The sequence below is a fragment of the Aestuariirhabdus haliotis genome (assembly GCF_023509475.1).
Classification (GTDB): domain Bacteria; phylum Pseudomonadota; class Gammaproteobacteria; order Pseudomonadales; family Aestuariirhabdaceae; genus Aestuariirhabdus; species Aestuariirhabdus haliotis.
Genome location: NZ_JAKSDZ010000023.1, coordinates 1 through 50,713, shown reverse-complemented (window position 1 = coordinate 50,713; position 50,713 = coordinate 1). Strand labels below are relative to the sequence as shown.

General features: G+C 50.6%; 51 protein-coding genes and 4 tRNA genes. 16 read left to right on the top strand and 39 right to left on the bottom strand.

Features of this window, described 5'->3' with window-relative positions:
- Positions 1-118: 118 nt before the first annotated feature.
- From MIB40_RS13180 to MIB40_RS13160, 5 genes are all read right to left on the bottom strand, one after another.
- Positions 119-1,168 carry an MBL fold metallo-hydrolase gene (locus tag MIB40_RS13180; protein ID WP_249695009.1) on the bottom strand — a complete coding sequence of 350 codons (1,050 nt, stop codon included), beginning with the start codon at positions 1,166-1,168 and terminating at the stop codon, positions 119-121.
- Between the two features lie 119 nt (positions 1,169-1,287).
- Positions 1,288-1,473, bottom strand: a complete 186-nt coding sequence (locus MIB40_RS13175) for a hypothetical protein (RefSeq protein ID WP_249695007.1) — start codon at positions 1,471-1,473, stop codon at positions 1,288-1,290.
- 203 nt (positions 1,474-1,676) lie between these two features.
- Positions 1,677-2,717 (bottom strand): NAD(P)H-dependent flavin oxidoreductase, encoded by a 1,041-nt coding sequence (locus MIB40_RS13170; RefSeq protein ID WP_249695005.1) that lies wholly within the window; start codon positions 2,715-2,717, stop codon positions 1,677-1,679.
- Between the two features lie 40 nt (positions 2,718-2,757).
- On the bottom strand, positions 2,758-3,207 hold the full coding sequence (locus MIB40_RS13165) for a GNAT family N-acetyltransferase (protein ID WP_249695003.1): 450 nt from the start codon (positions 3,205-3,207) through the stop codon (positions 2,758-2,760).
- Positions 3,208-3,231: 24 nt separating this feature from the next.
- Complete coding sequence (locus tag MIB40_RS13160; RefSeq protein WP_249695001.1) at positions 3,232-4,968, bottom strand: diguanylate cyclase; 1,737 nt, start codon at positions 4,966-4,968, stop codon at positions 3,232-3,234.
- A gap of 368 nt (positions 4,969-5,336) precedes the next feature.
- On the opposite strand from MIB40_RS13160, the gene MIB40_RS13155 reads away from it, so the two are divergent.
- Positions 5,337-5,684: a hypothetical protein gene (locus MIB40_RS13155; RefSeq protein WP_249694999.1), complete on the top strand. Its 348-nt coding sequence runs from the start codon at positions 5,337-5,339 to the stop codon at positions 5,682-5,684.
- Between the two features lie 74 nt (positions 5,685-5,758).
- Here MIB40_RS13155 and MIB40_RS13150 read toward each other — a convergent pair whose 3' ends face one another.
- The 6 genes from MIB40_RS13150 to MIB40_RS13125 all read right to left on the bottom strand — a co-directional run bounded on the left by MIB40_RS13150 (position 5,759) and on the right by MIB40_RS13125 (position 11,964).
- The gene (locus MIB40_RS13150) at positions 5,759-6,460 is read right to left on the bottom strand and encodes a hypothetical protein (RefSeq protein WP_249694997.1); all 702 of its coding nucleotides are present in this window, start codon (positions 6,458-6,460) and stop codon (positions 5,759-5,761) included.
- A complete protein-coding gene (locus MIB40_RS13145) occupies positions 6,457-7,194 on the bottom strand; it encodes an OmpA/MotB family protein (RefSeq protein ID WP_249694995.1) in 738 nt (245 codons plus the stop codon). The genes MIB40_RS13150 and MIB40_RS13145 overlap by 4 nt, the downstream gene beginning before the upstream one ends.
- A complete protein-coding gene (locus MIB40_RS13140) occupies positions 7,191-8,408 on the bottom strand; it encodes a hypothetical protein (protein WP_249694993.1) in 1,218 nt (405 codons plus the stop codon). Before MIB40_RS13140 ends, MIB40_RS13145 begins: the two co-directional genes overlap by 4 nt.
- A gap of 140 nt (positions 8,409-8,548) precedes the next feature.
- Positions 8,549-9,853 carry a sodium ion-translocating decarboxylase subunit beta gene (locus MIB40_RS13135; protein ID WP_249694991.1) on the bottom strand — a complete coding sequence of 435 codons (1,305 nt, stop codon included), beginning with the start codon at positions 9,851-9,853 and terminating at the stop codon, positions 8,549-8,551.
- Between the two features lie 12 nt (positions 9,854-9,865).
- Positions 9,866-11,650 (bottom strand): sodium-extruding oxaloacetate decarboxylase subunit alpha, encoded by a 1,785-nt coding sequence (gene oadA / locus MIB40_RS13130; RefSeq protein ID WP_249694989.1) that lies wholly within the window; start codon positions 11,648-11,650, stop codon positions 9,866-9,868.
- A 65-nt stretch (positions 11,651-11,715) separates the two neighbouring features.
- Positions 11,716-11,964, bottom strand: coding sequence for an OadG family protein (locus MIB40_RS13125; RefSeq protein WP_249694986.1), 249 nt, complete (start codon positions 11,962-11,964; stop codon positions 11,716-11,718).
- 344 nt (positions 11,965-12,308) lie between these two features.
- Here MIB40_RS13125 and MIB40_RS13120 point away from each other — a divergent pair, with 344 nt between their 5' ends.
- Complete coding sequence (locus MIB40_RS13120; protein WP_249694983.1) at positions 12,309-13,250, top strand: tRNA dihydrouridine synthase; 942 nt, start codon at positions 12,309-12,311, stop codon at positions 13,248-13,250.
- Positions 13,251-13,578: 328 nt separating this feature from the next.
- On the opposite strand, the gene MIB40_RS13115 is transcribed toward MIB40_RS13120, so the two are convergent.
- The 3 genes from MIB40_RS13115 to MIB40_RS13105 all read right to left on the bottom strand — a co-directional run bounded on the left by MIB40_RS13115 (position 13,579) and on the right by MIB40_RS13105 (position 15,750).
- Positions 13,579-14,328 (bottom strand): substrate-binding periplasmic protein, encoded by a 750-nt coding sequence (locus MIB40_RS13115; protein WP_249694982.1) that lies wholly within the window; start codon positions 14,326-14,328, stop codon positions 13,579-13,581.
- A gap of 106 nt (positions 14,329-14,434) precedes the next feature.
- Positions 14,435-15,052, bottom strand: a complete 618-nt coding sequence (locus MIB40_RS13110) for a riboflavin synthase subunit alpha (protein ID WP_249694979.1) — start codon at positions 15,050-15,052, stop codon at positions 14,435-14,437.
- 245 nt (positions 15,053-15,297) lie between these two features.
- On the bottom strand, positions 15,298-15,750 hold the full coding sequence (locus MIB40_RS13105; protein WP_249694977.1) for a cyclic nucleotide-binding domain-containing protein: 453 nt from the start codon (positions 15,748-15,750) through the stop codon (positions 15,298-15,300).
- Between the two features lie 161 nt (positions 15,751-15,911).
- On the opposite strand from MIB40_RS13105, the gene nhaC reads away from it, so the two are divergent.
- Together nhaC and MIB40_RS13095 are read left to right on the top strand one after the other, a co-directional pair.
- Positions 15,912-17,396, top strand: a complete 1,485-nt coding sequence (gene nhaC / locus MIB40_RS13100; RefSeq protein ID WP_249694975.1) for a Na+/H+ antiporter NhaC — start codon at positions 15,912-15,914, stop codon at positions 17,394-17,396.
- 146 nt (positions 17,397-17,542) lie between these two features.
- Positions 17,543-17,833 (top strand): hypothetical protein, encoded by a 291-nt coding sequence (locus MIB40_RS13095; protein WP_249694973.1) that lies wholly within the window; start codon positions 17,543-17,545, stop codon positions 17,831-17,833.
- 149 nt (positions 17,834-17,982) lie between these two features.
- Here the strand turns inward: MIB40_RS13095 and MIB40_RS13090 are convergent, their stop codons facing one another.
- From MIB40_RS13090 to MIB40_RS13080, 3 genes are read right to left on the bottom strand one after another with little or no spacing between them, the layout of a single operon-like run.
- A complete protein-coding gene (locus MIB40_RS13090; protein WP_249694971.1) occupies positions 17,983-18,507 on the bottom strand; it encodes a hypothetical protein in 525 nt (174 codons plus the stop codon).
- On the bottom strand, positions 18,497-18,952 hold the full coding sequence (locus tag MIB40_RS13085) for a DUF4124 domain-containing protein (protein WP_249694970.1): 456 nt from the start codon (positions 18,950-18,952) through the stop codon (positions 18,497-18,499). Before MIB40_RS13085 ends, MIB40_RS13090 begins: the two co-directional genes overlap by 11 nt.
- A gap of 9 nt (positions 18,953-18,961) precedes the next feature.
- Entirely contained in the window at positions 18,962-19,765 is an 804-nt protein-coding gene (locus MIB40_RS13080; RefSeq protein WP_249695012.1) for a mechanosensitive ion channel family protein, read from the bottom strand.
- 374 nt (positions 19,766-20,139) lie between these two features.
- On the opposite strand from MIB40_RS13080, the gene MIB40_RS13075 reads away from it, so the two are divergent.
- Entirely contained in the window at positions 20,140-20,592 is a 453-nt protein-coding gene (locus MIB40_RS13075) for a DUF4399 domain-containing protein (protein ID WP_249694968.1), read from the top strand.
- A 49-nt stretch (positions 20,593-20,641) separates the two neighbouring features.
- On the opposite strand, the gene corA is transcribed toward MIB40_RS13075, so the two are convergent.
- The gene (corA, locus tag MIB40_RS13070; RefSeq protein WP_249694966.1) at positions 20,642-21,595 is read right to left on the bottom strand and encodes a magnesium/cobalt transporter CorA; all 954 of its coding nucleotides are present in this window, start codon (positions 21,593-21,595) and stop codon (positions 20,642-20,644) included.
- Positions 21,596-21,828: 233 nt separating this feature from the next.
- Between corA and MIB40_RS13065 the strand changes: the two genes are divergently transcribed.
- A complete protein-coding gene (locus MIB40_RS13065; RefSeq protein WP_249694964.1) occupies positions 21,829-22,545 on the top strand; it encodes a substrate-binding periplasmic protein in 717 nt (238 codons plus the stop codon).
- A 46-nt stretch (positions 22,546-22,591) separates the two neighbouring features.
- On the opposite strand, the gene smrA is transcribed toward MIB40_RS13065, so the two are convergent.
- The 8 genes from smrA to MIB40_RS13025 form a co-directional block, all read right to left on the bottom strand.
- Complete coding sequence (gene smrA, locus MIB40_RS13060; RefSeq protein WP_249694962.1) at positions 22,592-23,170, bottom strand: DNA endonuclease SmrA; 579 nt, start codon at positions 23,168-23,170, stop codon at positions 22,592-22,594.
- Between the two features lie 250 nt (positions 23,171-23,420).
- Positions 23,421-24,488 (bottom strand): M48 family metallopeptidase, encoded by a 1,068-nt coding sequence (locus MIB40_RS13055; protein WP_249694960.1) that lies wholly within the window; start codon positions 24,486-24,488, stop codon positions 23,421-23,423.
- Positions 24,485-26,011: a YjgN family protein gene (locus MIB40_RS13050; RefSeq protein ID WP_249694958.1), complete on the bottom strand. Its 1,527-nt coding sequence runs from the start codon at positions 26,009-26,011 to the stop codon at positions 24,485-24,487. The genes MIB40_RS13055 and MIB40_RS13050 overlap by 4 nt, the downstream gene beginning before the upstream one ends.
- A 123-nt stretch (positions 26,012-26,134) precedes the next feature.
- The gene (locus MIB40_RS13045) at positions 26,135-27,037 is read right to left on the bottom strand and encodes a hypothetical protein (RefSeq protein ID WP_249694956.1); all 903 of its coding nucleotides are present in this window, start codon (positions 27,035-27,037) and stop codon (positions 26,135-26,137) included.
- Between the two features lie 75 nt (positions 27,038-27,112).
- Positions 27,113-27,931, bottom strand: coding sequence for an SDR family NAD(P)-dependent oxidoreductase (locus tag MIB40_RS13040; RefSeq protein ID WP_249694954.1), 819 nt, complete (start codon positions 27,929-27,931; stop codon positions 27,113-27,115).
- A 57-nt stretch (positions 27,932-27,988) separates the two neighbouring features.
- Positions 27,989-28,417 (bottom strand): PaaI family thioesterase, encoded by a 429-nt coding sequence (locus tag MIB40_RS13035; protein WP_249694953.1) that lies wholly within the window; start codon positions 28,415-28,417, stop codon positions 27,989-27,991.
- A gap of 124 nt (positions 28,418-28,541) precedes the next feature.
- Complete coding sequence (locus tag MIB40_RS13030; protein ID WP_249694951.1) at positions 28,542-29,192, bottom strand: VOC family protein; 651 nt, start codon at positions 29,190-29,192, stop codon at positions 28,542-28,544.
- 11 nt (positions 29,193-29,203) lie between these two features.
- Positions 29,204-29,812 (bottom strand): acyltransferase, encoded by a 609-nt coding sequence (locus MIB40_RS13025; RefSeq protein ID WP_249694949.1) that lies wholly within the window; start codon positions 29,810-29,812, stop codon positions 29,204-29,206.
- Positions 29,813-30,009: 197 nt separating this feature from the next.
- Here MIB40_RS13025 and MIB40_RS13020 point away from each other — a divergent pair, with 197 nt between their 5' ends.
- Positions 30,010-30,627 carry a class I SAM-dependent methyltransferase gene (locus tag MIB40_RS13020; protein WP_249694947.1) on the top strand — a complete coding sequence of 206 codons (618 nt, stop codon included), beginning with the start codon at positions 30,010-30,012 and terminating at the stop codon, positions 30,625-30,627.
- On the opposite strand, the gene MIB40_RS13015 is transcribed toward MIB40_RS13020, so the two are convergent.
- From MIB40_RS13015 to MIB40_RS12995, 5 genes are all read right to left on the bottom strand, one after another.
- The gene (locus tag MIB40_RS13015; RefSeq protein WP_249694945.1) at positions 30,574-31,659 is read right to left on the bottom strand and encodes a prenyltransferase/squalene oxidase repeat-containing protein; all 1,086 of its coding nucleotides are present in this window, start codon (positions 31,657-31,659) and stop codon (positions 30,574-30,576) included. The two genes, MIB40_RS13020 and MIB40_RS13015, sit on opposite strands and share 54 nt — an antisense overlap.
- Complete coding sequence (locus tag MIB40_RS13010) at positions 31,656-32,366, bottom strand: class I SAM-dependent methyltransferase (RefSeq protein WP_249694942.1); 711 nt, start codon at positions 32,364-32,366, stop codon at positions 31,656-31,658. The genes MIB40_RS13015 and MIB40_RS13010 overlap by 4 nt, the downstream gene beginning before the upstream one ends.
- Positions 32,353-33,639 (bottom strand): glycosyltransferase family 4 protein, encoded by a 1,287-nt coding sequence (locus MIB40_RS13005; protein WP_249694940.1) that lies wholly within the window; start codon positions 33,637-33,639, stop codon positions 32,353-32,355. The genes MIB40_RS13010 and MIB40_RS13005 overlap by 14 nt, the downstream gene beginning before the upstream one ends.
- 373 nt (positions 33,640-34,012) lie before the next feature.
- Positions 34,013-34,089, bottom strand: a tRNA-Arg gene (locus MIB40_RS13000).
- A 38-nt stretch (positions 34,090-34,127) separates the two neighbouring features.
- Positions 34,128-34,204: transfer RNA gene (locus MIB40_RS12995), tRNA-Arg, on the bottom strand.
- A 238-nt stretch (positions 34,205-34,442) separates the two neighbouring features.
- On the opposite strand from MIB40_RS12995, the gene MIB40_RS12990 reads away from it, so the two are divergent.
- Positions 34,443-35,438 (top strand): hypothetical protein, encoded by a 996-nt coding sequence (locus tag MIB40_RS12990; RefSeq protein ID WP_249694938.1) that lies wholly within the window; start codon positions 34,443-34,445, stop codon positions 35,436-35,438.
- 109 nt (positions 35,439-35,547) lie between these two features.
- Here the strand turns inward: MIB40_RS12990 and MIB40_RS12985 are convergent.
- The 8 genes from MIB40_RS12985 to MIB40_RS12950 form a co-directional block, all read right to left on the bottom strand.
- Positions 35,548-35,624 (bottom strand) — tRNA-Arg (locus MIB40_RS12985).
- A 176-nt stretch (positions 35,625-35,800) separates the two neighbouring features.
- Positions 35,801-35,890 (bottom strand) — tRNA-Ser (locus tag MIB40_RS12980).
- A 70-nt stretch (positions 35,891-35,960) separates the two neighbouring features.
- Complete coding sequence (gene csrA / locus MIB40_RS12975) at positions 35,961-36,137, bottom strand: carbon storage regulator CsrA (protein ID WP_249694935.1); 177 nt, start codon at positions 36,135-36,137, stop codon at positions 35,961-35,963.
- Between the two features lie 211 nt (positions 36,138-36,348).
- The gene (locus MIB40_RS12970) at positions 36,349-37,584 is read right to left on the bottom strand and encodes an aspartate kinase (RefSeq protein WP_249694933.1); all 1,236 of its coding nucleotides are present in this window, start codon (positions 37,582-37,584) and stop codon (positions 36,349-36,351) included.
- Positions 37,585-37,704: 120 nt separating this feature from the next.
- Positions 37,705-40,332 carry an alanine--tRNA ligase gene (gene alaS / locus MIB40_RS12965; RefSeq protein ID WP_249694931.1) on the bottom strand — a complete coding sequence of 876 codons (2,628 nt, stop codon included), beginning with the start codon at positions 40,330-40,332 and terminating at the stop codon, positions 37,705-37,707.
- 152 nt (positions 40,333-40,484) lie between these two features.
- The gene (locus MIB40_RS12960) at positions 40,485-41,369 is read right to left on the bottom strand and encodes an NAD(P)-dependent oxidoreductase (protein ID WP_249694929.1); all 885 of its coding nucleotides are present in this window, start codon (positions 41,367-41,369) and stop codon (positions 40,485-40,487) included.
- A gap of 119 nt (positions 41,370-41,488) precedes the next feature.
- Entirely contained in the window at positions 41,489-41,863 is a 375-nt protein-coding gene (locus MIB40_RS12955; protein ID WP_249694927.1) for a PilZ domain-containing protein, read from the bottom strand.
- A gap of 65 nt (positions 41,864-41,928) precedes the next feature.
- The gene (locus MIB40_RS12950; protein ID WP_249695010.1) at positions 41,929-42,591 is read right to left on the bottom strand and encodes a tRNA-uridine aminocarboxypropyltransferase; all 663 of its coding nucleotides are present in this window, start codon (positions 42,589-42,591) and stop codon (positions 41,929-41,931) included.
- 247 nt (positions 42,592-42,838) lie between these two features.
- On the opposite strand from MIB40_RS12950, the gene MIB40_RS12945 reads away from it, so the two are divergent.
- The 8 genes from MIB40_RS12945 (at position 42,839) to MIB40_RS12910 (ending at position 50,378) form a co-directional block, all read left to right on the top strand.
- Complete coding sequence (locus MIB40_RS12945) at positions 42,839-43,504, top strand: GntR family transcriptional regulator (RefSeq protein WP_249694925.1); 666 nt, start codon at positions 42,839-42,841, stop codon at positions 43,502-43,504.
- Between the two features lie 192 nt (positions 43,505-43,696).
- Positions 43,697-44,779: an isocitrate/isopropylmalate dehydrogenase family protein gene (locus tag MIB40_RS12940; RefSeq protein WP_249694923.1), complete on the top strand. Its 1,083-nt coding sequence runs from the start codon at positions 43,697-43,699 to the stop codon at positions 44,777-44,779.
- 267 nt (positions 44,780-45,046) lie between these two features.
- The gene (locus tag MIB40_RS12935) at positions 45,047-46,048 is read left to right on the top strand and encodes a TRAP transporter substrate-binding protein (protein ID WP_249694921.1); all 1,002 of its coding nucleotides are present in this window, start codon (positions 45,047-45,049) and stop codon (positions 46,046-46,048) included.
- A gap of 56 nt (positions 46,049-46,104) precedes the next feature.
- Complete coding sequence (locus MIB40_RS12930; RefSeq protein WP_249694919.1) at positions 46,105-46,635, top strand: TRAP transporter small permease; 531 nt, start codon at positions 46,105-46,107, stop codon at positions 46,633-46,635.
- Positions 46,632-47,915: a TRAP transporter large permease gene (locus MIB40_RS12925; protein WP_249694917.1), complete on the top strand. Its 1,284-nt coding sequence runs from the start codon at positions 46,632-46,634 to the stop codon at positions 47,913-47,915. The genes MIB40_RS12930 and MIB40_RS12925 overlap by 4 nt, the downstream gene beginning before the upstream one ends.
- Before the next feature lie 30 nt (positions 47,916-47,945).
- On the top strand, positions 47,946-48,251 hold the full coding sequence (locus MIB40_RS12920) for a putative quinol monooxygenase (protein WP_249694915.1): 306 nt from the start codon (positions 47,946-47,948) through the stop codon (positions 48,249-48,251).
- A 66-nt stretch (positions 48,252-48,317) separates the two neighbouring features.
- The gene (locus MIB40_RS12915; protein WP_249694913.1) at positions 48,318-49,352 is read left to right on the top strand and encodes a Gfo/Idh/MocA family protein; all 1,035 of its coding nucleotides are present in this window, start codon (positions 48,318-48,320) and stop codon (positions 49,350-49,352) included.
- Positions 49,353-49,397: 45 nt separating this feature from the next.
- Entirely contained in the window at positions 49,398-50,378 is a 981-nt protein-coding gene (locus MIB40_RS12910) for an SMP-30/gluconolactonase/LRE family protein (protein ID WP_249694912.1), read from the top strand.
- The last annotated feature ends 335 nt before the right edge of the window (positions 50,379-50,713 follow it).

The following is a 50,713-nucleotide window of genomic DNA, read 5'->3' as shown; positions in this document are numbered from 1 at the left end:
GGGCGAATCCAGCCTCTTTGTTACGCCTTTTTGAAAGGTCTCGACCTTACTGCAAAGGCGTGTCGCGATTCTGAATTCGCCTGAAAGCCAGAGTTAATCAGAATTAATCAGAGGTGCCTTAAGCAAGAGTTTGGTACCAATCAACGCCCGACGCATCCCGTTGGCGCTTGATCAGGTTGCGCTTTTCAAGGCACTTGAGGTGTGCCAGGCTTTCTCCCGTCGCCATAATCAGGTTATGACGATTTATCGGTGCACGAAACAGAACCTCAAAGCAATCCACTGCCCGCTTTGGCTGATCACAAAAGGCCTGCAAAGCGGTGAGGTCCGCTTCATGCTCATCAATCAACTGATGCAAGCGCGTCGGGGCCCCGGTAAAAGGCTTTCCGTGCGAAGGCAAAACCAGCGTCTCCTCATCCAGCAAATTCGCCAAACGATGGCAGCTCTGCAACCACAAATCCAGAGGGTCTCCGTTCGGCTCCGATGGCCAAACGCTGACGTTGGAAGAGATCGTAGGCAACAGTTGGTCCCCTGAAATAAAAATATTTTCAGTTTCACAGAACAAGCAAGCGTGTTCGGGAGAATGTCCCTGACCAATAATGACCCGCCAGTCACGCGAGCCGATGCTTATCAAATCCCCATCTTGCAATCGCTCAAAACTGTGAGGAACTCCACGCATCATGCGGCCAAAACCTCCGAACTGGGAGCGATAGTAGCTTAGCTGTTGCTCATCAAAACCTGCCGCCCGATAAAATCCGATGGCATCCTCAGGGGCCTGCTCATGGGAATACTGCAATAAGCTACGACAAGACAGATATTCTGTACGGGTGATATACAGTGGCGCCCCACTGCGTTCATGGAGCCATCCAGCCAACCCCAGATGATCCGGGTGCATGTGAGTGACCAGCATACGGTTCAAAGCCTTACCAGCCAAGGCGCTCTCGAACAGTTCTTGCCAGATATCAATGGACCGATCATCCGCCAGCCCGGTATCAACCAGCGTGAAACCCTCCTCCTCATCCAGTAACCAAAGGTTAATGTGATTCAGGGAAAAAGGCAGCGGCATGCGCAACCAATGCAGTCCCTGAGCCACTTCAAGGAGCTGGCCAGATTCTGGTTTGGAAGCAAAAGGATAGTGCAACGCGGCTCGCGCAACAGGAGATGAAGGCATGGCAGTAGCTCTGGTCAGGTCTAACTGTCCATACTAACAGATGTTGTACTACATAATTTCTGGAATATCCCAGAAACATTGCGGCCGTACGTTTCATGTTCGGCCCTGTTGGTCGGAATTTACTCTACCCGCCAGCTATTCCAGAGTCCTGGCTGCTGATAACCAGAACGCTCTTTCTCAACATTTTTCAGATCGTGTTTTCCTTGATGAATGGAGTGCTTCACATCTTCTGCACGCTCCTTCACATCTTTGGGTGCTTCATGCAATTTATTGCAGATCTCACGAGTTAAATTCACGTCTGGCATGACCATCTCTCTTTCTAAATCTATTCTGAAACTGTAGTCAGACTACCCTTCAACAGGCAATCTGACCATGCGTACAAGCCACTATATTTGAGTATAAATTCTGGAACAGTTTTTGATATATCATTTTCAAATGAACAGTCTTTTATACATTCTCATTCGCAAATCGAAAGGAAAATGATGAACTAATAAGACTGTCCATTTGATCAAGCAACGCCTGCCAGCCGACGTGTTAACTCACTCGCTGGCAGGGTTTTGCACCCCGACCGATTCTGGCCACACCACAAGGGAGAGAAATCATCTTTCCCTGCAGCCTCTGCCGCACTTCTTAGCGGTGCAATGGCTGAAGAAGCATAGGGGAAGTCAGGAGCCGCCTCACTGATTGGCCCCAGTTCGCGTATTGCACGATTCTCTAGCCCCCTTGCTACTCCCCCGGAAAACACATTGGTTAGTACGGTTGGACGGCTCCTGGAATCTTGTAACGCCAGACGATGCACCTCAGAGGTTGTCGCCTCGGGGCAGAGCAAAAAGGCAGTGCCAACCTGAGCCGCAACTGCGCCTAATCCCATCACTGCTTGCACGCCTTTGGCATCAGCAATACCTCCGGCTGCAATCACTGGAAGATCAACGGCATCGATAATTTGCGGCAATAATGCAAAGGTTCCCAGTTGTGTATTCAAGTCTGAATTGAGGAAGCTGCCACGATGACCGCCCGCCTCCAGACCCTGAGCGATTATGGCATCGGCGCCTTGTTTTTCTAACCACAACGCTTCGTCTACCGTGGTCGCAGTACTGATGATCAGGCTTCCCCAACTTTTTATTCGCTGCAATAACCTCGGCTCAGGCAGTCCAAAATGAAAACTGATAACGGGCGGCCTGAAGGGTTCAATAAGATCGGCGATCGCCTTACTGAAAGGGGCTCGGCTGGGACCACCTGCAATATCGTTCGAATGGATAGACCATTCCTGAAAATAGGGAGATAGTACTTCTAGCCAGCGCGACTTGCTCGTTGCACTTTCGGGTTCAGGTCGATGGGCAAAAAAATTCAGGTTATAAGGCCGGTCCGTATGCGCTGCTATGGTGGTCAGTTCCTTTATCAGCGCATCCTGAGATAACATGGCACAGGGTAACGAACCTAAACCTCCCGCATTGCTTACCGCTATCGCCAGGGTACTTCCCTGAACGCCAGCCATTGGGGCTTGGATAATCGGCAATTCCGTTCCGGCAAAACATTCCATAGCTTGCATAAAAATCCCTCAATGATTCAACCGCTCTTCCGAAACCGAACTAGAGCTGGAGGCGTAATCTGAGCATATCTTTATGCTGTATACCATCTTCTATCAGTAATTGCGGATATTGATTCAGGAAATAGTCCCGGACTAACTCGACAGCTCGAAAGCCTTGTCGTTGATAAAAAGCCAGTTGATAACCAAAGGTTCCCGTCGTCAACTCAATAGCCTGATAGCCCTGCTCCCTGGCAAACCCAAGGGCGCGTTGCAACAACTGAACACCAATACCTTTTCCCTGTTGACCAGGATCCACGGCAATATTAATCAATTCAATATTACTGGCATCAAGCGGCAATAACAGGCAGGCGCCGACAATATCATCATCCTTCACAGCAACGACTGCCGAACTTTTGCTGCGGTATTTATTAATCTTTAATTCGCTAGGATCGGCTTCCAACAATAAGGCCAAAGGGATATCCGAGCCTTTTGCAACCTGAAATTCAATCATAAATCTAACATGTCATGTGAACGTTCAATCACTGCACTCTATACTGAGTTTATTGTTTGCATTGCATTCTTCAGCGCAATATTGCTGCACCCGATTTCTGCCGCTTTGTTTAGCCAAATACAGTGCCCTGTCAGCTTGATCCAGTGCTAAATTCAGATCATGACTGGAACGATCCACCTTGGCGATACCGACACTCAATGTATGTGTAATTGACATGGATCCTATGACTGTAGGTGTTTTTGCAAACTGATCACGAATCCGCTCAGCCACCTGTAACACTTCCGGTGTATCTTTCAGGGATAACAGCAAGACAAACTCTTCTCCACCGTATCTTACCTGGGCATCTTCCGGTCGGCTTTGCCATTTCATGATGGAGGCCAAACGTTCAAGAACTGCATCTCCGGCAAGATGGCCATAACGATCATTGATGTTTTTAAAATGGTCGATATCAAGCAACAATAAAAACAGCGGCCGCGATGGTTCACAATACTCCACCATTCGCTCAAAACGTTGTTCAAGAAGGCGCCGATTACCTAACCCGGTTAATGGATCCTCGACCGATTCTTTGGTTGCTCTTTCATAACCCGTTTTCAATTGCCGAACCTTATCCGACATAGCTACCGCTAAAACCAATATCTCTATCAAGCCAGCAATTTGGGTATACAAAATAGGGGCTTTCCCCCAACTGATGACACCGGATGCCGACAGCACACTGCCACTAATACCAATCAAATAGATCATCCAGGCAAAAATATACCAGCGAGCGTAAATAACGCCTTTTCGGTAACAGAGCCAACCAATCCAGGGCAGAACCAGCAAAGCGGCTAGAGCAATATAGGTAAGGTAGACAACCAGTTCGTACACCCCTAACAACCTTAATCCCACGATCACCATCATGGAGTAGGCAAGGTAGCGCAGCACCATATCTGCATTGGGTATATGGTCCGGAGTATTCAGAAACTGACGACTAAACTGAATGGCAAAAAGCGCCATCAGCAAAAAGGCCGGATTAAATATCTCATTATTGAGTATCGGGTAGTTTGGCAACAGGTACTGGTAGGTAAAACCCATGAGACAGCCCCACATCAACACATTGGAGAGGATGTAACACAGGTAAGTCCCGTAAATACTTTCTTTCAGCGATAACCAAAGGAACAGGCATACTAATGCAAGCAGCAATAGTGCGGAGAAGTAACCGCCATAAAAAAAATAGTCATTAATCAGAGTGTGATAGAACTGTTCCTTTTCCCACAGATGAAACGTCAGAGTCATCGTATCAGGCAATACCATCTGCGCTCGAAGGTAGAGCGTCGTGAGCCCACCACTGTCGGTTCGGTGCTGAAAATTCAACTTCCGATAAGGGATTGGACGCTCTGAAAAGGGTTTAAAATCAGACAACAGAAACACTTTTGGTAACGCCTTATCTTCAAACAGGTAAGCATCGAAGCGATCCATGTAAGAGGTTTCAGGCGTTACTATCCATGCTACTGCCTGCGGCGTAGGGTTTTTTATTTGCACTTTTATCCAATAGGCATGATCGGTAATCCCTTGATTCAGCATGCTCTTCGTTAACGGGAGAAATTCTTTATCTCGGGCAGGACTTCTAACCTGCTCAATCGTCAAAGCGCCTGATGGATCAAATAATACTTCTGCGTACTGCCACAATGGTGCCGCCCGAAGGTCACCCTCAAGAAGAAATGGTTGTGGCTGAGCCCAACAAAACGGACTGATCCAGATTAACAAACAGACAAGCTTACGCATCCCCTGCGAACACCCCTTTATCTATTATTCTCATAACGCTGCCACCATCCTGAAGCAGTGTTTGACGCTATCTTGCGTTCTGATAGGCACTATAGAACCACAATAATTGCTTTGCTGCTAACTGACATTACAAAGCGCCTTTCACTGGATCCTATGAACGGTACTTTGCATAACCTTTACAGAACACAAAGAAACTCTCCACCCGGTTTTATGGTCTCATTTCTGTGGCACTAAAAAGTGCGCTAAGAGCCCGATTTTCCACAGTTTTTTAGGTACAGATACCTATTTTTACCCATCCACTCAAGCCCTAAAATGTCACCATCAGATGGATAACATGACGGGAAGCATTCTTCCCTAAGGAACGGCAGATGAGCAAATATCTTTATACCACCGTATACGAGCAGTTCACTGGAGAAAAACCACCTCAGCCTAAGGCGGACAATGAACGCAAGGCTCGCCGTACTCATGGTCACCCATATCGTATGCGTCATAACATGCGTATGCAGGAGCAAGAACAAGCTCAGTCCGTAGAACATGCACAGGATTCCCGAAAGATCGAACGCCACCCAGGCAACCGTGAGGGCTTAAGCATGGCGGAAATGGCCGATCTTGAAGCCCGCCGCAAGCCGCGTGCCTTACCCAAGATCATTTACAAAAAGAGTCGCGCTTTAAGTCAACGTCGGGAGTATTCCGCCGAGGCAACCTTGCAGGCTTGAGCCATCCATTTTGCATTAACGAATGGGAAGCTATTCGACCTTGGCTGATGCCAGCCCAACAATAGCTTCCCGAATTACTCACTTAATGCCGATTTTCTCCGTATTTCCCACCAGTTAATATTTGTGTGTCTGTCAGAACTCGCCGATTCATGGCTTTGGCGTTCATTACCCAGTGCATCCCCTTCCCTATGACCGACAACAGCAGTTCGACCAGCAAACTCCTCAGGCTTGACTGGATATTGTCGGTAGCGGGCAAAAAAGCCTTCCGGACTAAAGGCCTCCAATAGTTGCAAACTCCATGCACGTCGGCGATTCCTTTGTACATCAAAACCTTCAAAGCCCAGCTTTTGCAAACAACCTTCACACACCCCAAGTTGGCGCAGCTCAATTTCATTCTCTATGCGAACAGGGAAAACGCCACTGCAGGCGGTGGTCACTCGCAATATCTTAGTATTCGATTCTAATGAATTGAGGTCAGCTAGAAGGTCATCGCAATCCGTCAGATGGTAACAGAGAGGTTTGGCTTGTAATTGCTGGCTGGAAGGCTGTGCCAGATAACAGATAACCCGGCTATTTTTATAAGCGAAAGTACCATCAACAAGGCGCTGAACCTGTGCCGGATTCACCAAAAAGCCTTCTTGCTCCAAGTGGATTCGTTCATCTCCGGTAAGATGAAAATGAGGGTCAAACAACTCAAAATACCCAAGCCGCCGAGTCCCAATCTGTTCGCGCAACTGGTTGAAAGCATCAAACTCGAGGAAATTGGTGAGTTTCAAGGCGCCATTTCCCCCTCTCGTAGAATCGCTTCTATTCGTGATTCTGCATCGGTCCGCAAACGGAATTCAACCCGGCGGGAACGGTCGCTGTCTTCGCTACCATCAGCCAATAACACCGGTTTGGAAGACGACAATCCATTGGCGGTCAGGTGTGACTTCAGCCAAGGCTTTCTATACGCCACCGTTTCCAGGCCTAGCAGGTAAGCCAAGGTAGTCCGGGTTCGTGTCTGTGACAGCTCCATATTGCGAATATAGGCATCGTCTGGCGTCTTTGCATCGGACCAACCACGATCCGTATGGCCTTCGATGCGCACCTCTTTTATATCCTGACGATAACGGTCAGAGGCAATAATACGCACGTAACGAGGAAAAAAATCAGCCAGTATGGCGGAAAAATCAGGTTTTAAATCCGCGACACCTCGATCGAACAACAGCTCCGTGCGCAGAAAGCGAATACTCAAATCCTTGTTAAGCTCGGCTCCCCAACGAGGAAGATCATCGGCAAACTCGCGACGCAGGTCCTCATAAAGCTGGGTTCTTAAACGCTCATAGACCACCGCAACATCATGAATCTTGCGCCTCTCCAGCTCAACGATCACCATAAACACTAAGGCAATTAGCAGGAACACCATCATTAAGCCGCCCATTAAGTCGCTGACCGCCACCCAATGCTCTTCGTGTTCGAGTTCTTCGACTCGTTGGTTATCGAGCCCACTGGGCTGTTCTTGCTTCACCGCACCTCCGAATCTTGTGCGATGGCCACGACTTCACGTAAACGCTCGGTCAGCGGGGCATAATCGCTGACAAACTTTTCCGATAACGCCGTCAACTGATAACCAAAACTCTGTAGTGCCTTGTTCAGCTCCTCTTCCATGGACCGGTCGAGCCGTTCAACCTGTTGTTCATTCTGCGCCAGCATCTGTGTAACTTGCTGGTTCAATGCCTCCTGGGCTTTGGCAAATTGCTCGCTGCTATTCTCGAGCAGGCGCTGAGTCTGCTCGCTATTGGTCGTAATTGCCTTATATAGCTGTCCGGTTAATACCTCGAAACGGTCTTCGAGCTGAGGTAAGCCTTCGCCGGCGTTACTGACCAGCGAGGACAAGGCAGACAGATAACCCTCTAAGCCTTTACTCTGTGTCTCCAAGCCCGCAAGCATCCCTTCGAGGGCCTCGGATACCGTACTGAACACCTTGGTTTGCTCCACGACCCGTTCATGGCTTCGAGTGGCTTCCTGCATGATATCGCCGGTCTTTTGCTGTTGCAGAATCAAGGTATCAAGCTGCTTCTGATACGCCTGCTGCCAACGCAGCATTTCTCCTACGGCTTCGTTCAAGTGGCGGAAATTCTCTCCGTATTGCTCATTAATACGGGTATTAAAATCATGCATAACGGTTTCCAGGGCACCGACCAAAGCCTGGGTGTTCGCATCAACCATCTGTTGCTGGTACTCACCCAACTGTTGATTCAATGTTGTGAGCTGCTTCTGGTTGTCCTGCTGCATTGTTTTCATCACCGCCAGCATCTCCCCTTCATGCCGCGCGTCGTTGGCGTCCTGCTGCTGATCACGAATCTGGGCCAACAGCTGAGCCAGATCATCGACTGTCGCCATGCGTATCTGTTCGCGGCTGGCACGATCACGGCGTAGCTCCAGCAAATAACGAAGCTTGATACTTAATGCTCCCGCCAGCCCCGCAATGGAAGACCAGAAAGCGGTTTTGAGGCCGTCGATCAAGTCAGGAACGCTGGCTTGAATATTTTCCGTATCAAAATCCAGAAGTCCGAGAGCCACCCCCAGAAAGGTGCCAAATATGCCTAGACTGGTCAGGATGGTAGGAGCATTACTGGCCGTCTGCGCATTAAAGCTCAGCACATGAAACAGCAGGGTCAGCAATGTCACCAAGCCTATCATGGCCAGGCTCAGGGTTGGAAAGGAGGCAGTTATCTCCATCGGCAGCGCACCTTCTGTGGGGTTTAGCGACTCAATCTGTTTAGCATCGATAGTAGAGCAATTACCTCGCCCCGTGAAGCGAGCCCCCAAACGCAAAACAGGCCCCGAAGGACCTGTTCAAGTACTTAGAGCAGAAGCGATCAGCCGCCAGAGACGTACTTGATCATCACACCCGCAGCTACCGCAGAACCAATGACACCAGCGACATTAGGTCCCATGGCGTGCATCAACAGGAAGTTTTGCGGATTGGCCTGCAAACCAATCTTGTTGGAGACTCGTGCAGCCATAGGTACTGCAGAGACACCGGCAGAGCCGATCAACGGGTTGATAGGCGTGCTGCTCATCTTGTTCATCACCTTGGCCATCAATACCCCAGAGGCGGTACCAATACCGAAAGCAACGATACCCAGCGCTAGAATACCCAGGGTTTCTGCTTGCAGGAACTTGTCGGCCACCAGCTTGGAGCCCACAGAGAGTCCCAGGAAGATGGTAACGATATTGATCAGGGCATTTTGTGCTGTATCGCTCAGGCGATCGACCACGCCACATTCCTTCATCAGGTTACCGAAGCAGAACATACCCAACAGTGGTGCCGCATCGGGTAGCAGTAAAGCTACCAGCACCAGCAAGACCAGCGGGAAAACGATCTTTTCGGTTTTACCGACATGGCGCAGCTGGCTCATTTGCAGCTTACGCTCTTCTTCAGTGGTCAGCGCCTTCATGATCGGTGGCTGAATCAGCGGCACCAGCGCCATGTAGGAGTAGGACGCAACCGCAATCGCACCCAGCAACTCAGGCGCTAGAACGCTCGCCACATAGATCGAGGTAGGGCCATCGGCACCACCGATGATACCGATCGCGGCAGACTGTGCCACAGAGAAATCCATGATTCCCATAGAGCTCATGGTCACTGCACCCAGCACCGTGGCAAAGATGCCAAACTGAGCAGCAGCACCGAGGAACAGCGTCTTGGGGTTTGCCAGCAATGGACCAAAATCGGTCATCGCGCCTACGCCCATAAATATAATCAATGGGCCAGCACCACTGGCAATTACCGCGGTATAAAAGCTGTACAGGACGCCATTGCTGTATCCCATGTCCTTGGCAATATTGATTGCGGCCTGGTGAGATACGGCGTCTGAACTCTCATAGGCGTGAGCCAGAGCTGAGGGATCCGTCGCAGCCACACCCAGAACCTGGGACAAGGCTTCCAGCACTTCCGGTTTGGCCATATGGATGGCCTGCTCAACCGCTGAGTAAGCGAGTCCAGCCTCTGGAATGTTGGCAAGGATGCCACCGAAGCCGATAGGAATCAGCAACAGGGGCTCGAAGTTTTTCTTGATAGCAAGGTACAGCAGGCCCAAACCAACGAGGATCATCACAAACTGTGGAAAATCCATGTTGTAGATGCCGGAGCCGTACCAAAGCGTTAGCAGTTTATCCATTGGTCAAACCCCTCAGGCAATGGTCAACAGGGTTGCACCGACAACAACGGCGTCCCCTTCCTTGACGTCAACAGAACCGACGGTGCCCGCCTTGGGTGCACGAATTTCGGTTTCCATCTTCATCGCCTCAAGGATGATCAACAGATCACCCTCCTGAACCTGCTGCCCTGGAGCAACATGGACCTTCCAGATATTACCTGCCAACGGAGATGGCATAGGCTCACCACCCGTTACCGGGGCTGCAGCTGATGCACTGGCAGCAGGAACTGCACTACCACCGACCTGAACAATACCGGTTACATCTCCGCCGTTGGCCACGGTTACCGTGTACTCGCCACCATCGACCTTAACGGTGTAAACCTCTTCGCCTTCAGCGGTTGTGACCGCAGCACCTTCATTGCCCGTCGGAGCAGGTTCGAAGGCATCGGGATTGCCTCGATTCTCGAGGAATTTCGGCGCGATCTGAGGGAACAGGGCAAAGGTTAATGCATCGTCAATGGAATTATCAGAAAGCTTGAACCCTTTATCTTTTGACAAGGCTTCTACATCGGCAACGATCTTGTCCAGTTCATTGTCAAGCAGGTCACCGGGACGGCAGGTGATTGCTTCGGCCCCATCGAGAACGCGGTCCTGCAGTTCCTTGTTATAAGGCGCGGGGGCCGCTCCGTATTCACCCTTGAGAATGCCCTGGGTTTCCTTGGAGATCGACTTGTAGCGCTCACCCGTCAGAATATTCAGAACCGCCTGGGTACCCACAATCTGGGACGTTGGTGTAACCAGAGGAATATAACCAAGATCTTCGCGAACCCGTGGAATCTCTTGCAATACTTCATCAAATTTATCGGAAGCACCCTGATCCTTCAGCTGGCTCTCCATATTGGTCAGCATGCCGCCAGGCACCTGGGCTACCAGAATACGGGAGTCAACGCCCTTCAGGGCCCCTTCAAACTTGGCGTATTTCTTACGTACTACGCGGAAGTAGGCCGCAATTTCTTCGATCTGCAGTACATCCAGACCGGTATCGCGATCAGTACCCTGCAACGCGGCAACAACGGCTTCGGTTGCGGAATGTCCGTAGGTTTCGCTCATGGAGGAGATAGCAGTATCGACGTTATCGATACCCGCCTCGACAGCCTTGAGGATGGTCATGGAGGAGAGGCCAGAGGTCGCATGAGAGTGCAAATGAATACGCACGTCGGTTTCGGCCTTAAGGCGACTCACCAGCTCGTAGGCATCGTAGGGTGTCAGGATGCCCGACATATCCTTGATCGCGATGGAATCAACGCCCATATCTTCGATGCGCTTGGCCAGATCGATCCAGGCATCAAGATTGTGTACGGGACTGGTTGTGTAGGAAATTGTACCCTGGGCGTGCTGCCCCTGTTTCTTGACCGCTTCCAATGCGCGTTTGAGGTTGCGCGGGTCGTTCATTGCATCAAATACACGGAATACCGAAACCCCGTTTTCGGCAGCGCGCTCAACAAACTTGTCCACCACGTCATCGGCGTAGTGACGATATCCCAGCAAATTCTGACCTCGCAACAACATCTGCTGAGGGGTTTTTGGCATCGCTTTTTTCAATTCGCGAATACGATCCCAGGGATCTTCGCCAAGATAACGGATGCAGGAGTCAAAGGTAGCGCCCCCCCAGGATTCCAGAGACCAATAGCCGATATTATCGAGCTTCTCGGCAATTGGGAGCATATCGTCAATACGCAGACGGGTTGCAAACAGGGACTGATGGGCGTCGCGAAGTACGACGTCGGTTATACCTAATGGCTTCTTGGTAGCGGTCATGGATTATGGCCTTTATTTACTGAATATTGCGTTGGGTTCACGTACCAGTCGGTCGACATCCGTCATTAACGCTCGCGATGCTGTTTGATCGCCTCATTAATGATGGAAAGCAGTTTCTGGTCCTGAGCCGGTCCCCCTTGTGGCGCGGCTACAGGTCGGCTGGCTGCTGGTTCGGGCTCTGCGGAGTCAAACCTGCCAGCAATTTTTGACATCGCGGTGGTCGAAAACACCAGCAGAGTCAAAAACACGAACACGAAACCCATTCCGAATAGCATAAGGTTAATACCTTCGCTCATAAGATCCGGTTGGGTCATGATATTCATCCTTCATTTATAGTGTTTGTAATAACTCGGCTACGCTGGCCGCTAGCTAAAGCGCCCTTCTCGATCAACGCCGAGATATTGGTAGCCAAAGTCGGCGCTAATTTACCCTGTATCCGGGTACCTGGCAAATTATACGCTTCTTATAGCGTGTTGAATTTTCTCCGTATCAGACACTTACAGCTATAGGCGAAAGGTCTTACGCAAAAAAATCAAACGCGCGTTTTATTCTACCAGCTCCTTTTCCAAACATCACGACAGGGCTGCCATAATTCCCTGAGTTGATTTGCTTACACGCTACCACTACAGTTACGCCCCCATTTATGGAGATCCACCCTATGTTACTGCTCGCCCCGATGGAGGGTATCGCCGACCACAGCATGCGCGCCCTGCTAACCGAGCATGGCGAGTTCGATCTCTGCATCAGCGAATTTGTACGGGTCAGTAACACCCTGTTGCCGCAACGGGTTTTCAAACGCTACTTGCCAGAACTTGAAAACGGCTGTCAGACAGCATCAGGTTGCCCTGTGCATGTGCAACTGCTGGGAAGCGATCCTCTGTTAATGGGGGAAAACGCTCATAAAGTAGTAGAAATGGGAGCTCCGGGGATCGATCTCAATTTCGGCTGTCCCGCCAAGATGGTTAACCGCCACGGTGGTGGCGCCCTGCTACTGAACGAACCCGAGCAGGTGGCCAGAATCGTCAGTGCTGTTCGCCGAGCAGTCCCCGATGCGATTCCCGTCAGCGCCAAGATGCGCCTCGGATACGCAGACACCAGTCTTACCCTTGAGAATGCCTGCGCCATAGAAAGCAGTGGCGCCAGCGCCCTGACGGTACATGCACGCACCAAAAGCCAGGGTTATCGACCACCTGCACATTGGGAGTGGATTGCGCGCATTGGCGAAGTGGTGAAACTTCCGCTTATCGCTAACGGGGAGATCTGGACCTACAGCGATTATTTGAAATGCGTTGAAGCCAGCGGGTGTGAACACGTCATGCTCGGGCGCGGAGCATTGCGCAACCCTTTGCTGTCCCGGCAGATAAAGGCGCAACAAGCGGACCCGAACCCTGAGCAAGCCTGGCAGCAGATCCACCCCTTATTGCTGGATTTTTATCGGGTAACAGAACCGCACTACCCGGAAAAGCACCTGTGCCAACGGGTCAAACAATGGCTCGGCTTTCTCGCCCCGGGTTACCAGCAGGCCCAGGATCTATTCGAGCGCATCAAGCCCTTAAAACAAGCCACGCAAATACAGCAACTGCTTCAATCCAATGCTTAAAGCACCTCTGATTAATTCAGATGAACTCTGGCTTTCAGGCGAATTCAGAATCACGACACGCCTTTGCAGTAAGGTCGAGACCTTTCTAAAAGGCGTAACAAAGAGGCTGGATTCGCCCGAAAGCCCCGTAGGGCGGTCCTAAAAATGGTTTTTCTCGGTGTTGAAGCCCTTGCTCAGGTCTCGACATGAACGGCGAACTTCACCTTGATAAAAACCATTTTCAGGATCCGCAGAGATCTATCTGAATTGATCAGAGGTGCCTTAAGGTAGCCGTATAGCCTGTCAGGCAGAGCCGAACTTTATCGTAAAAGAAGCCTGAAAGGCTCGTCTACATGCCATAATCCTGCAAGATCTTTTTCAGAGAACCATCCGCATTCATGGTTTCAATTTCCGCGTTAAAAGCCTTCAGGATTTCCTGGTGCTGAGGGTGCTCTCGGCTCACCGCGATATGCAAACCATTGGTTGAAATGGCGCGAGGTAAGATTTCGAGGTTATTTGCCTGATCCGGCAGCAAGGTTCTAATCAGGTAAAGGGCTTCTTGCTCATCAGCCAGAACCATATCAATTTGCCCTAACGTCAGCCGGCGCAGGTTCTGAATAGTATGATTTGCCGGCGCTCTTATAGCCAGGCTTGCGCTATCAAAGGGTTCACCGTAAGCGTAATCGATAATCGTACCGATCATTTTACCATTCAGATCTTCCAGTTGGTCGTATTTCAGACCACGATTCTTGACCACCACAAATTTAAGATTGTTTTTCAGGAAGGGTTTGCTGAACGCCAGTTCTTTATTGCGCTCGTCAGAGTACCAGGCCGCTGCAATGACGTCATAAACGCCAGAACGAGTCCCTTCGAGGGATCGTGGCCAGATGTCGACGACCATATTCAGATCGTAACCGGCACGCTTCAAGGCTTCCTCAACAATTACCGTCGCCGCGCCTCTGCGTTCGGCATTTTCATCGACATAAGGAGGCCAAGTGCTGGCGGCAACCTGTAGCTGGGCTAGCGTGGAAACCGAAAACGACAAACAACTCAACAATAAGGCACCAACAAGTGTGCGAAACAGGAATAGGCTGGGCATGAATCATCCTTATAACAAGCAACCTCGGATTGAGGCTTCAGTGACGGTTTCTATTTATATTTCGGCCAGTTTACCTCGGCACCGATTGGATAGGAACTGCCCTCCTCTACCGATGGATCTGGCCAGCCTCTGACATGCGCTTAACGGTATCCACGATCACCTGGGTCTGGCTATCGATTTCAAGATTCACCTTGTCCCCGACTTTTAAATTGTCGAACGTTGTGATTTTCAGGGTTTCCGGAATCAGGTATACATTAAACTGCCCCGGCTCAACTTCACCCACCGTTAAACTGGCTCCATTAAGAGCTACAAAACCTTTGGCAAATAGATAAGGTTGCCACTCAGGGGCTAATGAAAAAGTGATAATGCAGTTATTTTCAGGCCGTTCTACCGAAAGTACCTCTACTCGGTCATGAACATGACCAGACAACAGATGGCCCCCAATTTCATCATTAAAACGGGCGGCACGCTCAAGGTTCACATAAGATCCACTCTCAAGTTGCGCCAAATTGGTCACCCTCAGAGTTTCCTGCATCACATCAAACCCAATCCGGGAACCATCAATTGCAGCAACAGTTAAACAGGCTCCATTGACAGCTACGCTGGCACCCAACGACAAATCGGCCAACATCTCAGAGGGAAAATCGAACCAAAAGCGCTTCAAACCAGGTTTGGATTCGAGCCCTGACAGTGGCAAAGAACACTGCACAATTCCGGTAAACATGAACTCTCCAGAAACAAACAAGAAGGGGTAGATTGGACTAAGTAATACCTGCGAATAGCAACCGCAAACGATCGGTGTTGCTGCAACCTTGATTATAAATCAGATTCTCGGCTGACCACCCCTGACGGGGAACAGATGCCAAACCTGATACACAACAGAACGACATTAATGTATCAGGCATGCATGAACACAATTATAACTCAGGGTATGACCGCTTGAAGAAACAGGAAGCGGCCCTATTTCAATCAAGCAAACAGCAGGTTGGATAGCTCTCCTGAGGTTTTTCTCAGGTGGATACTCAACATTTTGGCGATCGCCTTAAGGATCTTGGCAGCCGTCTCAGGGTGCCTGGATAACAGGGTATTGAAATCCTCTCGCTTTAGTAGCAGTAGGGAAGAAGCGGTAGCAGAACGAACTGTGGCCGATCGAGGCAAACCATCAATGATGGCCATTTCTCCAACCGATTGACCTTCACCGAGCGTCGCAATAACGGATTCCTGGCCATTATCCTTAGACTTCAGAACCTGCAGACTGCCTTGCATCACAAAACATACATAATTGCCGTGCGCACCCTCCTTGAAAACGGTGGTATTGGCTGGCAACTCATGCGGCCGCATCAGGGCCACAACATAATCCAACTCATCCGCTGTCAGCTGCTCAAACAGCGAGTTGTTCATTAACAACTGCTTGATATTCATCCGTATTACTCCTGTAGCAACGGGCTACCTTTGCCCGATATGGCGGCGATTATAAAAGGATCTATTGATTGTGACGGGTGATCGGTCACAATTTTCCCTGAAGCGATGATATGCTGTCTACAATAATGCTGATATTAATAATAACTGGGGACATTCCTTAGATGGAAACTACCGAAAATACGCCTCGACCTAACCTTATTGTTTCCCTATTTCCGCTACTGTTCCTGATCGTAATGATGGTCATCAATGTTGTCATCTATAAAGATGATTCTACATTCGGCCCCAACCAGTACGCTTTGCTGCTTTCTTCCATATTCGCTGCCTGCATTGGTATTTTCGCGCTCAAGCTGCCTTATAAAACCCTCGAAGATGCCATGATCAACTCCATCAGTATGGCTCTGCAGGCCACGCTGATACTGCTGATCGTTGGCTCTTTGATTTCTATCTGGATGATGAGCGGAATCGTGCCCCTGATGATTTATTACGGGCTTCAACTGATCAATCCCAACGTGTTCCTGTTCGTCGCCTGCCTGATCAGCGCCATTGTAGCCCTCTGCACCGGAAGCAGCTGGTCCACCAGCGGCACCATTGGTATCGCGTTAATAGCCATAGGGCATACGTTAGGTGTTCCCGTCGGCATGGTCGCCGGGGCCGTAATTTCTGGCGCCTACTTTGGTGACAAGATGTCGCCATTGTCGGATACCACCAACCTGGCCCCAGCCATGGCGGGCACCGACATCTTCACCCATATTCGCCATATGGTATATACCTCAGGTCCGGCAATGGCTATGGCTCTCATCGGTTTCCTGATCCTGGGCTACTTTTATCAGGGCAACATGGCCAGCAACGAAGATATCCAGGCGGTATTAACCACTATCGAGAAGCATTTCAATATTTCACCCTGGTTGCTGTTGGTGCCCGCGCTGGTCATTGTGATGGTAGCCCGACGCATGCCCGCGCTACCGGCTTTGACAATCGGCCTTTTGCTGGGCATTGCCGCCATACCCCTGTTCCAGCAACCCCTGTTATCTACCATGACTGACACGGGCATTGCCGGTATTTACAAGGTAGTACTGACCACAGCAGCGGCAGGATTTACTATCGAAACCGGCAATACAACGATCGACGAGCTGTTCTCTCGAGGTGGCATGGCCAGCATGCTCAACACTATCTGGCTGATCATTTGCGCCATGATTTTTGGTGGCATGCTAGAAGCTTGTGGCATGCTACAGCGGCTCGCAGAAGCTATTTTAAAAGTGGTTCGGGGCACCGGCTCACTGATCGGCGCAACCATCGCCAGCTGTATTTTTACCAATATGACTGCTTCAGACCAGTACATTGCTATTGTGCTTCCGGCACGCATGTTCCGTGGGGCCTTTAAACGTTATGGATTAGCCCCAAAAAACTTGTCACGTGCCGTTGAAGATGCAGGAACGGTCACCTCGGTACTGGTGCCCTGGAACTCTGGAGGTGCTTTCCATGCCGGCGTTCTGGGAGTCTCTACTCTGGCTTACCTGCCATTCTGCTTCTTTAATATACTCAGCCCGCTCGTTTCCATCTTTCTAGGCGCCATGAACCTGACAATGGATCGAATCGAAGAGGAACACACCGCTGCTCTGGCAGCCAAACCCGAAACCGTGGGTTAAAATAATTCCAGTTAAGATAAACATTACTCGCAATGTGAACTAAGGTATGGCGAGAAATGACCAGAGCACGTATTATTATTGGTTACGATAAATAACAATCCCAAATATTCGACGCCTTTCCGGGCTGAGTCACCTAGGAGCTAACCATGACACGTATTTTTTTACTCTGCCTAACCACCTTGTTTATTACCGCTTGTAGCAGTCAGCAAACAGACACCAGCAGCACCATGGAAGAAAAGCCTGCTACCACAGCTCAGACCGAAGCTCCGGTAGAAATGGCTCCTAAGGAAGAAGCTGCGCCAATGAAAGAGATGAGCGACCTGGACAAGCTGTGGGAGCGCTACTGCAACCACGAGTCCCTGACCACTATGGAGCGTCAGGAAATTGCCGACTCTGAAATGCCTGCCCGCTTTAAAGGCAGCTGCACCCAGAAGTAATGGATTTATCCAGTCCACAAAAAAGCAGCCTTCTGGCTGCTTTTTTGATGGCGCCTTTCTAATCCATCAACATCAAAACCCTGACTTAATCACCTTCCAGCCACCTCTGTCGTAAAGATCCAGGCATGCGAGCATTCATCATAAGCCGGCTAACGATAATAATCGATCCAGTTAAACCTTACTTCCTGAGTACTGCGCAGGGAATCCAGTGGAAAACTGAGCATGATGCTCCCCTCACTTGCTTGTATCTCTGGCGCCCCCTGCTCGAGCCTCTGCCAAACAGACCAGCCCTGATTACTATCCTGCTTGCGACGGGTTTCCCAAGGTAGCTGAAGTCTCCCCGAATGGGCTAGCGAGAACCGCCACTGCTGCAGATCAGTTTTTATAACAAGCGACTCCAGCGCACTCAGGTTTACCCGCAGTTGCAACAGCCTAGCCTGAACCCGAGATACCCCTGACAACTGAAGGCCACCAATACCAGATTCCGAATGCACCCATAGCTCAACCCGATCATGTATCTGCTTCACCTCTAACCGATCATCAGCCTGCATCAGATGAGCTGAAAAGCGCGCTTGAGGATCAACCAGAGGTGCCCCCCCTGCACTCATACTATTTCGATTGGAACAAGCCGATATCGATAAGACAAACACAATCAGATAGAGACTAGTTCTCATTCAACAGTTCACGCTGCTGATCATAACGCTCGTTTACCTGTTGTTGCAGCGCTCGTGCTTTTTCAAGGCTTTCTTGCAATAACGAGGGGTACTCAGCAACTGTTCCCTGACCAGAATTATCAGAACGTCCCGCATCCTCATCAGACGCGGACTCGACTTCCGGCAAGCGCCCCAAATTATCCTTTAACTCAATGGTTTCCTGGCTTACGTCATTACTCTTTTGATCGCTGTAATGCACCACACCGTCTTCATCCACCCACCGATATACCGTGCGTGGCGGCGCTGGCTGATAGTTTGAATCGGAGTTTTGATCGGGTGCAGCAAACTGGCTGGTTAACTGATCACGCAGCCTATCCAACATGGAAGACTGCCCTGGTGGCACGAGAAACAGTGTCACTCCTCCCACCAGGAGCACCATAATAATCACACGGATCAGAAAACGCACAATGACCTCCTAGCCAGCTACCTGCCTGAGATGCACATCGGTTTGAGGATAGGGTATCGAGATACCTTCTCGGTCAAACTCCAACTTAACACGCTCAGTCAGATCGGCTTTAACCCCCCAATAATCTTCCGACTTAACCCAGGGTCGGACATTGAAATTAACGCTACTGTCTGCCAATTCGGCGACTGCAACCAGAGGAGAAGGATCCTTCAAAACTCGTGCTTCTTGTTCAAGCAGGCGAACCAGTATTTGTTTCGCCTTTAACAGATCATCGTCATAACCAATCCCAAACACCATATCGACACGCCTTGTCGGCTGGGCAGAGTAATTGGTTATAGTACCGGAGAAAATAGCACCATTCGGCACAATAACCTCACGATTATCAGGGGTTTTTAATAAAGTGGAAAAGATTGAGATGCGGTCCACTGTCCCGGATACCCCACCAGCATCGATAAAATCGCCGGCTGCAAACGGCCTAAAAATCACTAACATGACACCAGAGGCAAAGTTCTGCAGGGAATCCTTCAACGCCAGGCCAACAGCCAGACCGGCGGCACCCACCAGAGCAACCAACGAGGTGGTATCCACACCCAGTTGATCGAGAGCAGCGACAACAACCAATAACACCAGAAGCACGCGCAGGATGGACAGCACAAAGTGAACCAGAGTGTCATCCATTTTGGTCTTGGCCAAACCTTTTGCGATTAGGGAGACCACCATAGACACCAGCATGCGACCGACGATAAAGACCAAAATCGCCAGTCCTAAATTAATTCCCCAGGGAATGAGATAGGTATCCAAAAGCTGTTGCAGGTTGATGTTTTCCACTGTGCCGACCTCCAGTCTGTCGTCAAAAAGGCTATCGCCCAAAAATAGGTAGTCCAATGTCGCCTATGCGCCTTGGCACCGGCGAACTGATCATCTTACGCTCTAACCCACTCCGGTGTTGAGGTGGCCGTTAGGTTTTACGAAATGAGCTGCCAATACAGTAGCCGCTCTATTGCGCCCCAACGATACCTCCCTAGCCATATTAGCAACTGTATTCAAATTTAAAATACCGGGATCGCCCATAAGTTGCGGCTTTTCCTGCTTTTTAGTCCAATACGAGCCGAATTGCCTGAACAAGCATTACTGACTATTTTTAATCGGCACGCTGTAAATATCACCAAAACAACAGGGCAAACACAATGAAAAGCGGAAATAGAACAAGACTGTTCCTCTCATACCTTGTCAAAACGGTAGCTGGTACCCTCCTCACACTGTTTACCATTTCAGCCATCGCAGCCAGCGAGGCACCGGCAGACGCTTCGGTTTATATCGTCTCCCCTAAAAATGGTGACGTCGTCACAAGCCCGGTATTGGTGCAATTTGGTTTAACTGGAATGGGGGTTGCGCCAGCCGGAGTAGATAAAGCCAATACGGGTCATCATCACCTGCTTATTGATGTGGATACTCTGCCCGATATGAGTAAACCCGTGCCCTCAGATAAAAATCATCGACATTTCGGCGGAGGACAGACTGAAGTCAGTGTAGAGCTCGAACCCGGCACCCATACCCTCCAGCTTTTGTTAGGCGATTACTCCCACGTTCCCCATTCAAAACCCGTGGTCTCGGAAAAGATCACTATCACCGTCAAGTAATCAAACGACCTGGATGCTGGTTATAGGGCTTGCCAAACTTATTCCCGCTTTATAACCAGCCGCGGATTTTGAAAAAAAGATAGGTGCCAACCGCACTCATTACCATCATACCCAAGGCCATGGGGTAACCGAACGCCCACTGGAGTTCCGGCATAATCTCGAAGTTCATACCATAAGCACTGGCAATCACCGTTGGCGGCAAAAAGACGACCGCCGCGATGGAGAAGATCTTGATGATCCGACTTTGCTCAAGGTTACTGAATCCCATGGTGGCATCCATCAAGAAGTTTATCTTGTCGAACAAAAACGACGTATGGGGCATCAATGAATCGATATCTCGAAGCATCTCCTTGACCTCAACGAGCTGGGTATCATCCATTAAAGAACGGCTATTCCGAGCCAGGAAGCGCATCGAGCGCTGGCTATCCATAAGGTTCAGGCGAATCTGGCCGTTGAAATCTTCTTGTACGGTAATATTCTTGAGTACTTCATCACGCTCACCACTGTCGTCGCGGAGCGCCATCTGACTCGCTTCTTCCAGCGATTCGTAGACCTCTTCCAGCAAATCTGCCAGGTAATCCACTTTGGCCGTAAACAGGCGGATCATAATCTCCAATGGCGCTTGTACTTCAAGCTGTTGCCGCTTGAGATAATTACGCACCAGACGAAACAGGCCCACCTCGTCATCCCTAAGGGTAATGAGGATATTCCGGCGAAGGTTGAATGAGACGTTAATGTTCCGAATATCCTTCCCCGCTCTATGAGGAAAAAGCGAAAGAATATGCAACCCGTCCTTATCGGTAAAAAAACGAGACGTTGCCTCAATCTCATCCAGATCTTCGGTATCCGGCACCTCTTCCACAAAATACTGATCAAGCCATTCACGCTCAGCATCTTCCGGTTCAACGACATCGAGCCAGATACAACCCGCGGGAAGTGCATCGTCCAGGCTTAACGTGTCTATTTGAACGCCGGATTCATTCAAGCTGTAGGCTGTAATCATAGTACTACCCTTGACTATGGGTTGAGCTGAGGAAGGCTGGCGAGGCTAGAATATGCGCGCCAAATTCTTGGCTAAGTGTAAACCATTCGCTGCCTGCTGACAGCCCAATGGAGGGCCTGGTTCGCAAAGATAATAGCTCCATATTAACTGTATTCCCAAAGCGATTACCCCTTCACACCATTTAGCGCTATGTTTACCTTAGTAATAGGGCTTTCTAGCATACGTGAGTTGCCATGCCGTCGGTCGTTTTTGTCTACACACTTTTTCTTGCGGCAGTATTGTCGGTGTTATCCGCCCCACTGCTGGCCAACACTCCCCTGCCCAAGCGTATTAACCTGAGTACCGCGCTCATTCCTCCTTATCAATACCTGGATGCGCAACAGCAGCTGACCGGCATAGCCACCGAGCAAGTACGCTGCATCATGAACAAACTGAATATTGAAACCGAGCTTAGCGTTCTGCCCTGGAACAGGGCCCAGAAGCGAGTGAAAGACAACCGCAGTGATGGTTTCTTTATTGCTTCAGAGAACGACCAGCGCAACGCTTACGCCACGCTGTCCGCCCCCTTAGTGCAAGGAGACTGGCTGTGGTATCAACAACCCGATTCACAATGGGTTTCCGGGACAGAAAGCTTTCGAAAAAATGCTCGAGTAGGAACAACCGTTGGCACTAACATGCATTACTGGTTAAAAAACAGCCACGACAAGGTCACTACCCACGAAAATCTGTCTGTATTATTTAAAATGCTCAACCGTGGCCTCCTCGATGCTGTTTTGAGTCGTCAGGATATGCTCGATGCCAATCACCAAAAATTGCACTTACAGAGCATCATGGCAACAACAACGGCTCAATATCGCCCTTTAGGGGTTTACTTCAATAAGCATTTTCTAAAACGTTATCCGGCCCTGTTACCCCGTTTCAATGCAGCCATTCCAGACTGCAGGCCCTAGACAGTAGCACCATCGCCCCATTAGAACCCGAAGACAATCTACCGTTTTACCGCATACGGAAACGTTCACGGTTCTTCTGCTTTTGCGCTTCGGCCTTGCGTATCAATACATACAAGACCCCGCTACCACCATGGTGTTGCTGAGCACTGTGATAAGCAAGCACCTGATCCATCTGGTGCAACCAGTGAGCAACATGACTCTTCATTCGGGCTGGATTTTCCGGATCACGCTCTCCACGACCATGATTAATGGTAACCGTACGAAGTCCATACTGATAGCAGTCGTGAATAAAGCGCTCCAGCTCGCGCTGCCCCTGCGCCAGGGTGAGCCGATGGAGGTCGATAGTCGCCTCAATCGGGTATTTGCCCAAACGCAGCTTACGGTATACCCCGTCCTGCAAACCTGGCCGCTTGAATTCCAGCACATCTCTTGGATGAACCTGGGCTACTACCGAGGATGACAACCCCATGCGCTGTTCTGGGGTACTCTGCGCATTCAGTTTGCGCGCCTGCTGTGCAAGGCTGGGGGATTTGGTAGTCTTGGACAAATGTGCCCGCTTAGTCTCCAAAGGTGCAACATCAGACACCTCTTGGGAAAACAGCTCAGCATCATTACTATCTTGCATAACTACCTCCTCAATGCTTGCTTCCGCTTATGGAATAGGACACCAGAATGCAGAAATAATTAGCAACAAAGCCGAAATGGTACACCGCAGCGGCAATACCCGTCGAGACAGGTACTGCTATGAATTATAAATCGAGCAGGAAACAAATAACTCAACAGCTGACAGAATCATCGACGGTAGCTCAATCCTCGGCTGGATCCCCCCTGAAAAGGGCTGCACCTGGAGGTTGCATTCGGGCCCATCAAAACAACTACTCACGCAAGCCTTCGATGCGATCTTTCCCGACAGGGTGAGTGGAGAGATAGTCGCGCCAACCAGAAGTCTCTTCTTCACTTTCCTGCTTTGATATTTTTCCCTGCATATCGCCATGGGTATGGTTGCCTTCCAGTAGCACGATCATGTCGGCGAAATGACTGATTTCAATACCCTGGGCCTTCATCTCTGCCACGGCGAAACGGTCCGCTTCTCGCTCAAATTCACGGGAATAGGACAGCTCCAGCATCAGGGTCGGAGCCCCCACCAGTATCGAAGAAGCCGCATTCAGATCACCGGTAATGGCTACCAGCCCCAGAGCCAGGATGGAACTCTGCACCACCGAGCGCAGGGCATGCTGTCTGGCCAGGTGCCCAACCTCATGGGCCATAACCGCCCATAGCTGGTTATCATCCTCCGCCAATTCGACCAATTCATCGGTAAAAACAATCACTCCCGAGGGTAACGCAAGGGCGTTGGCACCCAAAGCGTTACCATGGCGAAACTCCAGCCGAATGGGCAATTCCGGATATCGTTCAATAATTGATGAAAAATGCTGCCTTAATGCTTCTTGTCGCTCGGGTGACAGCTGGCTCTCCGACAGAACCTGATCGTCCAGTAACTTTAACGTTCCCTTACCGATCATTTGTGACGCTTCTGGAGGAAGAGCCTGGGCCACCCAGCGAGCCGTCAGCGGAATACCATCACGAACCATCCAGAACGAAAACAGGGCAACAATGATGGTGCTAACAAACACGTACCGCCAGTGGCGTTCGAGACTGGAAACCCAACCAAGAGCGGGCTTCCGGCCATGTCGTTTGAGCATCTCATCTATGGTGTCATTGTCACTGGTTTCGAATTTGGCCCCGCTATCAAAATAAGCATAACGGGGTGTATCACCGAGCCGACTGCTGATTCGAACACAGCTGAGATCCATGGGTTCAATGAGCGCGCCCTGCCCTTGCAAAGGATGGCAAGCGAGTCGGCCTGTGCTGTCACAGACAACTCGGGCAGGGATCGCTCGGGAGCTGCGACCATCATAAAACAGCCCCTCTATGGAGATCATATAACGGAGAACTCCATATCGAACATTTCACCCATTTCTGCACCCAGCGCAGTAACACGTTCCTGCTCATCGGCAACAAACTCATCGAGGGAGCCGACCACTTCGAGCTGTAATGAATCCGCACGATACTGCGCCATTCGAACCTTGGCCCAGGGAATATAGATGCCGAAGGTCAAAAATATAGCCAGTGTATTTGTCGCAAAGATCCACGCATAGGGTTTTAACTCCAGTTCACTGTGAAACCGTAGTTGACCCAGATGGCTGAGGTTCATTACCAGATTACCTTCAAAGACTTTATAGGCGGCATAGATACCCAGATAAAGTAGCGCAAACGCGATTAGGCCCAACCCGGTAAGTAGTGAAGAAAGAATACCTGCGATCAAGCTAAACAAAATGATGGCGCCGACTAAACGAAGGAAAAAGCGATACCAGATGCTGGCGGCGCATTCGAATTCAAATTTGCTCGTACCGTAACTGCTGTGATTCACCAAAAAGTGCTTTTGCTTGTTCAAGGCATAAGGCATCAGCAATCCAAGGGTAAAGGAACCCGCCATCGGCCACAAAATAAAGGCTTTGAGCGCCTCAAACCAATGCGCCTGAAAATTAAAGCGCACATTTCGCCATGCACTATTTCGCGCATTAAAGGCGAGCGATCTCACGACTACCCAGGGAACGAGTGGTAACAACAGTAGAGGCAAAAAAACGCCAATTAGAGGAAAAAAGTGTTGTACAGCGGCAAAGACAATAAAGGCCGCAAAAGCGATCAAACGTCCCTTAAGAATGACAATCGGGTTCGCCAGATATTCGAAACTGCTGCCCTCTATCTGGGTGTGACCGTAAAAATACTGATTATTTCTCACCTTTGCCCAGGCAGAGTAAATACCCAGAGTCACGATACTGAGCAAAATATTTACGATCCAGATGCGAAAATATTCCGCGCCATTGCCAGTAAACTCGAAATCGACAAAGCGGGATTGGCCTTCAGATTTCGTTTTGGACCCTTCCTGGGCAGAGGCATCAATCGAACCAGAAGCGGATCTCTGCTTCGCTTCCGAACCGGATTGAGCCTTGACTCTGGGCTGAGCCTTCCCCCACACCTGTCCATCTTCAGGGGCAGACTGGGAACCACCCTGGCTTTCACGCCCATCTTCAGCAACAGATAAGGCGGCGCTATCACTAGTCGGTGTTACTGGCGTGCTTTCCTGCCCTGACTGAGCTGGGATTTTAGTCGCTTTCTGCTCCATCGGCTCTAATGACAGATTACCGAGCCCTGTCTGGGCTGCTGGCTGGATCTTGCGAAAGGAGAGATGAAATCCGGCCCGAGCGACCTTGATTTTCAATTGTTTCGCCTGATCCTTGCTCAGGCCCTTCTTGATGGCCATCGGAAGGCGGGAAAACAGCGCATCCCCAGCCGCCTTATCCAGCTTAAACAGTTTGGTGAAGTTTTCCCGGGCCTGCTTGGGATCTACCCCATCAAGCACCTTGCCATGAAATATCGCGTCGTACTGCTCAGCGTCCTGCATTCTGACAACTCCCGTCCATAGTCATTAAAAGACGAAGGCTATCAATATTGATCAAGGACCCGCAAGCGAAGAACGATAAGCAGTCGATGAAATACGATGATTTAACCTTTACAGACCAGCCAACTATTGCTGCAGCCGGTAAACCCAATTCGTCCGCAGATTATCGCAGACAATCAACTCAGCATCTAACGCCATACATTGCTTGAGTCCTTCAAACGCCGGATCTGCGCTTTTACCAACCATCAACTGACGCTTATCACGCTTGAGGTATTCAAACATGGTGGCGAAACGGCCACCAAAGTCATGACCTTTATCCTGCAGATCCACATAGGTGTAATAAAATCGTGAATAGCTCATGGTCGAGCCACCCAGGCCAATCTCCAGCATCTTTTCAATGTAATAGCGGTAGGATTTGCTCAAATAATGATCGCGGCCAGTACCCTCTTTAGACAATCGATTCTGATCCGGGAATTCGAAACCATTGTCATCTCCCAACACCCCCAGCGCCAGTTTACTGTTGGGCTGATCGCCCTGTAATTGATAGCGATTCACGCCGCAGTCAATCCTGCTCTTCTGGGGCTGATGACATCGGGTGGCTATCGATGCTGTCACATCAGGGGTCGGAAGCCCTGCCCTGCCATTATCGACAGGGTTCGTTTTGGCCATCGCCCTGGGCGAAGAGGCAGGGCGTTTAGTAACCTGATCGCCATTTTCTTGTGATGAACCTGGCGGCACCGATGACGTTGAGGATGGCTTCGACTCCCGGGCGCTTTTCGGCAATTCAATCCCCAATCGAGCCGCAGGGCGCTTCAACAGGAGCGCCTGGGTGGTTGCTGTGTTGCTTTGAAATTGGGCAAAGTCAGGAAGCCCCTTACCTTTCCCCTGATTTTTGATCTCACAATAGACCTTTTCATAGGGGGTCTTGGCCATTGGCATACAGTCTGCCCAAACCGGGGCGGCAAAACCAGCCAACAGCAGGTTCAGCAGTGGTAAAAACAGGTTCAATGATCGGCTAACGGATTTCATCCTCACAGCATACTCTACCAGCAACAGCACTCAACAGGGTTGCTGTCATCAGCCGATAGTTTTGTCGACTGGAGCTCACCTGCCGATCATCTTATTGAGACGTAGCAGCACTTCGTAACGAGAAGGAAACAAACGTGCGACGATATCCATAAAACGGGCATCTCCGCCAACCAGGATTCGAACCTTCTTCGCGAGAACCCCTTTAAGGATAATAGCGGCAGCATCCTCTGCACTGGTACGAGCAAGTTTCTCAAACTGCTGGTTAAAATTTTGCCTTGTTTGCTGCACATTCTCTTCGGCAATTTTGGCATTGGCTACGATCTGGGTACGAATTCCTCCAGGGTGCACACAGCTGACACCAACAGAGGTTCCTGCCAATTCAATGCGCATGGCTTCGGTATAACCACGCACCGCAAATTTTGAAGCATTATAGATACCCTGAGTGGGAAATCCGATGATGCCAAAAATACTGGAGATATTGATTAAATGGGCCTCTTCCGCCCGGCGCATTAACGGCAGGAAGGCCTTGGTGCCGTATACAACGCCCCAGAAGTTGATCCCCATCAACCACTCCATCTCCTCAATATCCATGGTTTCGATAGTATCCACCAAAGAGACACCCGCATTATTAAACAGCAGTTGGCAGCCCCCATGCTGCGCTTCCACCTCGGCCGCATAGGCTTCTACTTGTTCACGCCTGGACACATCCACCCGATGCACTGACACCCTGGCTCCCAACTCTTCGGCCCTGGCTCGAGTTTGCTCCAATCCCGGCTCATCAATATCAGCCAGCGCCAGTATTGCTCCATGCTCCGCCAACTGTAATGCCAACGCCCGCCCGATACCCGACCCGGCACCGGTAATTGCCGCTATTCGGTTATCAAAATGCTTCATCTTCATCTCCTTTTTATTATTCTTGTGAGGAATCCAGACACCAGTCAATGACTCGGATTAATCAGAGGTAGCCTTGGCCAGTTGAATCCTCTTGATCACACCACTGCTGGTAAGAATGATCCGTTGCTCCACCATCAACTGTACCCTGACAAAGGCCAAAGAACCTGTTCGGCGAATAAGCTCACAACGCCCCAGAATTCGCTCTCCTGCCACAGCTTTATCGACAAATTCATTATTACAGCTCAGCGTCAGGCAGCTTTCATTCGTTCCTGCGATGGCCGCAACGCAAAGGCTATAATCAGCAAACATCATTAAAACACCGCCATGAACCGTTTGCCCTGAATTACAATGATGAGGCTGGATGCGAAACGTGGTTTCGATGCCGTCATCGGTAAGGCGATAAAAAAAGGGGCCACTATGGTCTTCCGCCGCATCACCTTCCCAGTGCAAAAAGTCATGGGGTAAATCGTATTCCTTAGGATCCATTAAGGGTTCTCCTGCTTTTATTGCTGGCTATGCTCTGCCTTCTTTATTGGGCCGCGATGGTATGCCTCTTCGTGGTCAAATCGAATGCGATAAAAGTGCCTAGCACGACAAAAGCCTCCATCAATCAGGATTCCAACCAGACCGATCCAACCGGCGTATCCAGACAGGCCGATAGCGCCGGCGATTGAGCATCATGGATGGCTTCGATGGTCACCAGGTGATCGGCTTCGATGCGCCGCAATTCCTTGCGTAACCAGTCAGGTCGGTTGTGCCGTACTATTAACGAGGACAATGAGCAGCCAAGATCTTCCATCGCGTTGGCCGGATGGGGATCCGCGTGCCATTGCAACAAGGTTGGTAATAATCCAGCGGCGGGCAATTGGCCGTCTTGCGCAATGGTGATCTCCCAGGTGAGTGCATCTCGACTCATGGGCTCGATATTTCCATACAGATTTTCGACTATCGATTTTTGTACTGCCAGGTCGGGCACATTCAACGCCCAGGTATGCAATCGGGGGCCCTGCGCTAAGCGAGCCCGTACCAAAGCATCATCCAGGCCAAACCACCGGGGACGCTGGGGCGGTTGAGCATTTGGGTCTATGGCGATTACTTCTAGAAATAGTGCCTCGCCAATTCGCATCAGGTGATTGTGCGTGCCCATACGCGGATGCTTGCCACCGGCAGGAAGGCGTACCCCGAGCCGTTGCTGCAAATAATCGACGCCTTCCTCCAGGCTCTGTGCCGCCACGACAAGATGATCCAGCGCTGCTTTCATTGATCACACTCCTAATCGTTACGACTTGGAAAAAGCAAAGTCTTCAACCAGCCCAAGAAGCTGTTACCCTGCATCAGATAACGATCGAGCTGATCCATATTGTCATGATAATGTTCGGCATCGGTGAATAAACGCTCGCGCTTTAACATGCGACGTTCAGGGTCCAGTTTTTTTACCACAACGGCCGGATTTCCCGCCACAACCACATTAGCCGGAACATCCTTGACCACCACAGCTCCGGCGCCAACCACGGAATTATCGCCAATCGAAACGCCTTTACCTACCTGAGCTCGATGCCCTATCCAGACATTATTCCCAATGCTGATGGGTTTGGTGCAGCGAAACGGCCGCAATCGATTGTACAAACCGTGCCAGTCACTATCGGATATATAACAACCCGCTGCCAGCATGCAATTATCACCGACAGTAATCTGCTGGGCCGAAATCAACGTGGTTCCCGGTGAGATCAGACAATAATCACCAATTTCAATATGCCCATCCATCCCCTTGCCCCGCCAGGTCGTCAGCTGTATCGGCTGTTGTTGGCTGTTGATAAGGTGAGCGAAGTGTCCAATAGAGATATGCTGACCAAACACTCGCATACGATGGGGTTGAACCACAATAGGTGCCTGGCCCAGGGCATCAAATTGAGGCTGGAGAAAATGCCTCACATAACCGCGATTCAATTTGCCAAGCCAATATTTCAATCTATAAGGGCGATGTTCCCGTCTCACAGGATTCTCTCTTGCTATTCGTCGTCCGCGACAGGTAGTCTGCCCCAAACTCCAAGTGTTTATTGTTTATAAGGATGACCTCTATGCCCCTTACGTTGCCAGTCGATATCGATTCCATCAAGGGTTTCCTTGCACAGGATGAAGGAGAAACCCTTTACCAGCTTGCGGCAGAAGTTGCCAAACTAGGGCCTGTGCTTGAAGTCGGGAGCTACTGCGGCAAATCGACCCTGTATCTGGGCAGCGCCTGCAAGCTTCATAACAACACATTATTCGCCGTCGACCATCACCGGGGGTCGGAGGAGCACCAGCCCGGGGAACAGTATCATGACCCCGAACTGTTCGATGCCGGCGCGGGTTTGATGGACAGTTTCAGGTCACTTCGCCACACATTGCGTTCAGCCGATCTGGAACAAAATGTAGTGCCAGTAGTATCACCGTCAGAGATTGCCGCTCGTCACTGGCAAACCCCATTGGGGATGGTATTTATCGATGGAGGCCACAGCGAAGCCGCAGCTCAAACCGATTATCAAAGCTGGGCAAAACATGTAGTAAGTGGTGGAATTCTGGCGATCCACGATATATTTCCGAACCCTGCCGATGGTGGTCAGGCGCCTTACAACATCTGGAAGCGCGCCCTGAATTCAGGCCTATTTGAGGCGCTGCCGACCGTCAACACATTGGGTATCTTGCGGCGCCGGTAATAGATTCGCTGAGAGGAATAGGCGGGAGGCGGCAGTGTGTTCGGTTAGTGCATCAGCCGCTAGAAGAATCGCCCCCGCCGTCCAGGTCGTTTTCTCTTCGGGCCAAATGGCTTTGTCTACAAATTGGTAACCGGTCCAGTAACCACCGTCATTATCTCGCCATTGATGCAACCAGCTGTATAGCTTTACCGCCTGCGCATGATCACCGGCAGCCAACAGCGCCATCGTCAACTCACAGGACTCAGCCACAGTGACCCAGGGCTGATCACTCACGCAGCGGCAACCCAGATTAGATTCAACAAACTGATCCCAACGTGAAGTCAATCGCTTGCGCGCGTCCCTGGCAGAGTACAAACCAGCCAACACCGGATAAAACCAATCCATGGAAAAGCGAGACTTGCTCTCCCAGGTGCGATCAAAACGTTCAGGCTTATCCCGCAAGGCTTGCCCCAACATTTCGTAGGCGCGTCGCCAGCTTGCTGCGTCTTGTTCCAGAGTGGCCGCTATATTGATGGCGCATTCGATACTCTTGTAGATCGATGCGCAAGCGGTTACCAAGGCGTCAGGTTGACCTATGCCTTGCTCATCCACGGCCCAGTAAATGTCACCATATTCTGTTTGATAGGACAGGACAAAATCAATGGCACGTTGAACCATCGGATAGTACTGAACTAAAAAGGCCTTATCAGCAGATACCAGGTAATGGTGCCAGATACCGGTGGCAACATAAGCGACAAAGTTCGTTTCCCGTTGAGAACGATCATTCGGCATGGCGTCATAATAGGCTGCCCACCAGCTGCCATCGGCCAACTGCTGCTTGAATAGCCAGTGATAGGCGGCCTCCGCTGCCTGATATTCACCCGCTACGCTCAACCCCATCGCCGCTTCAACATGGTCCCAGGGATCGGTTTTGCCACCCTTAAACCAAGGAATACGACCATCACTCATTTGCACATCAAGGATGTAAGCCGCGCAATCACTCAAGTACTGCTGCGGATAGATACCTTTACTCAGGAATAAGCCATCCATCATGCAGACCTTTTAAAGTAAATGACAACGCTCTTTCCGAGCAGAGGATTAAGCAGGGTTTCCAGTGTACGCGTTAACCAGGGGCGTTGCATAAGATCCCAAACCAGCAAGCGGTGATATTGACGAATCAACCAGTTCGTCTCCTGCGCATCCCAAAACAGACATTTCAACCACCAAAAAGGGGCATGTAGCGCATGAGCCCAATGGCGTCGATAACAATGCAAACCCAGCAACTCGATATCCGCCTTCAGTTTTCCTGAGTCAAAGATACGAATATGACCTCCTTCAACCTGGTGATATTCGCGACTTAACCGCCAGCAAATACGTTCAGGCCAGGCGCGAGGAACACTCACAACCAACAGTCCATCAGGGCGCAACACTCGATTAATCTCCTGCAGCACGCCTTGATAATCGGGAATATGCTCGAGCACTTCAGAGCAGATAACATGATCAAAGCTGTTATCTGCAAAGGGCAAGTTCAGCGCATCACTGCAGACAAAATGGCAGTGACGCTGCTGAGAATTCTCTACCGGAAACGACTCATGTTTTTCCTGGGCCGCCCGCAAATCAGCCAGATTCAGATCCACCCCCACCACATCGACCAAGGCTTCATGGTAGGCACCAATGCTATGCCGACCTTCACCGCAACCCAGATCCAATACCCGGTCCCCCGGTCGCAGGTCAAGAGCGGAAAAATCAACCGTCAGCATTGGCAATAACCCGATAATAGTAATTACTGAACTGGATAGCCGCACGTTGCCAGCTGAAACGCTCGACAACTCGTGCACGGCCACGAAGCCCCAATTCTTTTCGCAACTCAGGGTCTCGTAGCAATGTCGCGATGCCATTTGCGAGTTGCCCGCTGTCGCCTGCTGGCACCAACATGCCAGCATCCCCTACCACCTCGGGTAATGCGCCACCATCACTGGAGATCACTGCGCAGCCACAAGCCATCGCCTCCCCTGCGGGCAAGCCAAACCCTTCGTAAAGCGATGGCGATATCGCTATGGCTGAGCGGTTATAGTGCTCCACCAATGCCTCAGTTGAAATGCCAGAGACAAAACGAACTGCAGAAGCCAGTTCAAGCTTGTCAATCAGACGAGCCGTGGTTCCCGAAGGCTGCAACTTACCAACCACCAACAGTTTCAGCTGCGGAAAATCCGGGCGCAGTTGTGCTAGCGCCTGCAGTAGAAAACGAAGGCCTTTTAACGGCTGGTCAGCGGATGCCGTGGTGATCAGTTGCCAGGGATCGACAGCAACCTCAGAGTTGGGGGTAAACGTTTGAGTATCGATGCCATTATGAATCAAATCGATGCGGCTCTGGCAGATGCCAAACGCTCCGGAAATATCCTGGCGAGATTGCTCAGATACCGTGACCACATTGGTTAATTGACTGACCACTTTCTCCTGCATACGCAAGAAGCTGTGCCAGCGTCGAACCAGTAACCGGAATTTCCAATTAGGGGCTGCATCCAATGCTAATTGACGATCTCGATGGATGGGGTGATGAATCGTTGTCACCACCGGGATTCCCCGGCGCTGCAAGGTCAACAACCCATAACCTAAGGATTGATTATCATGCACCAGATCATAAGGCTTGGCCGATGACCGAAGGTACTTGGCGACTCGCCGACTGAAAGTATAGGGTTCCGAGAATCCCCCGGTCAGCATCGAACACCACTCAAAAGTGTCGCTATAGGATCGCAGGTGTCTCCAGCGCAAGGCTTTCACATGGCTGTCACAGGCAAACAGATCCAGACTTGGTATACGAATCAGCCCAACCCGGGGATCCAGATCCGGATAGGGAGGCCCCGAAAGCACATCCACCTGATGACCAAGCTCCACCAGAGCCTTACTCAGAAACTTTAGATAGATCCCCTGCCCGCCGACAAAGGGATCACTACGATAGCCCAATAAGGCGATACGCAGGGGTCGAGAAATGGGCCGGGCTTCATGCTCGAAGGTGGCTTCAAATGCGGTCATAGAGGTCAATAATGGCCTGATATAAGAATCGCACTATTGAAACAGGGAGCTAGGACAGCATCAACCCGGATCAAGACAATTAGCTGCTTTTTCACGCCAAAAGAGCCCATACAACCATTATTCGAGCCAGGCTCTTATCGACCTGGCACGCCTATAAAAAAGCCAACCCCTTTCAAGTTGAGCTTTTGCTATGTGGCGCGCCCGGCACGATTGATTCTTAATGAACTCAAGACCATTAGGACACCCTTAGGGCTGCGTCGCTGCGCGACTGGGTCCAAATTCCCTTGAGGGAATTTGTCGAACCACGCTCTCATCGACCGGTCGCTTATAAAAAAACAGCCCAACCTTTTCGGGTTGAGCTGTTTTTACTAGGTGGCGCGCCCGGCACGATTCGAACGTGCGACCGCCTGGTTCGTAGCCAGGTACTCTATCCAGCTGAGCTACGGGCGCTAGGTATTGCTGCTGTATGCTATCCCATCTTATGAAAGTGGCGCGCCCGGCACGATTCGAACGTGCGACCGCCTGGTTCGTAGCCAGGTACTCTATCCAGCTGAGCTACGGGCGCTGCATACAGGCCGCGTACTATAGTGATTTCACCTACCAGAGTCAAATGCTCGATCGACGGTTTTTGGATACCTTGCTAGCCCCGTACTGGACCCAATCTGACTCCCTGATTCAAAAAGGAAACGGGGGCAGAAGCACCCTCCACCCAGCCAATACAACAAAGACTATAGACACCTGTATTTGGCCAGATCTGGTCTATAGTTGCTTAGAATAAATAATCCTCATTTTAGAGCAGTCCAATGCCCACACCGCAGGAACCCGGCAGTAAACCTCTGCTAACAAGCAATACTGGCTCGCACAACACTCGATACTATCTTCGCAAGGTTCGCCCCCTGGCCCGCCAACTGTTTATCAAGGGCTTACCGGGACCGTTAAACGCCCAGCAACAGCTGGTGGTCTCAGGAGTTCCCCGCAGCGGAACCTCCTGGCTGGCGAAAACCTTATCCCTTTGCAAGGGGGTCGATTATTACTTTGAACCGGACGAGGCCCTGGGGCCGGATTACTATGACAAATATCTGACAAGCGACACCGAAGATGAACGATTACTGCACCATATAAAGAAGTCGCTAAAAGGCCATGAAGTCAACGAATACGCCATCGCGGAAAAAGGTTTAAGGGAGATCATTACCCGCCCCTTTGCCCGAGCTGTATTGTTAAAGTGGGTTCGAATGACATTGGCACTGGACTATTTTGGTGCCCACTTTCCATCCATTCCAGTAATTCAGCTGGTAAGGCATCCAGCCCCCCAATTTTTGAGTTGGCAACAACGTGGCTGGGATCCGGCCCATGTGCTAGGCGGACTAATAAAGCAACCCAAACTAATGACAGGGCCTTTAAGCAAACACGCCAAGCGGATGACAGAGGCCAATGGATTCTGGGAAAGTGCCGCAACCCTGTGGGGGGCAATCACCACTATTCAGCTGGCCAGCCACCGAGAAAGCTGGATACTAAAAGAACACGAGTGGTACTGTGAAGATTCGACCTCACGCCTACGTTGGCTGGCTGAATCTATGGGGTTGGAGTGGACCCAGCAGGCCGAAGAATTTCTCTCTCCACATCGCAGCAAAACCTCTGGTCCCGGATATGGCCGGCGACGCGATCCGACCGAAGAAATCTCGAAATGGAAAGCCAATATCAGCCAAAAAGAGTTAACAATTCTGCAGCGGACCACAGACAAATTCCAGCTCCCCTTTTACCCGGATATGGACCCACATTCGCACTGGGATGGAAGTTAACCCATGAACAACGAACCTTTGACACCTGCCAACCAGGCCTAAGCGACTTATCACTCATAGCCCAAGCACAAAAAAAGCCCAACCCTTTCAGGTTGAGCTTCTTGCAATGTGGCGCGCCCGGCACGATTCGAACGTGCGACCGCCTGGTTCGTAGCCAGGTACTCTATCCAGCTGAGCTACGGGCGCTGAGATATGGCGCGTACTATAGAGATTTCGATCAGGAGAGTCAAACAAATCTGTGCGGTTTGAACCTAGCCCTCATGATCATATATGGCAGTGCTACCTGCCGTATTCAAGAACATTCTTAATCAACCCACAAACAAAAATGCCCGGCAAAAAGCCGGGCATTTTTGTTTCAATGATGGCGGAGAGGGAGGGATTCGAACCCTCGATACAGTTTCCCGTATATACCCTTAGCAGGGGCACGCCTTCAGCCACTCGGCCACCTCTCCAACGCGCGCTATAATACCAGATTCAGAATGAAAGCAAAGGGCATCAGAGAAAAAACTGGCAGGTAGCCGTTTAATCTTCTTCCTTCTCTTTTTGGATACGCTGGTAGATCTCTTCTCGGTGTACCGCAACCTCTTTTGGCGCGTTCACACCAATACGAACCTGATTACCTTTCACACCCAATACAGTGACGGTCACTTCGTCACCAACCATCAAAGTTTCTCCCACCCGGCGAGTCAAAATCAGCATAATTATCTCCTTGTTTCGATTAGCATCCACTCTCATTCATCAATGATTGGGATCTGGATGCAAAAACTGTTTCTGCCAGCTCACCCTTAGGCGGGGGTTGGCGTCACTGCCCACTGCCACAGCTTTGTGACAGCCCACTTTTTGAACACTTACAGTTTAGCCCTTCACCCGAAGGGCTAAATGCGTACTTCTACGGTTCTTTGGGTGAAATCTACTCAGACTCGGTAGTAATTTTATCCAGTTCAAAGGCCGAGTGTAGCGCACGAACGGCAAGTTCAAGGTATTTCTCCGCAATAACCACCGAGACTTTAATCTCGGAAGTAGAGATCACCTGAATATTGATGCCCTCTTGAGCCAATGCATCAAACATCTTGGATGCCACGCCCGCATGAGAACGCATACCAACACCAACGATCGACACCTTGGCAATTTTATTATCCCCTTCTACCTCTCGGGCACCCAGCTCTTCGGCCGTTTGCTGAAGAATGTCCATGGACTGGTCAAAGTCATTGCGGTGCACCGTGAAGGTGAAATCGGTGGTTTTATCCTCGGCTACGTTCTGGATAATCATATCCACTTCAATATTGGCGCGGCTTATAGGGCCCAGAATTTTAGACGCAACCCCCGGAATATCGGGTACACCCTTGACGGTCAACTTGGCCTCGTCGCGATTGAATGCGATACCTGAAATCAGTGGATCTTCCATCTCGTTATCTTCCTCAAAAGTAATCAGGGTACCGGGCCCTTCTTGAAAACTGTGCAGCACCCGCAGGGGTACGTTGTATTTACCCGCAAACTCAACCGAGCGAATCTGCAACACCTTGGAGCCCAGACTGGACATCTCCAGCATCTCTTCAAAAGTGATGCGGGGTAGCCGGCGCGCGTTGTCCACAACACGCGGATCGGTGGTATAGACCCCATCAACATCGGTGTAGATCTGGCACTCTTCCGCTTTCAGAGCAGCTGCCAATGCCACAGCCGTTGTATCGGAACCGCCTCGCCCCAGCGTGGTGATATTGCCGGCTTCGTCCATACCCTGGAATCCTGCCACCACAACCACACGACCCGCAGCAAGGTCAGCGCGAACATGTTCTTCGTCAATCTCCTTAATACGCGCCTTGGTGTGCGTATTGTCGGTACGAATTCGCACCTGGCCACCGGTATAGGAACGGGCAGGACAACCCCGCTCGTTCAGCGCCATGGATAGCAATGCGATAGTAACCTGCTCTCCGGTCGACACGAGCACATCCATCTCGCGTGGCGTAGGTTTGTCCTGCATTTGATCTGCAAGGCCGATCAAACGATTGGTTTCCCCACTCATCGCGGACACGACTACGACAATATCGTGGCCCCGCTCACGAAACCCCTTTACTTTATCCGCCACCGCCTGAATACGTTCAACCGTACCCACCGATGTTCCCCCGAACTTCTGAACGATCAATGCCATCGTGGAATCTGCGATCCTCTATGCTAGCGGGGCTTACGCCCCATTATTATCTTTACCTGATGGTCTGTTTCGCACCTGACTGGCAAGTGCTTCAACCATGGTTTATGGTCTTCCTGAGATTTATGCCAGCTGATCCTTCAGCCAACCTTCGACTGACGCCACCGCTGCTGGCAAGGCGCTGGCATCAGAGCCACCACCCTGGGCAAAATCGGGACGCCCCCCGCCTTTACCTCCTACTTGCGCAGCCACCATTTTGAGCAAATCGCCAGCCTTCACCCGAACGGTTAAATCCTTGGTGACACCAGCCGCTAGGCTCACCTTGTCACCCGATGCTGTCGCCAGTAGCACGACTCCTTGACCCAGCTTATTTTTAAGCTGGTCTACCATATCGCGCAGCGACTTGGGATCGACACCCTCAAGGTTAGCGGCTAACAGTTTAATACCGCCAACCTCGATCGCCTCTGACGCCAGATCGCTACCTTTGGCACTGGCCAACTTTTGCTTCAACTGGTCAAGCTCTCGCTCCAACTGACGATTTCTATCCTGCAGTTGCTGCACCTTTTCTGGCAATGCCTCACGACCTCCCTTGAGCTGCCCGCATAACTGAGCAATCACCTGTTCCGTACTTTCATTCCAGCGGCTGGCGGCTTGTGCCGTTACCGCTTCGATACGACGAACCCCGGCTGCAATACCGGCTTCCGCAGCTATCACCAGAGAACCAATATCGCCGGTACGCTCAACATGAGTGCCGCCACAGAGCTCAACCGAAAAGCGATCCTGGCCCATACTCAGAACGCGCACGGAATCGCCATACTTCTCACCAAAGAGCGCCATAGCACCCTTTTCGATGGCAGAATCCATGTCGGTTACCAGGGTTTCTACCGGAGTGTTGGCTCGAATCTGTGCATTAACAAGGCGCTCAATCTCTCGCAACTGTTCCGGCTTGATCGCTTCAAAATGAGAGAAGTCGAAGCGTAAACGCTCCTCATCCACCAATGAGCCTTTCTGCGTCACGTGATCGCCCAACACTTTGCGCAATGCAGCATGCAACAGGTGGGTGGCCGAGTGATTACAACGAGTTGCGGCGCGCTTATCGGCGGCCACCCGAGCGGTCAATTGGTCCCCCAGTTTTAATTCACCCTCGAGAATGTCCCCCAGGTGGACGTGGTTATCACCCTCTTTTTGGGTATCGCGGACTCGCATCCGCCCGCCATTCCATTCCAACTCACCTTGATCGCCCACCTGACCACCGGACTCGCCATAGAAGGGAGTCTGCTCCAGAACCACCGCAACCGCCTGACCGGCCGAGACCGATTTGCAAGGGTTATTGTCTACAAAAAGAGCCCGTACCGAAGCCTGGTCTGTCAGCAGGTCGTAACCGGTAAATTCGGTCACGCCTTCAATTTCGAGGCCGGCGTTATAGTCCATGCCAAACTTGCTGGAGGCTCGAGCACGCTCACGCTGTGCTTCCATGGCTTTCTCATAACCGTCCATATCCAGTGATAGTTCGCGCTCGCGGGCAATATCATTGGTCAGGTCTACCGGAAATCCGTAGGTGTCATAAAGGGTGAAAATCGTGGTACCGGGAATTTCTGTGCCCTGCATGCCCACGATGGACTCTTCCAGCACTTTCATGCCCTTATCCAGGGTTTTAGCGAACTGCTCCTCTTCTTGCAGCAATACGCGTTCAACCATCGCCTGTTGCTCGCTCAATTCTGGATAAGCATCCCCCATCTCCTGCACAAGGGCTGCGACCAGTTTGTGGAAGAAGGCCTGCTTCTGGCCCAACTGATTGCCATGGCGAATGGCTCGACGAATGATACGTCGTAACACATAACCACGCCCCTCATTTGATGGGATTACTCCATCAATAACCAGGAATGCACAGGAGCGGATATGGTCCGCGATCACCCGCAGGGATTTATTCTCCAGATCCTGCTCGCCAGTCTCGCGCGCAGCGGCTTTAAGCAGGTTCTGGAACAGATCAATCTCATAGTTGCTGTGTACATCTTGCATTACGGCTGCGATACGCTCCAGCCCCATGCCGGTATCTACCGAAGGTTTGGGCAGAGGCGCCATAGTGCCATCAGCACTGCGGTTATACTGCATAAAGACCACGTTCCAGATCTCAATATAACGATCACCATCCTCTTCCGGCGATCCTGGAGGGCCGCCCCAGATATCCGCACCGTGGTCATAGAAAATTTCGGTACAGGGACCACAAGGACCCGTATCCCCCATCGCCCAGAAGTTATCCGAATTGTAGCGGCCACCTTTGTCGCCAATGCGAATAATACGGTCCACAGGGACACCCATTTTCTGGCTCCATACTTCAAAGGCTTCGTCATCCTCCTGATACACCGTTACCCAGAGTTTATCCTTGGAGATATTGAGCCATTCACTGGAGGTCAGGAATTCCCAGGCAAACTGGATCGCATCATGTTTGAAATAATCGCCAAAGCTGAAGTTACCCAGCATCTCGAAAAAGGTGTGATGACGCGCGGTATAACCGACATTTTCCAGATCATTGTGCTTGCCACCGGCTCGAACACAACGCTGAGAAGTGGTGGCACGGCTGTATGAGCGTTTGTCGTCACCCAGGAAAACGTCTTTGAATTGCACCATGCCGGCATTGGTGAACAACAAGGTTGGATCATTGCCGGGAACCAGCGAACTACTGGCTACAATCTGGTGCTGTTTACTGGCAAAGTAATTCAGAAAAGCACTGCGAATCTCTGTTGTCTTCATAGACCTGACCTGGAATCCCTCTAGCGTTAAGCGGGGTAGCGCCAAAGCGCCTGCGCATAAAAAAGTAGCGCATTATATAACGAGCCCCGGCCATCGCAAAATGGCCGGGGCTCGTTATCAGCTTGAATTTCGGGGAAAAAACCGGAAAAAGGTTATTTTTTCGCTTTTCTCGACTCCAACAAGGCAAATAAGCTGGAGGTATCCCAGCGATTACCTCCCATGGCCTGCACTTCCGAATAAAACTGGTCAACCACCGCCGTTACCGGCAAATGGCTGCCGTTCTTACGCGCTTCGCTGAGGACGATATCAAGATCCTTTCGCATCCAGTCAACCGCGAAACCATGTTCAAACTGGTCATCGAGCATGGTCTGATAGCGATTTTCCATCTGCCATGATTGCGCAGCCCCCTTGGAGATCACCTCAACAACGGCGGCTGCATCCAAACCGGCCTGACGGGCAAAATGCAGCCCTTCTGATAATCCCTGAACAACGCCGGCAATACAGATCTGGTTGACCATTTTGGTGAGTTGTCCGGCACCGACAGGGCCCATCAACTTTACCGAACGGGCATAAGCATGAAAGAGCGGCTTCACTCGGTTAAAAACCGACTCGTCGCCCCCAACCATAATGGTCAGAGCACCATTTTCAGCGCCAGCCTGGCCACCAGATACCGGCGCATCAAGGAATCCAATCCCCTTTGCGGATGCTGTCTGCGCAAGCTCCCTGGCCACTTCGGCTGAGGCTGTGGTGTGATCAACAAACACCGCACCTTCTCGCATACCCGCAAAGGCACCATCAGGGCCGATAGTGACTGCCCGCAGATCATCGTCGTTGCCGACACAGGCAAAAACAAAGTCAGCACCCGCGGCCGCCGCGGCCGGTGTTGGTGCCGACTGGCCGCCATATTTTTCCACCCACTGACAGGCTTTGGTTGATGTGCGGTTATAGACTGATACTTCATGGCCCTGTTGCGCCAAGTACCCTGCCATCGGATATCCCATGACGCCCAAACCGATAAATGCCACTCTAGTTGCCATCCCTTGCTCCTTTTAATCATTGATCTCTATCACCAGAGCAATCTAGTGTACATCAACAGCCTCCGAATACAGCCCTCGGAATTCAGAAGCCATTTATAAAAGAAATCAAGAGGGGGTATTCAGGAGGACAGGCGTTGGCGCCGTCGGTCAATGCCATTAAAAGCACTGATCCAATCATCGTAGTCAGAGTCCTGGGATGGCAGAATTCTAAAGCCGGCACAGGTCGACCCGCCATCACCGGGAGAGCACCAGCGAACCTCGGCGCTAAGCACATAACGGCGTTGATGATCCGTCACCGAAATGCAAATCTGCAGTATTGAGCCCTGAGGGACATCCTGGTCGAGAATCGCACGGAACCCCTGGATTGAAATATCCCGAGTTCGCGCCGACACGGTCTCGCCGCTCAACAGGTGATCATAGGATGAGGAGGCCATCTGAATCAGCACCCGCTCAGCCCGGGACACCCTATTTCCCTGTCGTTGCTCTGCTAACACGCCCAACCCCTGAGATGATAATTAGGGAGTTCATTAAGCGTAGACCAGATTATGGTTTTTGCGCCCTACACCTGCCGCTCACGCTGGTGATTCAACAAGGCTTCCATCTCAGGCAATAGTTCTGGCTGGCGATGATTTCTGGCTTCGAGGTAGCTGTAACAAAAGACTCGGAAATAGTTTTGCAAATGCTGCGCCTGATCCCTTTCTCCTTCCAGACGAAGTAACTCAACAGCCACCTCGGCCGTGCAGAGCTGTCCTTCACCCTTGGCTCTTCGCAGACCGTACTTCGAAGGTGATTGAGGGCTCAGGGATACCAGCGGTAAACGATGCAAGTAAGGACTCTTGCGATAAATTTTTAAGGCTTGCTGCCAGGTTCCGTCAATCAATAGAAATGCGCGGGTTCCGGCTTTATCGCAGGCGGCTTCGGACTTATTGAGTGGCGCCATCTCTTTCGGAAACACCAAAGCAGGCCGATAAACAGAGTCGTTAATCAACGCCAGCAATTCAGGATCGGGCTCGGTCCGTTGCCACTTAAAAAAACGCACATTGGGCAGGCAAGCACTGATCAGTCGAGCACTGTTGGTCGGTTTAAAGAATTCCTTACGGTGAGTCAAAATCCAAAAATGCGTTTGCGAATGCAAACTTGGACGATAAGCGCAAATACAAGCGAGAAGTGGTATCTGGCATGACCCACAGCGTTCAACCCCCGATCCTCTCCCCTGGTACATTAACCCCATTACTACTCCTACCTGTTTCGCGCGTTTAAACCATTCCAGTGCATCTTAACAAAAGCTTGCTGGCGCACTCTACGATCAGGCACAAGCTCCGGGCGATCATTTATAGCTGGCCATTTGGAAGTATTTCTTCCTGGCAAACACATTGCGTCCACAGGCATAGAAGGTATTAAATTGGATATTTAATTTTATAACGCATACATTACTTTCAACCAGATATGGGAACCAGGCGGCGTCCTTTATGATCGATAAAAAACCCAAACTTTCGGAGCAGGTGTTTTTACGCCTAAGAGACAGGGTATTAAACAACCAATTACGAGTGGGTAACTATTACCTGGAACAAGAGCTGGCAGCCGAGCTGGGTATCTCTCGAACACCCTTACGCGAGGCTGCTATTCGGTTAGAACAGGAAGGTCTGGTGAAAATAGTACCGCGCCGGGGCATTTTTATACGCCCGGTTCTGGCCGATGAAATGCGAGAGATTTATGACATCCTCTCCTGTCTGGAAGTGGCTGCCTTGTCGGCAGCCTGCCGGTCTCCAATTCCCAAGGAACCTATGGAGGAGTTGGAACGTGTTAATCGTGATATGAAAGAAGCCCTGGCAACGGATGATCTGGCTCGTTGGGCGCTGAATGACAAACGCTTTCACCAGATTCTTATCGAGCTATCCCACAACCGGGAACTGATTCGACTGGTCAATGGTTACTGGGATAAAACTGACCGTGTGAGGAATATGACACTTCGACTGCGAAAGCCGCCTGCGCAATCAACCGAAGAACACCGACAGGTGATTGCCGCCCTAAAAGCAGGAGATGCTCAAAGAACCATTGATATACATAGCCGGCACCGGCGCCGCGCATCCGATGAACTCACTCAACTGCTCGATGTTTTAGATCACTCTTATTAATCTCCTGTTTGACACCTCAAGCCGCAGATTACTTCCCCCGCTCCACCTGACAGTATCGGCCGCTTTATCTTTTGCCAGGCCAACAGGATTCCCGAAGCTGAGTATAAAGATTAATTGACACAACTTTAACGTATACGTTATAAAACTCACATAGGTATACGGATTTAATAATCACCCATAGGAACCACTTATATGAAAGTGTTCAAGATCGCCGTTATGCCGGGCGATGGTATCGGTAATGAAGTCACCCCCCCAGCTCTTGAGCTGGTCAAGGAGAGCGCTCGACAACATGGAATTGAATTGAACTGCGTCGAAGTACCCGCAGGTGCCCAGCATTTTCTGGACACGGGTGATGGCTTTCCCGAGGATCACTTCGAGGAAGCAGCCAATGCTGATGCGATCTATCTTGGGGCTATGGGGTTGCCGGATATTCGACACCCGGATGGTACCGAAGTCGGCCCACAACACGACCTGCGCAAGCGACTTAACCTGTACGCTGGTATTCGACCCTGCCGTACCATGCCCAAACTGCCACTGCCCCTTGCTGACCCGCGCAGTAAAACACTCGACTTTGTTATTGTGCGCGAATCAACCGAAGGTATCTTTGCGGAGCCTCGAGGCCACGCACTGGATACACAAGATGCCGCCCACAACCTGATCCGCATTACTCGCAAGACCACCACCCGCATGCTCGATTTCAGCTTTCGTTTGGCTCAGCGCCGTCAAGCACGAGGACTTCCAGGCCATGTCACCTGTTCTGATAAAGCGAATGTTTTGTCATCCCAGGCTTTTATGCGCAATATTTTTTATGAGGTCGCCAAGCGATACCCGGGCATTCAAGCCGACCATCAATATGTCGATGCTACCGCTCTCGACCTGGTTCGCTGTCCCTGGCGCTTTGATGTGGTACCGACGGAAAATCAATATGGCGACATACTGTCCGACATCTCCGCGGCCTTGATGGGAGGAATGGGCATGACCTCCTCCGGTGAAATTGGCGACAACCATGGTGTATTCCAACCCTGTCACGGCTCCGCGCCAGACATTATGGGGGAAGGTAAGGCCAACCCAACCGGGATGATTCTATCCGGTGCCATCATGCTCGATTACCTGGGCGACAAGTTTCATTGCCCCGAAGCCATTCAGGCCGCTCAGGCTTTGGAAACCGCGGTGATCGCTGCCTACGACACAGGCACCCTTTTACCTTACGAACTGGGCGGAAACTCGGGCACTGCGCCGATTTCTGAATTGATCGGGAAAATGCTCAGCCAATAGCTCGACTGAATCACTTAGTCTCGACACTAAACAGCCTATGAAACGGTTAACCGCCCTATTACCTGTACCGCATAAGAACCTTCAAACATTACACAAACAGAGTATTGACAACGGAATAATATTAATACAGTCTTCAATTTACTAACGTATACATAATAATATCCGTTAGATGGAAGTCACTGAATACTACAGCGTACGTTTGACACAAGGCCTTAGACTCAGCCGAGTCATGGCCGATTGCATAATAAAAACACTAAGGAGAGTCAGATGAATAAGATAGTTAGCAGCATCCTTGCTGCCGCCAGTTTTTCAATTGTGGCGAGTGCCGCCAGTGCCGCCGAAGTACTTCGCTTTAGCCATACCGACAACCCTGGCGGATCGCGACAGGCTGCGGCCGAACAGTTTGCCGAAAAGGTCGCAAAATATACCGAGGGGCGTTACGAAATCCGCATCTACCCTTCCGGCCAACTAGCTAACGATCCCAAAGCGATTGAACAACTTCAGCTAGGCGGCATAGATTTCACCGTTTCGGCCACCGGTAGTTACGCGACTCACCTACCGTCCCTGAACCTGACAGCGATGCCATTTCTGGTTGACAGCTATGAGCAGGGTTGGGAGCTGTACGATAATTCTGACTGGTTAAAAAACGAGTTTAACAAGTTGCCCGGCAAAGGGTTTCGCGTGCTCTCGACCTGGGAAGCCGGCTTCCGCAGCTTCACCACAAAAGAACCTTTAACTTCACCCAAAGATGCCGAGGGTGAAAAAATGCGAGTCTATCCGAATGACATGATTCGCTGGACCATGGAAGCGATTGGCTTCCAGACCGTCGTGATGCCAATCACCGATGTCTATCTGGCGATTCAACAAGGCACAGTGTCCGGACAGGAGAATCCGGTTGATACCATCAAATCACTGCGCTTTTATGAGGTTGCTCCTAACATCACCCTGACCCGACACGTCTACAGTCCACTCCCTTTAACCGTATCGGAAGCAACCTGGCAAAAGTTTTCGGATAAAGACAAGCAAGCCTTTATGAAAGCCGCTCAGGAGTCAGCCACTTTCAGCCGAGATCTGGTTAAAAACTCGGTCGATAGTCAACTCAAGGATATGACCAGCGCAGGCGCCAAAGTGGCGGTTCCGGAGATCGCCCCATTCCGAGAGTCTGTCGCCTCCGTCTACGACAAGGCACGAGGTGTATACGGTAAGGGCGAGGTCGACAAGATTCTGGCCGACGCCGCCGCCATTCGCAAAGCATTGCCATCACAATAACAATTGCATGATTGCCGAGGCCACTGCGCCTCGGCCGCTTTTCATTGGGGAATGAAATGGATTATCGGTCGTACTACCCCGCCCCACTGCGTTGGTTGAGCAATATCGTAGACCTGATTCTGGTGCTCGCCGGAATCTCGATCATCCTGTTGGTGTTCGTAAATGCCCTACTACGTGGTGCAGCAGGATTCGATTTGGCCTGGTCGCTTGAGGTGACAGCGTTCTTACTATTGTGGAGCACTTTTATTGGCTGTTCGGCCGCCATCGCTCGAGGGGCTCATATGCGAGTCACTGAAATCGTTGAGCACCTTTTTCCAGTCAAGAGTCAGCGCTATTTAGCCATCCTGATCGACCTGATCACTCTGGTCATAATGCTCAGTCTGATCAAGGTCGGTTATAGCATTTCATCACATACCTGGGCGCAGACAACCACAGTTTTATACTGGCCCGTTGGTTTGCTCTACGCCTCATTGCCCGTCGGCATGTTGATATCGGTGATTTTCCACAGCTACAACCTGATTTGGGATATTCGCTTCAAGCCCCTACCCGAGTCGCACCATAACGACGGTTCGGAGGACCATCCATGATTTTGCTGTTCGTGGTTTTTGTTTTTCTCACATCCGTATTTCTTGGCATACCCCTGGTTTGGGCGATTCTGCTGACGGCTATTCTGCCGGTGATCGTGTTCGACCTCGGATTTCCATTACAGGCCCTCTACCTCAACTTTATTGCCGGCGTAGAACCCAATCATTTTCTGGCCATTCCTCTGTTTATTGTGGCGGGCGAGTTAATGAGCCGAGGGGGCGTCGGTACTCGCATTATCGGCTTTGCCCGTGCCGCCTTTGGTTTTATGCCGGGCGGTCTCGGTATGGTTGTGGTTGGTGCATCAATGATATTTGGTGGCATCTCGGGTTCCGCCATCGCCGATAGCGCCGCCATTGGTTCGGTGATGATTAAGAACATGGCCAAAGAAGGTTACAACAAAGGTTTTTCTGCTGGACTGGTCGCCGCAGCAGGTACCATCGGAATCATCATTCCGCCTTCAATCCCTATGCTGATCTATGGTTTTGTGGGCAACGTATCCGTCGCCGACCTGTTTTTGGCCGGGATGATTCCCGGATTGATTTTTGGCATTTTCTTTATGGGGGTTTGCTACTACATCGGCAAATCATCGGGCTGCGATCCCGGCGGTCATCGAACGACGAAGCAAGAATTAATTCAATCGTTTCTCGGCACCGCACCTGCACTCTTTATGCCCGTGCTTATCCTGGGAGGTATTTTTTCAGGCTGGGTCACACCAACCGAAGCGGCCGCATTAGCCGTTGTTTATGGTTTGATTGTAACCATATTTGTGTATCGGGATTTTAAAATCCTAGACCTGCCTAGTCTTATCATCGATGCCTTTGTCACCAGTGCGGTTGTTATGGTTGTGATTGGCGCCACCAGTGTGCTTGGCTGGTTGATTACTCTGGAGCAGATGCCTCAGATTATGGCCAGCTTCGTGCAGGAGCTTTCGGAAGGCCCCTGGATGTTTCTGCTATTAGTCAATATCGTGCTGCTATTGCTCGGTCTGGTGCTAGATCCTGTCCCAGCCATCCTGCTAACCGCCCCATTGTTTTTGCCAACCGCACAACTGTATGGAGTCGATCCCGTTCATTTGGGCGTTATCATGACCTGTAACGTAGCCGTAGGGCTATTCACTCCGCCTGTTGGTGCCACGCTGTATGTGGCTTCACGCATCTCAGGTGTAGGTGTGCTATCAATTGCAAGAAGAATGTTGCCGCTGTACGTTGTTGCCATAGCCGCTTTAATGCTGGTGACCTATGTCCCAGCCGTTTCCATGACCATGGTCGAACTGTTTCGATAGCTCACTTTAAATACAACGAGGATACTCACCATGATCGCCGTGGTAGTAACATTTACCCTAAAAACGGGAACTCAAATGGAGTTTTTACCTCTTATGTTAGCCAACGCGGAGCAATCTCAAACATTGGAATCGGGTTGTCATCAATTTGATGTCTGTACTGACCCTCAGGTTTCGGATGAGGTGTTTCTTTACGAGCTGTATAGCGACCATGAAGCCTTCAAAGCACACTTGACCTCAAACCATTTCAAAATATTTGAAAAACAATCAGAACCCTTTATTAAAGAAAAAGCTGTCAGGGTTTATGAACGTCTTTTACCTTCACAGCAGTGTAGGTGATCATCATCTTCGACTAACAGCGAATTCAAACAAGCACTGCCATAGATCAGACAATACGAGAGAATTATGAGCAAAACACTGAAGGTCGCTTGCATTGGCGCAGGCTATTTCAGCCAGTTTCACTATGATGCCTGGCAGCGCATACCCGACACTGAAGTCGTATCCATCTGCAATCGTCACCTCGAACCTGCCCAAAAAATTGCCAGTCAATATGGTATCACGCGTGTGTATACCGATATTGATACCATGCTGGATGATGGCGATATTGATTTGCTGGATATCATTACGCCCCCCACCACCCACAAAGCAGCCATATTCGCCGCCGCACATCATGGAGTAAACGCCGTATGTCAAAAGCCTTTTGCAAACGACTATGCCGAGGCGAAAGCGCTGACGGAAATCGCTGAATCAGCAGGAATTACAGTGTGCATTCATGAAAATTTTCGTTTTATGCCCTGGTTCAGACATACACATCAACTTCTCCAACAAGAGGCTCTAGGAACCATTCTTAATGCTCGCTTTGCCCTAAGACCCGGGGACGGGCAGGGCTCCAACGCCTATCTGGACCGTCAACCCTATTTTCAAACAATGGAACGGTTCCTGGTACACGAAACCGCAGTACATTTTGTCGACTGTTTTCGCTACCTGTTTGGCGAGCCCTGCACACTTTACGCCTCATTAAGACGATGCAATCCGGTTATCAAGGGAGAAGATTCCGCTACTATTCTTTTCGACTACGACAACGGATTGGCAGTCACTATCGATGGCAATCGCCTGCTCGATCACCCATCCAGCAACACCAGGCGCACCTTTGGTGAGATGTGGATTGAAGGGACGGCAGGCACGCTGCGTCTGGATGGAGAAGGCCGCCTGTTTTTGCGCAAATTTTCTGACAACCAGGAATTCGAGCTGGACTATCAGTGGCAAGATCAGGGGTTTGGTGGTGACTGTGTTTATCAGTTGAATCAGCATGTTGCTAATCATTTTCTCAGTGGCACCCCCTTGGAAAACAGCGCAAGGCAGTATCTGCGTAACATCGAAATTGAAGAGGCCATCTATCGCTCTGATAGCGAAGGGCGTCGCCTCTCGATTTCGAGTTAATGGTCGCAACGCTCTATTTCATCTTCGTCAATAATGGAACCTCGTATGACCTATCAACTTGCCAACGTTCTCTGGCGTGGTACCGGGCTGGTCAGACCCGAATGTGTACTAACAACCGCCAGGGGGTATATATATGTCTCTGATTTTCGCGGCGGTGTTACCGAAATCGCCCCCTCTGGTGAACAACAATTCTTTGGCGGTTCTGCTGTCGGGGAGTACGGAATTCTTAAACCCAATGGTATCGCTTTACTGGAAAACGGTGATTTTCTCATTGCCCATCTTGGCGATACCCTGGGGGGGATTTTTAGAATATCTCGTAATAACGATATCGACCCTTTTCTGACCGAGGTAGATGGAGAGCCGCTGCCTCCCAGTAATTTTGTCTACCTCGATCGCCAGGGGCGTATCTGGATTACCGTTAGCACCAGACATCAGCCAAGGGCCAAAGCTTATCGAGCGGATATAGCCGATGGTTTTATCGTAGTAATTGAAAACAACCAGGCGCGAATCGTTGCAGATAAGATAGGCTATACCAACGAGCTCTACGTTGATCCTGATGGTAGCTATCTGTACGTTAACGCTACCTTTACTCGCGAACTGTTACGTTATCGAATTGGGCATAACAGCAGTTTGCACGACAAACATGTCGTCACCCGTTTCGAGGCAGGCACCTACCCCGATGGGTTAACCCGAGATATCGAAGGTAACTTCTGGGTCACCAGCATCGTCAGTAACCGTATTATCAAAATAACACCCGACGGTGAGCAAAACGTTGTGCTGCAAGACGTCGACCCTCAACACCTTGATTGGGTAGAACAAGCTTATCAAAGCCACAGCATGGGACGCCCTCATCTTGATAAGGTGAAAAGCCAAACTTTACAAAATATTTCATCACTGGCTTTCGGTGGAGAGCAAATGAACACCCTGCATCTTGGATGTTTACTCGGCGAGAAGATTGCAGTCATTGAAAGCAATATTGAAGGCATCAAACCTGCTCACTGGGAATTCGATAACCACCGTCAGTAACCATGAGATTATCGTATGGAATATTCTCAATCACAGCTTTAAGCTTACTGCCAGAACCCAACCCACCAACATCATTACTGACAGATTTTATCTTAACCTGTCTACAAGTTCAGGGTTTAGAGTGCGCATCCACACAATGAGGGGATGTGCATGCTGATTCAACTACTATCCAAACTGCCTCTATTCATCCGAATTTCTTCTGTCTTGGGAACCTGTTTCCCGGCTCTATTACAAGGGGTTTTTCTAGGGCACCTCTGATTAATTCAGATGAACTCTGGCTTTCAGGCGAATCCAGAATCGCGGCACGTCTTTGCAGTAAGGTCCAGACCTTTCAA

What these genes read in the sequence shown, in the direction of transcription:
- corA (WP_249694966.1), bottom strand. Translation starts at nt 21,595, where the DNA reads ATGATTACAGCCTACAGCTTGAATGAATCCGGCGTTCAAATAGACACG.
- alaS (WP_249694931.1), bottom strand. Translation starts at nt 40,332, where the DNA reads ATGAAGACAACAGAGATTCGCAGTGCTTTTCTGAATTACTTTGCCAGT.
- MIB40_RS13170 (WP_249695005.1), bottom strand. Translation starts at nt 2,717, where the DNA reads ATGCAAGCTATGGAATGTTTTGCCGGAACGGAATTGCCGATTATCCAA.
- MIB40_RS12990 (WP_249694938.1), top strand. Translation starts at nt 34,443, where the DNA reads ATGCCCACACCGCAGGAACCCGGCAGTAAACCTCTGCTAACAAGCAAT.
- MIB40_RS12920 (WP_249694915.1), top strand. Translation starts at nt 47,946, where the DNA reads ATGATCGCCGTGGTAGTAACATTTACCCTAAAAACGGGAACTCAAATG.
- MIB40_RS13020 (WP_249694947.1), top strand. Translation starts at nt 30,010, where the DNA reads ATGCCCCTTACGTTGCCAGTCGATATCGATTCCATCAAGGGTTTCCTT.
- MIB40_RS13165 (WP_249695003.1), bottom strand. Translation starts at nt 3,207, where the DNA reads ATGATTGAATTTCAGGTTGCAAAAGGCTCGGATATCCCTTTGGCCTTA.
- MIB40_RS13030 (WP_249694951.1), bottom strand. Translation starts at nt 29,192, where the DNA reads ATGAAAGCAGCGCTGGATCATCTTGTCGTGGCGGCACAGAGCCTGGAG.
- MIB40_RS13010 (WP_249694942.1), bottom strand. Translation starts at nt 32,366, where the DNA reads ATGCTGACGGTTGATTTTTCCGCTCTTGACCTGCGACCGGGGGACCGG.
- csrA (WP_249694935.1), bottom strand. Translation starts at nt 36,137, where the DNA reads ATGCTGATTTTGACTCGCCGGGTGGGAGAAACTTTGATGGTTGGTGAC.
- MIB40_RS13105 (WP_249694977.1), bottom strand. Translation starts at nt 15,750, where the DNA reads ATGAATATCAAGCAGTTGTTAATGAACAACTCGCTGTTTGAGCAGCTG.
- MIB40_RS12960 (WP_249694929.1), bottom strand. Translation starts at nt 41,369, where the DNA reads ATGGCAACTAGAGTGGCATTTATCGGTTTGGGCGTCATGGGATATCCG.
- MIB40_RS13015 (WP_249694945.1), bottom strand. Translation starts at nt 31,659, where the DNA reads ATGATGGATGGCTTATTCCTGAGTAAAGGTATCTATCCGCAGCAGTAC.
- MIB40_RS13125 (WP_249694986.1), bottom strand. Translation starts at nt 11,964, where the DNA reads ATGACCCAACCGGATCTTATGAGCGAAGGTATTAACCTTATGCTATTC.
- smrA (WP_249694962.1), bottom strand. Translation starts at nt 23,170, where the DNA reads ATGCAAGATAGTAATGATGCTGAGCTGTTTTCCCAAGAGGTGTCTGAT.
- MIB40_RS13135 (WP_249694991.1), bottom strand. Translation starts at nt 9,853, where the DNA reads ATGGATAAACTGCTAACGCTTTGGTACGGCTCCGGCATCTACAACATG.
- MIB40_RS12945 (WP_249694925.1), top strand. Translation starts at nt 42,839, where the DNA reads ATGATCGATAAAAAACCCAAACTTTCGGAGCAGGTGTTTTTACGCCTA.
- MIB40_RS13045 (WP_249694956.1), bottom strand. Translation starts at nt 27,037, where the DNA reads ATGAAATCCGTTAGCCGATCATTGAACCTGTTTTTACCACTGCTGAAC.
- MIB40_RS13110 (WP_249694979.1), bottom strand. Translation starts at nt 15,052, where the DNA reads ATGTTTACCGGAATTGTGCAGTGTTCTTTGCCACTGTCAGGGCTCGAA.
- MIB40_RS13140 (WP_249694993.1), bottom strand. Translation starts at nt 8,408, where the DNA reads ATGGAGATAACTGCCTCCTTTCCAACCCTGAGCCTGGCCATGATAGGC.
- MIB40_RS13035 (WP_249694953.1), bottom strand. Translation starts at nt 28,417, where the DNA reads ATGGATCCTAAGGAATACGATTTACCCCATGACTTTTTGCACTGGGAA.
- MIB40_RS12950 (WP_249695010.1), bottom strand. Translation starts at nt 42,591, where the DNA reads ATGTACCAGGGGAGAGGATCGGGGGTTGAACGCTGTGGGTCATGCCAG.
- MIB40_RS13155 (WP_249694999.1), top strand. Translation starts at nt 5,337, where the DNA reads ATGAGCAAATATCTTTATACCACCGTATACGAGCAGTTCACTGGAGAA.
- MIB40_RS12910 (WP_249694912.1), top strand. Translation starts at nt 49,398, where the DNA reads ATGACCTATCAACTTGCCAACGTTCTCTGGCGTGGTACCGGGCTGGTC.
- MIB40_RS12970 (WP_249694933.1), bottom strand. Translation starts at nt 37,584, where the DNA reads ATGGCATTGATCGTTCAGAAGTTCGGGGGAACATCGGTGGGTACGGTT.
- MIB40_RS13005 (WP_249694940.1), bottom strand. Translation starts at nt 33,639, where the DNA reads ATGACCGCATTTGAAGCCACCTTCGAGCATGAAGCCCGGCCCATTTCT.
- MIB40_RS13055 (WP_249694960.1), bottom strand. Translation starts at nt 24,488, where the DNA reads ATGATCTCCATAGAGGGGCTGTTTTATGATGGTCGCAGCTCCCGAGCG.
- MIB40_RS12925 (WP_249694917.1), top strand. Translation starts at nt 46,632, where the DNA reads ATGATTTTGCTGTTCGTGGTTTTTGTTTTTCTCACATCCGTATTTCTT.
- MIB40_RS12915 (WP_249694913.1), top strand. Translation starts at nt 48,318, where the DNA reads ATGAGCAAAACACTGAAGGTCGCTTGCATTGGCGCAGGCTATTTCAGC.
- MIB40_RS12940 (WP_249694923.1), top strand. Translation starts at nt 43,697, where the DNA reads ATGAAAGTGTTCAAGATCGCCGTTATGCCGGGCGATGGTATCGGTAAT.
- MIB40_RS13115 (WP_249694982.1), bottom strand. Translation starts at nt 14,328, where the DNA reads ATGCCCAGCCTATTCCTGTTTCGCACACTTGTTGGTGCCTTATTGTTG.
- MIB40_RS13050 (WP_249694958.1), bottom strand. Translation starts at nt 26,011, where the DNA reads ATGCAGGACGCTGAGCAGTACGACGCGATATTTCATGGCAAGGTGCTT.
- MIB40_RS13075 (WP_249694968.1), top strand. Translation starts at nt 20,140, where the DNA reads ATGAAAAGCGGAAATAGAACAAGACTGTTCCTCTCATACCTTGTCAAA.
- MIB40_RS13160 (WP_249695001.1), bottom strand. Translation starts at nt 4,968, where the DNA reads ATGCGTAAGCTTGTCTGTTTGTTAATCTGGATCAGTCCGTTTTGTTGG.
- MIB40_RS13180 (WP_249695009.1), bottom strand. Translation starts at nt 1,168, where the DNA reads ATGCCTTCATCTCCTGTTGCGCGAGCCGCGTTGCACTATCCTTTTGCT.
- MIB40_RS12935 (WP_249694921.1), top strand. Translation starts at nt 45,047, where the DNA reads ATGAATAAGATAGTTAGCAGCATCCTTGCTGCCGCCAGTTTTTCAATT.
- MIB40_RS13065 (WP_249694964.1), top strand. Translation starts at nt 21,829, where the DNA reads ATGCCGTCGGTCGTTTTTGTCTACACACTTTTTCTTGCGGCAGTATTG.
- oadA (WP_249694989.1), bottom strand. Translation starts at nt 11,650, where the DNA reads ATGACCGCTACCAAGAAGCCATTAGGTATAACCGACGTCGTACTTCGC.
- MIB40_RS13175 (WP_249695007.1), bottom strand. Translation starts at nt 1,473, where the DNA reads ATGCCAGACGTGAATTTAACTCGTGAGATCTGCAATAAATTGCATGAA.
- MIB40_RS13095 (WP_249694973.1), top strand. Translation starts at nt 17,543, where the DNA reads ATGACACGTATTTTTTTACTCTGCCTAACCACCTTGTTTATTACCGCT.
- MIB40_RS13120 (WP_249694983.1), top strand. Translation starts at nt 12,309, where the DNA reads ATGTTACTGCTCGCCCCGATGGAGGGTATCGCCGACCACAGCATGCGC.
- nhaC (WP_249694975.1), top strand. Translation starts at nt 15,912, where the DNA reads ATGGAAACTACCGAAAATACGCCTCGACCTAACCTTATTGTTTCCCTA.
- MIB40_RS12930 (WP_249694919.1), top strand. Translation starts at nt 46,105, where the DNA reads ATGGATTATCGGTCGTACTACCCCGCCCCACTGCGTTGGTTGAGCAAT.
- MIB40_RS13040 (WP_249694954.1), bottom strand. Translation starts at nt 27,931, where the DNA reads ATGAAGCATTTTGATAACCGAATAGCGGCAATTACCGGTGCCGGGTCG.
- MIB40_RS13090 (WP_249694971.1), bottom strand. Translation starts at nt 18,507, where the DNA reads ATGAGAACTAGTCTCTATCTGATTGTGTTTGTCTTATCGATATCGGCT.